This is a genomic window from Pseudomonas sp. Fl4BN1 (assembly GCF_009908285.1).
Classification (GTDB): domain Bacteria; phylum Pseudomonadota; class Gammaproteobacteria; order Pseudomonadales; family Pseudomonadaceae; genus Aquipseudomonas.
In genome coordinates this window covers 1-54,762 of sequence record NZ_JAAARM010000018.1, presented here as the reverse complement: position 1 = coordinate 54,762, position 54,762 = coordinate 1, and the positions used below count along the sequence as shown (strand labels likewise).

The 54,762-nt window shown below is 61.6% G+C and carries 57 protein-coding genes and 1 riboswitch; of the genes, 25 read left to right on the top strand and 32 right to left on the bottom strand.

What is annotated here, in order from left to right:
* Positions 1-45 precede the first annotated feature (45 nt).
* Entirely contained in the window at positions 46-600 is a 555-nt protein-coding gene (locus GV818_RS20255; protein ID WP_161756703.1) for a cytochrome b, read from the top strand.
* Between the two features lie 108 nt (positions 601-708).
* The gene (gene queC / locus GV818_RS20250) at positions 709-1,407 is read left to right on the top strand and encodes a 7-cyano-7-deazaguanine synthase QueC (RefSeq protein WP_161756900.1); all 699 of its coding nucleotides are present in this window, start codon (positions 709-711) and stop codon (positions 1,405-1,407) included.
* A 64-nt stretch (positions 1,408-1,471) separates the two neighbouring features.
* On the opposite strand, the gene GV818_RS20245 is transcribed toward queC, so the two are convergent.
* Positions 1,472-2,368 carry a queuosine precursor transporter gene (locus GV818_RS20245; protein ID WP_161777349.1) on the bottom strand — a complete coding sequence of 299 codons (897 nt, stop codon included), beginning with the start codon at positions 2,366-2,368 and terminating at the stop codon, positions 1,472-1,474.
* On the bottom strand, positions 2,355-2,957 hold the full coding sequence (locus GV818_RS20240) for a helix-turn-helix transcriptional regulator (protein WP_161756701.1): 603 nt from the start codon (positions 2,955-2,957) through the stop codon (positions 2,355-2,357). Before GV818_RS20240 ends, GV818_RS20245 begins: the two co-directional genes overlap by 14 nt.
* A gap of 539 nt (positions 2,958-3,496) precedes the next feature.
* Between GV818_RS20240 and glyA the strand changes: the two genes are divergently transcribed.
* Positions 3,497-4,852 carry a serine hydroxymethyltransferase gene (gene glyA, locus GV818_RS20235; protein ID WP_161777348.1) on the top strand — a complete coding sequence of 452 codons (1,356 nt, stop codon included), beginning with the start codon at positions 3,497-3,499 and terminating at the stop codon, positions 4,850-4,852.
* 105 nt (positions 4,853-4,957) lie between these two features.
* On the opposite strand, the gene GV818_RS20230 is transcribed toward glyA, so the two are convergent.
* The 9 genes from GV818_RS20230 to GV818_RS20190 all read right to left on the bottom strand — a co-directional run bounded on the left by GV818_RS20230 (position 4,958) and on the right by GV818_RS20190 (position 13,559).
* The gene (locus tag GV818_RS20230) at positions 4,958-5,659 is read right to left on the bottom strand and encodes a hypothetical protein (RefSeq protein ID WP_161756699.1); all 702 of its coding nucleotides are present in this window, start codon (positions 5,657-5,659) and stop codon (positions 4,958-4,960) included.
* Between the two features lie 189 nt (positions 5,660-5,848).
* Positions 5,849-6,346, bottom strand: coding sequence for a hypothetical protein (locus tag GV818_RS20225; RefSeq protein WP_161756698.1), 498 nt, complete (start codon positions 6,344-6,346; stop codon positions 5,849-5,851).
* Between the two features lie 107 nt (positions 6,347-6,453).
* Positions 6,454-7,380, bottom strand: a complete 927-nt coding sequence (locus GV818_RS20220) for a CobW family GTP-binding protein (RefSeq protein ID WP_161756697.1) — start codon at positions 7,378-7,380, stop codon at positions 6,454-6,456.
* A complete protein-coding gene (locus tag GV818_RS20215) occupies positions 7,377-9,125 on the bottom strand; it encodes an amidohydrolase (protein WP_161756696.1) in 1,749 nt (582 codons plus the stop codon). Before GV818_RS20215 ends, GV818_RS20220 begins: the two co-directional genes overlap by 4 nt.
* Before the next feature lie 112 nt (positions 9,126-9,237).
* Positions 9,238-10,419, bottom strand: a complete 1,182-nt coding sequence (locus GV818_RS20210; protein WP_161777347.1) for a pyridoxal phosphate-dependent aminotransferase — start codon at positions 10,417-10,419, stop codon at positions 9,238-9,240.
* Between the two features lie 43 nt (positions 10,420-10,462).
* Positions 10,463-11,167 (bottom strand): ABC transporter permease, encoded by a 705-nt coding sequence (locus tag GV818_RS20205; protein WP_161756694.1) that lies wholly within the window; start codon positions 11,165-11,167, stop codon positions 10,463-10,465.
* 9 nt (positions 11,168-11,176) lie between these two features.
* On the bottom strand, positions 11,177-11,890 hold the full coding sequence (locus GV818_RS20200; RefSeq protein ID WP_161756693.1) for an ABC transporter permease: 714 nt from the start codon (positions 11,888-11,890) through the stop codon (positions 11,177-11,179).
* 51 nt (positions 11,891-11,941) lie between these two features.
* Complete coding sequence (locus tag GV818_RS20195; protein WP_161756692.1) at positions 11,942-12,715, bottom strand: transporter substrate-binding domain-containing protein; 774 nt, start codon at positions 12,713-12,715, stop codon at positions 11,942-11,944.
* A 49-nt stretch (positions 12,716-12,764) separates the two neighbouring features.
* The gene (locus GV818_RS20190) at positions 12,765-13,559 is read right to left on the bottom strand and encodes an ABC transporter ATP-binding protein (protein WP_161756691.1); all 795 of its coding nucleotides are present in this window, start codon (positions 13,557-13,559) and stop codon (positions 12,765-12,767) included.
* A 225-nt stretch (positions 13,560-13,784) separates the two neighbouring features.
* On the opposite strand from GV818_RS20190, the gene GV818_RS20185 reads away from it, so the two are divergent.
* The 4 genes from GV818_RS20185 to GV818_RS20170 all read left to right on the top strand — a co-directional run bounded on the left by GV818_RS20185 (position 13,785) and on the right by GV818_RS20170 (position 17,809).
* Entirely contained in the window at positions 13,785-14,705 is a 921-nt protein-coding gene (locus GV818_RS20185; protein ID WP_178125018.1) for a LysR substrate-binding domain-containing protein, read from the top strand.
* A gap of 124 nt (positions 14,706-14,829) precedes the next feature.
* Positions 14,830-16,437 carry a 5-guanidino-2-oxopentanoate decarboxylase gene (locus GV818_RS20180; protein WP_161777346.1) on the top strand — a complete coding sequence of 536 codons (1,608 nt, stop codon included), beginning with the start codon at positions 14,830-14,832 and terminating at the stop codon, positions 16,435-16,437.
* A gap of 96 nt (positions 16,438-16,533) precedes the next feature.
* Positions 16,534-17,010: an HIT family protein gene (locus tag GV818_RS20175; protein ID WP_161756688.1), complete on the top strand. Its 477-nt coding sequence runs from the start codon at positions 16,534-16,536 to the stop codon at positions 17,008-17,010.
* A 1-nt stretch (position 17,011) separates the two neighbouring features.
* Positions 17,012-17,809, top strand: a complete 798-nt coding sequence (locus tag GV818_RS20170; protein ID WP_161756687.1) for a GNAT family N-acetyltransferase — start codon at positions 17,012-17,014, stop codon at positions 17,807-17,809.
* Positions 17,810-17,817: 8 nt separating this feature from the next.
* Here GV818_RS20170 and GV818_RS20165 read toward each other — a convergent pair whose 3' ends face one another.
* The 3 genes from GV818_RS20165 to GV818_RS20155 form a co-directional block, all read right to left on the bottom strand.
* Positions 17,818-18,675, bottom strand: a complete 858-nt coding sequence (locus GV818_RS20165; RefSeq protein WP_161777345.1) for a DUF4087 domain-containing protein — start codon at positions 18,673-18,675, stop codon at positions 17,818-17,820.
* A gap of 99 nt (positions 18,676-18,774) precedes the next feature.
* A complete protein-coding gene (locus GV818_RS20160; RefSeq protein WP_161777344.1) occupies positions 18,775-20,277 on the bottom strand; it encodes a HAMP domain-containing sensor histidine kinase in 1,503 nt (500 codons plus the stop codon).
* Entirely contained in the window at positions 20,274-20,987 is a 714-nt protein-coding gene (locus GV818_RS20155; RefSeq protein WP_161777381.1) for a response regulator transcription factor, read from the bottom strand. Before GV818_RS20155 ends, GV818_RS20160 begins: the two co-directional genes overlap by 4 nt.
* A 152-nt stretch (positions 20,988-21,139) precedes the next feature.
* Here GV818_RS20155 and msrB point away from each other — a divergent pair, with 152 nt between their 5' ends.
* From msrB to GV818_RS20135, 4 genes are all read left to right on the top strand, one after another.
* On the top strand, positions 21,140-21,658 hold the full coding sequence (gene msrB, locus GV818_RS20150) for a peptide-methionine (R)-S-oxide reductase MsrB (protein ID WP_161777343.1): 519 nt from the start codon (positions 21,140-21,142) through the stop codon (positions 21,656-21,658).
* A gap of 43 nt (positions 21,659-21,701) precedes the next feature.
* On the top strand, positions 21,702-23,507 hold the full coding sequence (locus tag GV818_RS20145; protein ID WP_161777342.1) for a cytochrome c biogenesis protein DipZ: 1,806 nt from the start codon (positions 21,702-21,704) through the stop codon (positions 23,505-23,507).
* A 116-nt stretch (positions 23,508-23,623) separates the two neighbouring features.
* On the top strand, positions 23,624-24,322 hold the full coding sequence (gene msrA / locus GV818_RS20140) for a peptide-methionine (S)-S-oxide reductase MsrA (protein WP_161777341.1): 699 nt from the start codon (positions 23,624-23,626) through the stop codon (positions 24,320-24,322).
* 126 nt (positions 24,323-24,448) lie between these two features.
* The gene (locus GV818_RS20135; protein ID WP_161777340.1) at positions 24,449-25,156 is read left to right on the top strand and encodes a hypothetical protein; all 708 of its coding nucleotides are present in this window, start codon (positions 24,449-24,451) and stop codon (positions 25,154-25,156) included.
* 10 nt (positions 25,157-25,166) lie between these two features.
* Here GV818_RS20135 and GV818_RS20130 read toward each other — a convergent pair whose 3' ends face one another.
* Positions 25,167-25,793, bottom strand: coding sequence for an SMI1/KNR4 family protein (locus tag GV818_RS20130; protein ID WP_161777339.1), 627 nt, complete (start codon positions 25,791-25,793; stop codon positions 25,167-25,169).
* Between the two features lie 377 nt (positions 25,794-26,170).
* Between GV818_RS20130 and GV818_RS20125 the strand changes: the two genes are divergently transcribed.
* Positions 26,171-26,614: a DUF3592 domain-containing protein gene (locus GV818_RS20125; protein WP_161777338.1), complete on the top strand. Its 444-nt coding sequence runs from the start codon at positions 26,171-26,173 to the stop codon at positions 26,612-26,614.
* A gap of 4 nt (positions 26,615-26,618) precedes the next feature.
* Positions 26,619-27,206 carry a hypothetical protein gene (locus GV818_RS20120; RefSeq protein ID WP_161756678.1) on the top strand — a complete coding sequence of 196 codons (588 nt, stop codon included), beginning with the start codon at positions 26,619-26,621 and terminating at the stop codon, positions 27,204-27,206.
* Positions 27,207-27,230: 24 nt separating this feature from the next.
* Here GV818_RS20120 and GV818_RS20115 read toward each other — a convergent pair whose 3' ends face one another.
* The 4 genes from GV818_RS20115 to GV818_RS20100 form a co-directional block, all read right to left on the bottom strand.
* Positions 27,231-28,478, bottom strand: coding sequence for a 2-aminoadipate transaminase (locus tag GV818_RS20115; protein WP_161756677.1), 1,248 nt, complete (start codon positions 28,476-28,478; stop codon positions 27,231-27,233).
* Between the two features lie 119 nt (positions 28,479-28,597).
* Complete coding sequence (locus tag GV818_RS20110) at positions 28,598-29,188, bottom strand: DedA family protein (protein ID WP_161777337.1); 591 nt, start codon at positions 29,186-29,188, stop codon at positions 28,598-28,600.
* Between the two features lie 312 nt (positions 29,189-29,500).
* Positions 29,501-30,019 (bottom strand): hypothetical protein, encoded by a 519-nt coding sequence (locus GV818_RS20105; RefSeq protein ID WP_161756675.1) that lies wholly within the window; start codon positions 30,017-30,019, stop codon positions 29,501-29,503.
* A gap of 50 nt (positions 30,020-30,069) precedes the next feature.
* Positions 30,070-30,579 (bottom strand): DUF2938 domain-containing protein, encoded by a 510-nt coding sequence (locus GV818_RS20100; RefSeq protein WP_161777336.1) that lies wholly within the window; start codon positions 30,577-30,579, stop codon positions 30,070-30,072.
* Positions 30,580-30,687: 108 nt separating this feature from the next.
* On the opposite strand from GV818_RS20100, the gene GV818_RS20095 reads away from it, so the two are divergent.
* Together GV818_RS20095 and GV818_RS20090 are read left to right on the top strand one after the other, a co-directional pair.
* Complete coding sequence (locus GV818_RS20095) at positions 30,688-31,353, top strand: ArsR/SmtB family transcription factor (protein WP_161777335.1); 666 nt, start codon at positions 30,688-30,690, stop codon at positions 31,351-31,353.
* Positions 31,354-31,568: 215 nt separating this feature from the next.
* The gene (locus tag GV818_RS20090; RefSeq protein ID WP_161777334.1) at positions 31,569-33,617 is read left to right on the top strand and encodes a c-type cytochrome; all 2,049 of its coding nucleotides are present in this window, start codon (positions 31,569-31,571) and stop codon (positions 33,615-33,617) included.
* Positions 33,618-33,661: 44 nt separating this feature from the next.
* On the opposite strand, the gene GV818_RS20085 is transcribed toward GV818_RS20090, so the two are convergent.
* Positions 33,662-34,066, bottom strand: coding sequence for a hypothetical protein (locus tag GV818_RS20085; RefSeq protein ID WP_161777333.1), 405 nt, complete (start codon positions 34,064-34,066; stop codon positions 33,662-33,664).
* Positions 34,067-34,188: 122 nt separating this feature from the next.
* Here GV818_RS20085 and GV818_RS20080 point away from each other — a divergent pair, with 122 nt between their 5' ends.
* Positions 34,189-34,737, top strand: a complete 549-nt coding sequence (locus GV818_RS20080) for a hypothetical protein (protein WP_161756670.1) — start codon at positions 34,189-34,191, stop codon at positions 34,735-34,737.
* On the opposite strand, the gene GV818_RS34520 is transcribed toward GV818_RS20080, so the two are convergent.
* Positions 34,725-34,847: a hypothetical protein gene (locus GV818_RS34520; RefSeq protein ID WP_256667497.1), complete on the bottom strand. Its 123-nt coding sequence runs from the start codon at positions 34,845-34,847 to the stop codon at positions 34,725-34,727. The genes GV818_RS20080 and GV818_RS34520 overlap by 13 nt on opposite strands.
* 125 nt (positions 34,848-34,972) lie before the next feature.
* Here GV818_RS34520 and GV818_RS20075 point away from each other — a divergent pair, with 125 nt between their 5' ends.
* Positions 34,973-35,557 (top strand): hypothetical protein, encoded by a 585-nt coding sequence (locus GV818_RS20075; protein WP_161756669.1) that lies wholly within the window; start codon positions 34,973-34,975, stop codon positions 35,555-35,557.
* Between the two features lie 5 nt (positions 35,558-35,562).
* On the opposite strand, the gene GV818_RS20070 is transcribed toward GV818_RS20075, so the two are convergent.
* The 6 genes from GV818_RS20070 to GV818_RS20045 form a co-directional block, all read right to left on the bottom strand.
* A complete protein-coding gene (locus GV818_RS20070; protein ID WP_256679498.1) occupies positions 35,563-35,799 on the bottom strand; it encodes a DUF7079 family protein in 237 nt (78 codons plus the stop codon).
* A 216-nt stretch (positions 35,800-36,015) separates the two neighbouring features.
* On the bottom strand, positions 36,016-37,020 hold the full coding sequence (locus GV818_RS20065; protein WP_178125017.1) for a sodium:calcium antiporter: 1,005 nt from the start codon (positions 37,018-37,020) through the stop codon (positions 36,016-36,018).
* Between the two features lie 8 nt (positions 37,021-37,028).
* Positions 37,029-37,198: riboswitch (yybP-ykoY riboswitch) on the bottom strand.
* A gap of 214 nt (positions 37,199-37,412) precedes the next feature.
* Positions 37,413-39,332 (bottom strand): alkaline phosphatase D family protein, encoded by a 1,920-nt coding sequence (locus GV818_RS20060; RefSeq protein WP_161777332.1) that lies wholly within the window; start codon positions 39,330-39,332, stop codon positions 37,413-37,415.
* 244 nt (positions 39,333-39,576) lie between these two features.
* Complete coding sequence (locus GV818_RS20055; RefSeq protein WP_161756666.1) at positions 39,577-39,873, bottom strand: hypothetical protein; 297 nt, start codon at positions 39,871-39,873, stop codon at positions 39,577-39,579.
* Positions 39,874-40,047: 174 nt separating this feature from the next.
* Positions 40,048-41,709: an FMN-binding glutamate synthase family protein gene (locus GV818_RS20050; protein WP_161777331.1), complete on the bottom strand. Its 1,662-nt coding sequence runs from the start codon at positions 41,707-41,709 to the stop codon at positions 40,048-40,050.
* A 70-nt stretch (positions 41,710-41,779) separates the two neighbouring features.
* On the bottom strand, positions 41,780-42,265 hold the full coding sequence (locus GV818_RS20045; protein WP_161756664.1) for an acyl-CoA thioesterase: 486 nt from the start codon (positions 42,263-42,265) through the stop codon (positions 41,780-41,782).
* 391 nt (positions 42,266-42,656) lie between these two features.
* Between GV818_RS20045 and GV818_RS20040 the strand changes: the two genes are divergently transcribed.
* Complete coding sequence (locus GV818_RS20040; RefSeq protein WP_161777330.1) at positions 42,657-43,352, top strand: MarC family NAAT transporter; 696 nt, start codon at positions 42,657-42,659, stop codon at positions 43,350-43,352.
* Between the two features lie 162 nt (positions 43,353-43,514).
* Here the strand turns inward: GV818_RS20040 and GV818_RS20035 are convergent, their stop codons facing one another.
* Both GV818_RS20035 and GV818_RS20030 read right to left on the bottom strand, forming a co-directional pair.
* On the bottom strand, positions 43,515-43,793 hold the full coding sequence (locus tag GV818_RS20035) for a hypothetical protein (RefSeq protein WP_161756662.1): 279 nt from the start codon (positions 43,791-43,793) through the stop codon (positions 43,515-43,517).
* Positions 43,780-44,568: an MlaA family lipoprotein gene (locus GV818_RS20030; protein ID WP_161756661.1), complete on the bottom strand. Its 789-nt coding sequence runs from the start codon at positions 44,566-44,568 to the stop codon at positions 43,780-43,782. Before GV818_RS20030 ends, GV818_RS20035 begins: the two co-directional genes overlap by 14 nt.
* Before the next feature lie 166 nt (positions 44,569-44,734).
* On the opposite strand from GV818_RS20030, the gene GV818_RS20025 reads away from it, so the two are divergent.
* From GV818_RS20025 to GV818_RS20015, 3 genes are all read left to right on the top strand, one after another.
* Positions 44,735-45,445 carry a response regulator gene (locus GV818_RS20025; protein ID WP_161756660.1) on the top strand — a complete coding sequence of 237 codons (711 nt, stop codon included), beginning with the start codon at positions 44,735-44,737 and terminating at the stop codon, positions 45,443-45,445.
* Positions 45,442-46,782 (top strand): ATP-binding protein, encoded by a 1,341-nt coding sequence (locus GV818_RS20020; protein ID WP_161777329.1) that lies wholly within the window; start codon positions 45,442-45,444, stop codon positions 46,780-46,782. Before GV818_RS20025 ends, GV818_RS20020 begins: the two co-directional genes overlap by 4 nt.
* A gap of 106 nt (positions 46,783-46,888) precedes the next feature.
* Complete coding sequence (locus GV818_RS20015) at positions 46,889-47,488, top strand: hypothetical protein (RefSeq protein ID WP_161777328.1); 600 nt, start codon at positions 46,889-46,891, stop codon at positions 47,486-47,488.
* A gap of 44 nt (positions 47,489-47,532) precedes the next feature.
* On the opposite strand, the gene GV818_RS20010 is transcribed toward GV818_RS20015, so the two are convergent.
* Together GV818_RS20010 and GV818_RS20005 are read right to left on the bottom strand one after the other, a co-directional pair.
* A complete protein-coding gene (locus GV818_RS20010; protein ID WP_161777327.1) occupies positions 47,533-48,270 on the bottom strand; it encodes a hypothetical protein in 738 nt (245 codons plus the stop codon).
* A gap of 50 nt (positions 48,271-48,320) precedes the next feature.
* Entirely contained in the window at positions 48,321-49,166 is an 846-nt protein-coding gene (locus tag GV818_RS20005) for a helix-turn-helix domain-containing protein (RefSeq protein ID WP_161777326.1), read from the bottom strand.
* An 84-nt stretch (positions 49,167-49,250) separates the two neighbouring features.
* On the opposite strand from GV818_RS20005, the gene GV818_RS20000 reads away from it, so the two are divergent.
* From GV818_RS20000 to GV818_RS19985, 4 genes are all read left to right on the top strand, one after another.
* Positions 49,251-49,874 (top strand): glutathione S-transferase family protein, encoded by a 624-nt coding sequence (locus tag GV818_RS20000; RefSeq protein WP_161756655.1) that lies wholly within the window; start codon positions 49,251-49,253, stop codon positions 49,872-49,874.
* Between the two features lie 127 nt (positions 49,875-50,001).
* On the top strand, positions 50,002-51,345 hold the full coding sequence (locus tag GV818_RS19995) for a SidA/IucD/PvdA family monooxygenase (protein ID WP_161777325.1): 1,344 nt from the start codon (positions 50,002-50,004) through the stop codon (positions 51,343-51,345).
* 68 nt (positions 51,346-51,413) lie between these two features.
* Positions 51,414-52,736, top strand: a complete 1,323-nt coding sequence (ectB, locus tag GV818_RS19990; RefSeq protein ID WP_161777380.1) for a diaminobutyrate--2-oxoglutarate transaminase — start codon at positions 51,414-51,416, stop codon at positions 52,734-52,736.
* A complete protein-coding gene (locus GV818_RS19985; RefSeq protein WP_161756653.1) occupies positions 52,726-53,631 on the top strand; it encodes a DMT family transporter in 906 nt (301 codons plus the stop codon). Before ectB ends, GV818_RS19985 begins: the two co-directional genes overlap by 11 nt.
* Positions 53,632-53,712: 81 nt before the next feature.
* Here the strand turns inward: GV818_RS19985 and ppk2 are convergent, their stop codons facing one another.
* Positions 53,713-54,609, bottom strand: coding sequence for a polyphosphate kinase 2 (gene ppk2, locus GV818_RS19980; RefSeq protein WP_161756895.1), 897 nt, complete (start codon positions 54,607-54,609; stop codon positions 53,713-53,715).
* Between the last annotated feature and the right edge of the window lie 153 nt (positions 54,610-54,762).

The window sequence follows — 54,762 nt, the reverse complement described above, 5'->3', positions numbered from 1 at the left end:
GGCCGGGTAAAATGCCTCGCTCGTGGATGAACCTAAGTGGATGTAATGGAAAGCCGTATCGAACTATACGATTCGCAGGCGCGTTATGGCGTCGTCAGTCGCGGACTGCACTGGGCCATGGCATTGGCCTTTGTCTGGATCTACAGCACCACCGGTGCACATTACCTGTTGGCCGATTCGGCCCTGGACGAATTCCTCTGGCCGACCCACAAGCAAGTGGGCCTGCTGCTGATGGGCCTGCTGCTGGTGCGGGTGGTCTGGGCGCTGTTGAATCGTCATCGCCGGCCACCGAGCCTCAACCTCGCCGCGACGCTGGGTCATGGGTTGCTGTATGCCGGGATGTTCGCCATCCCGTTTCTCGGGCTGTTGCGCCAGTTCGGCTCGGGCCGGGCCTTTACCGCCTTCGGCCTGCCGATCATGAACGGCTTCGAAGGGCCGAAGATCCAGTGGATGACCGACCTGGGCAACAGCTTCCACAGCCTGCTGGGCTGGACCCTGCTGGTGCTGATCGTCGGCCACATCGGCGCGGTGATCCTGCACTGTGGCAAAGGCCAGTGGGAGGTCCTGCGGCGCATGGCCGGGCGTGCGGCCAGGGCTTGAGGCCAAAAAAGCCCCGCCTTCGAGAGAAGTGCGGGGCTTTTTATTGAGTGCACGTCAGTGGGCCGTTTAAAATACTGAAATGACTCTACTCATGCAGGAAGCGGAATGATGAAGAAAAAAGCCGTTATTGTTTTTAGTGGCGGACAGGATTCGACAACTTGTCTGATCCAGGCATTGCCGCTCTATGATGAAGTGCACTGCATTACCTTTGATTATGGTCAGCGGCACTGTGCGGAAATAGAAGTGGCGCAGCGGCTTGCAAAACAACTGGGGGCGACGGTCCACAAAGTAATGGATGTTTCGTTGCTGAACGAGTTGGCGATCAGCAGCCTTACCCGGGACAATATCCCGGTTCCGACGGTGAACAGCTCTGGCGAAAGCTTGCCAAGCACTTTCGTGCCTGGAAGAAATATTCTGTTTTTAACCCTGGCATCTATTTATGCCTATCAAGTGAAAGCTGAAACCGTCATTACCGGTGTGTGTGAGACGGATTTCTCTGGTTATCCTGATTGTCGGGATGAGTTTGTGAAGGCCTTGAACAAGGCTCTTGAATTGGGCATGGAATACAAACTGCGTCTTGAGACGCCATTGATGTGGCTGAACAAGGCGGAGACTTGGGCTCTGGCGGATTACTACAATCAACTGGACTTGATTCGCGATCATACGTTGACTTGCTACAACGGCATTCTGGGCAGTGGTTGCACTAGTTGCGATGCGTGTAACCTTCGCGCAAAAGGCTTGAATGAGTACCTGAAGAATAAAACAGGCTTCATGAGTAGCTTGAAGAACAAGCTGGATCTGAACTAACCGTAGGTTGATGAAGTTTAACACTGCGCCTAGCTACCAGATGAGTGTTAAAAAATGTCTTGAGTTACTGGACGCTGCATTGTTTTTCCTGACAGCCTGCTAAGTACCGTTTGAATAGGGACCTTGCTCCATAGGCAGGCAAGATGTTGAAGAATGCGAGAAATACTTTGATCGCGATCTGAACATAAATCATGTTCAGGATACTGCTATTCGGCATCAGCCCATAAAACGCAATGTAGCAGAAAATGAAGCTGTCAATGATTACCGCGAAAAAGGTGCTCAAGAATACCCGCAGGAACAGGAACCTGGAGTTTGTCAGTTCTTTGATTTTGCATAGTAAGTATGAGTTTATATTTTCAGAAATAAGAAAAGATACAGAAGATGCTATTAGTACCGAAGATACGTGAGTGATCACGTCGTTATAGGGGGTGTCGAGCTTCCAGCCTGGTAGCCCCGGGAGAAGGGTTGAGGCATAAAGCAGGATGGTGATCATGGCGGTGCTTGCAAATGCAAAAAAAATCGCCTTTCTTGCAAGCCTGAGTCCGAAGTTTTCGTTCAGCAAGTCGACGATTAAGAATGTCAGAGAGTAAAGAAAGGTGCCTGGAGTGATAACGATATCGAATCGTTCCAGATAAATCGGTTTGGTCGCAGCAATGCTGGTGAAGATGTAAAACGTAACAAGTAGCAGGCTCAGTACAATGTATGTCATCCATGATTTTTCGTGACGATCATTCAGGTCGTAAACGGTGAGTGCCTCTCCTTGGGAGTAAAGTTTTCTATACAGGTTTTTAATTTCTGTTTTGTTTAAGTTGTCTATTATTTCGCTGTTCAGTACTTCTTTTAACTTGACTCTGATAACTTTGCCTGTGGCGATAACCATAATAACGGCAAGGTTCTTGTTGTTTTCAAAACCCAGCAATTTGTATTTGCTATTTTCGATTTCAGCTTCAGGCGATATCATTGAAGCGTTCCTCAATGATATCGCCCACGACACACATGTGGTCTGAACTGGAGATAGTGTCATTTACGATAGACAGCTTTTTTGTCAGCCTGTCGTACACCAGTTTTTCTTTGTCGTCAGTCGTAGAACCTCTTTGTATGATCAAAAGATCGCCGGGCTCATTCCTACCATGGATTTCGTGCTCCAGTAGCACTGCTATCAAGTTGTAGGCAGTGCCGAAGTAATAGGTCAGTGGGTACAGCGTGGCCAGCGCACCAATCCGTTTGTCCATGTTGGCTATCAGCAAGCTTTCCTTGAAGATCGGAACAGCCGCTGGGTTCATATTGCCTTGAGGGGAAATACTGCTGTCGATGATCTCCTTCTCTTCAAAGTCGACGGTTTCTATTTCTTCGTAGGAAACGCCGAAAAAATCAGAAATTTTTCTAATAGTGGATTGCTGTACATTAGTAACCTTGCCTTCCAGAATATTATAAATGGTCGTTCTGGTCAGGCCGCTGGCGTTGCATAAAGATAGTTGCGTCTCGCCACGACTCTTTATCAGGTATTTAATATTGCTCTTTAAATGCTCTGTTCTTTCTCTTTTGTGCATCAAGTGCTCACCATTTCCCTATAGTCGTCACGCGTTAAACTTTTGATGGCTGTCGTGCGCGATATTATATTTATTTGCTCAATCAGCAAGGCTGAGATCGGTTAGATCTCAGCGGTAAATTCTCGTCGGATTCTTCCGTAGTTTGTACCAACTCGCTAATGCTCCTTTAGCCAGCCTATATCCATCCTGGGATATGTCGCTGTCGGTATTCTGGGCGATCAAATCGTTGAGAAGGATCGGTTCGGGGGTCGCCAAGGGGGGAGTGTTGCATGCACCAGCCATGACAATAAAGCCTGGGTAGCTCGTTGTCGTAATCCTTGTCGGCGAACGTCCAGCAGTTACGCCAGGGTGGTGTTTCGGTTTTCTGCCAAAAAAGCATCATTTAAATTTGAAAGTGTTTAATTTTTTGATTAATTGATTTGCACCTCGTACAGTCTGCGCCAAGGCTAGGTTCAGCCCGATGTGCATACACGAACGTGAAATCAAGGAAGCGTGCTGTCGTTCGTGGCACGCAACACTCAAGGAAGGGACACAGAATAATGGCAGCTGATACTGAACAACTCAGGAGCCAGGCCGATCTGCTGCGGCGTGGCTTGGCGGACCTGCGAGCAGAAGACCCCGAGCTGGCAAGGATCCTCGACGCCGAAGTCACGCGTCAACACCGCACGCTGTCCCTGGTTTCATCTTCCTGCGCGGCCAATCCTCGAACCCTGGCGGCGTCAGCTTCGGCGCTGGTCAACGTCACGGTGGAGGGTACTCCTGGCAGACGCGATCACACCGGGTGCGAGAACGTCGACCTGGTCGAGTCCCTGGCGATCCGACGGGCGCAAGAGCTGTTTGCTGCCCAATACGCCGGTGTGCAGTCACACTCGGCCTCCAACGCCAATTACCAAGTGCTTTGTGCCCTGCTCGAGCCCGGGGATACGGTTCTCGGAATGGCCCTCGATCACGGCGGGCACCTTACCCATGGCAGCCCTGTGGCGTTCACGGGGGCCAACTACAAGGCGATCCGCTACGGCACCACCTCCCAGGGCGTCATCGATTACGAAGAGGTGCGCCAACTGGCGTTGGCCCATCGTCCGCGGATCATCATCTGTGGGGCGACTGCTTATTCTCGGGTCATGGATTTCCAGCGGTTCCGTGCGATTGCCGATGAGGCCGGGGCTATCCTGCTGGCAGACATTTCATATATCGCCGGGCTGGTTGCCACGGGGCGCCACCCGAGCCCGATCGACCTGGCGCACGTCACTACGGTCTGTACGCACAAGCAACTTGCAGGGCCTCGCGGTGGCCTGATTCTTTCGGGCCGAGACGCCCACACCAAGGTTCCCGGTCTGCGGTCAACCTTCAGCCGAATCCTCGACCAAGCCGTATACCCCGGGATGCAGGGCGCACCTGCGGTCAATATGATTGCGGCAAAGGCTGCCGCACTGGGCTACGCCATGTCCCCGGAGTTCGACGCCTATATGGCGCGGATTCGCAGCACTGCGGATGAAATGGCCAGCGCGTTTATGGCGCAGGACTACGAAGTCGTGGGCGGGGGGACGGAAAACCATATGATTCTGCTGCGTTTGCGGGGCGGCATCAGCGGTTCCATTGCAGAGTCGGCACTGGAGCAGTGCGGCATCATCGTGAACAAAAAACGTGCACCGGGTGAAACCCGATCGTCATTTGTCGCCAATGGGCTATGTATCGGTACTGGCTCCATCGCCCAACGCTACATCGATCCCCAGGGGTGCCGAGAGGTAGTCGAGCTGGTTTGTCAGATACTGGACAAGGTGATGCCCCTTGGCGAGAAAAAGTACCACCTGGAGCCTGCGTTGCAGGAACAGTTCCGACTACAGACCGAGGCGTTGTGCGCGATGTACCCCATCCTCGACTACGGGGATCGCTGAGCTAAGAAAAAGCCCCGGCTTCGCGCTGAAGTACGGGGCTTTTTCATGTCTGCTGCAGGCGCTGCCGAGGTTTTCGCGAGCAAGCTCGCGCCTACCGGAGCCGGGTTACAGCTGTTGTTGCACGCTGTAGCCGTCGAACGCGGTCTGCTGCTGGATCGCGGTAACGATGTTCTTGCGGGTGGCCTGCTGCTCGTTGCCATCCTTGTCGAAGAACATCTCGCTTTCCAGCTCCGCCTCGTCGCCTTCGCCAACAAAGGCGAAGCCGAGGAATTCGAAGGCTTCACGGTCGACGTTGGCCTTGGAGCGCGGGCGCATCGGCAGGGTGACGCTGATGCCGTCCTTGCTGATGGCGAACACTTCCATTTCCTTCTTCGGCCGTGCCTTGCTCTTGCCGCCGCTGGGGTTGCTGATGGCCTGGTGGGTCTGGTTCAGCACTTTCAGGGCCAGGCCGTAGACCAGTTCCTGGAAGTCCGGGTCGTCCTTGTAGCTGGAGAGGATCCGGCTGATGGGGAATTTCTTGCTCAGGTCTTCCAGGGCAGCGAGGTCTGCGGTCTCGGCATCCTTCAACTGCTTGAGCTGGCCCATGAGTTCATAGGCGGTATCGTCGTCAAAGCGGTCGTGGGCCTGGCGAATAGCGGCACGCAGTTCGCGAATCTGGTCACTTTCTTTCGAGGTGTGAAAGGCGTCGAGCACCATCTCGCTGATGGTCTTGGCCTGGGACACGTGCTGTGAAAGATGCATGGCGTTTTCGTATTCGCTCTTGTTGGACAAGGCGACGACGGATTCTTTGGGGTTGGAATCAGGCATTGAACATCCACTACTTGGTTTAACGGGTTTGAGGCGCGAAAGGCCCAGGGGGATTTTCGGGGGGCGCCTAATCTATTGGACCCGAAGACTATTGTCACGGACCAAGCGCCTGCCCGATCGAGGTGTCCCTACAGACCGACATTCCCGGCGAAGATTCCCCGTCGCCCAAAGTGCACTGTCCTGGCGTCTTCAGGCCTTGAGTCGAAGGATCAGCAGGTGGCGATACAACTTGAGCGCGCGACCGCAGAACAGACCAACGGTAAAGCCTGCGGCGGCGCCGCTGATGCTCAACATCTGCATGCCGGCAGCCTGCTCGGGGTGCACGGCGGTCTGATAGCCGATCCAGTATTTCACCGCAAAGAACAGCAGCGAGATACCGAGGATCTTCAAGGTTCCGGGAACCAGAATGGCCTCGCCACCCGACTCCAGCACCACCCCGATGCTGGAAAACAGCAGCATGGCCAGCAGGCTGCCAAGCGCCGCGCCACTGGTCCAGGCCGCCAGCGACAGCAGTGGATGGGCGCCAAGGTTCAGCGACCACAGTGACCAGGCCAGCAGTATCAGCGGTGCAATCAGCAACGAGCGCCGGCTCTCGCGCAGGGTCGAGCGGGCACGCAGGCCGTAGCCGCAGATCAGGGCGAAGACCGCGTACACCCAAAGAGGCGTGCCTTGGAGGATCTCGAGCATCTGCAGCATCCTTGCTTCGGTGGCAAAAGTGCGAGCCATAATGCGCTTTACCCAGGCTGCGGTGAAGCCTCCCAAGGTCTTCGGGGTGGCACTTGAAGCAGGCCCCCTTACGTCACCTGTGTATCGCTGACCCCGGCTTCCAGTTCCTGGCGCAGATCACTGCCACGGCGAGCAATGAACACCAGTTGCGCGGCATGTTCGGTGGGTTGTTCGGCGGCCAGGGTGAACTGGCTGCGGTTGCCTACATGCTGCAACCAGTAAGGCTGCTCGTTGCCCTCCAGGCGCACCAGGCCCTTGAGGCGCAGCAGATCGGCCGGCAGCTTGCTCAGCCAGTCTCGCAGGGCCTTGGGTTGCAAGGGCCGCGAACTCTTCCAGACCCAGCTCTCGAACAGCTGGTCGTGGGCCTGGGGCAGGGCCCTGAACAGCACCTCGGTGGAACGCACCGGTGGCGCCAGCAGCAGCTCGGCCGGCAGTTCGGCCTGTACCGTATCGAACACTGGGGCGCGACCACCGAGGCTGGCGCGGATGCTCTGCAGTTGCTCGGCATCCACCAGGTCGGCCTTGTTCAGCAGCACCCAATCGGCGCAGGCCACCTGGGCCCGGGACAGGCGGGCCATTTCCCCCTCAAGGGCCTGGTAGCCACTGGCGTCTACCAAAGTGATCACCGCATCCAGGTGCAGGCGGTTGCGCAACTGCGGGTAGCCGATGGTCTGCACGATGCGCTGCGGGTCGGAGACGCCGCTGCACTCGATGACGATTCGTTCCAGGGTCGGGCGCAGTTTGGACAGGCTCACCAACTGCGCCAGCAGGTCCTCCTGCACGGTGCAGCAGATGCAGCCGTTCTGCAGGCTGTACACCGCGTCGGTGACCTCGGCGATGATCGCCGCATCGATGTTCAGCTCGCCGAAGTCATTGACGATCACCGCCAGCCGACTGCTGTCGGCACGTTGCACCATACGGTTGAGCAGGGTGGTCTTGCCGGCACCGAGGAAACCGGCAACCACCGTGACGGGAATGCTCGGTATCTGGTTCATGCGTCTTTGCCCTCGATCACCGGTGGCAGGCCTTCCCAGACTGCTTGCAGCGGGGTGTCGCTGAAGGTGCCCTGGCGGTCGTACACCAGTTGCCCTTCGACGAAGGTCAGTTGCACTTGGGTGTGGTGGATGTAGTTGCGCGCGCCTTGGGCGAACAGGTCGCGGTCGAGGACGATCAGGTCCGCCGACTTGCCGCTTTCCAGGCTGCCGGTCAGGTGTTCCAGGCCCATGGCGTGTGCACCGTTGAGGGTCGCCACCTGCAGCGCCTGTTCCAGAGTGATGGGCTCGCCGAAGCAGTCGGGTTCCTGGTTCCACGGGTTCTGCCGGGTGACCATGGTTTCCAGGGCCAGCCAGGGGTCGATGGACGCCACCGGCCAATCGGTGCCGAATACCGCAATGCCGCCGGCCGCCAGCACTCCCTTGAAGTCGTAGATGCGCTTGAGGCGTTCCTTGCCGTAGCCGGAACGGGCGCCGCTGGCGAAAGGGGTCGGGTACCAGGCCGCCGGAGAAAACTCGGCGATCACATCCAGGCTCTGGAAGCGCTTGAGGTTGCCCGGGTGCAGCAGGGTGCTGTGGGCGCACTGGTGGCGGATGCCGCTGTTGCCGTTGCGACGGCGGGCTTCGGCTACCGCGTCGAGGAACACATCGGAGGCACCGTCGCCGGTGCAGTGGGCAATCACCCGCAGCCCGCGCTTGTCCATGTCCACCACCATGTCGGTGATGTGTTCCGGGGTCAGGTTGAGCTTGCCGCGCCAGCTCGACTCTTGCGGCCAGGGGGTCAGCAGATAGGAGGACTTCGGTTCCACGGTGCCGTCGAAATGGAACTTCACCGCATTGGCATTCAAGCGTGCGCTGCGATAGAAATGCCGTTCGCCGCTGAGCAGCTCCCAACGGCGGCGCACGGGGAAGATATCGTCCTGCCAACTGATGGCGGCTTCCACGCGCAAGGTCAGTTCACCGGCATCGTCCAGTTCCTTCAGTGCCTGCAAGCGGTTCTCGCAAACGTGCACGTACTTGGTGGCGGTGACCCCGCGGGAGGTCTGGAAGTGCACGCCATCGCGATAGGCCCGGCGCAGCACCGACACCGGCGTCGGCGGCATGGCGGCGTGGATCAGTGCGTAGGCACCGTCGATCAGCAGGCCATTGGGTTCGCCGCTCAGTTCGTCGCGCTCCAGGTAGCCGTTGCGCGGGTCGCTGGTGTGGCGGTCGATGCCGGCCAGCTCCAGGGCCTTGGAGTTGACCATCATGGTCCCCCACATGCGGTCCAGCAGGGCCACCGGGCGATCCGGCATGACGCTGTCGAGCCACTCGCGACCTGGGGTCAGGTCGGCCTCGCGGAAGGTGTAGCGCACCCAGTACTGGCCGTAGATCCAGCCATCGCCAGGATGGCTATCGGCGTAGGCGTGGATCGCTGCCGCCAGCTGTGCCGGGGTCGGGTCCTCGATACCTACGTCCAGGTCATCGGCGTAGCGCGGGGCCAGGGCCAGGTCCGGGTGGGTGTGCATGTCGTGCAGGCCGGGCATGCAGAAGGCCCCGTCCAGATCGTGTTGACGGGTATGCGGCCCGATCAGCGAGACCAGGGAGGCGAGGCTGCCGACGGCGATCAGTTTGCCCTGGCGGATGGCCACGGCGTCGGCCCAGGGCTGGGCCGGATCGAGGGTGTACATCCGGCCGTTGTGCAGCACCAGTTCGGCGTATTGATCGACGGCGCTATGGGTGGAGTTGAATTGGTCGGAAGCGGTCACGGGGGTCAACCTCTCAAGCAGGGGGCCCTTCAAAGGTGGGCAAAAAAGGTAAGGCGCAACGGTGTTCTTGTCTGGGGTGCAAGGGCCGTTCTGGCCGGCCCTGGTCCTGCGTTCAGCGACTGGCGTTGAGGCTTTCGACAAAGCCGGCAATGCGTTGGCAAGCGTCTTTGAGCACCTCATCGGCGACGGTAAAGGAGATCCGAATGAAACCCTCGGCGCTGGCGCCAAAGGCCTGGGCATCGAGCACCGAAACCCCGGTGGCACGGAACAGCTGCCAGGCAAAGTCCATGCTCGACAGCCCGGTACGGCGCACGTCCACCAGCATGAACATCCCGGCCTCGGGCTCGCGGCAGTCCAGCAGTTGCACTTGCTTGAGGCCGGCCACCACCAGGTCACGCCGACGGCGATAGACCTCGCGGGCGCTGCCCACCACTTCCTCGTCCAGCTCCAGGGCCTTGAGCGCGGCTTCCTGGATAAACCCGGGGAGGCCATAGAGCATGCACAGCAGCAGGTTATCCAGGTGGCCGACCAACGCCGGGGGAGCGATCACCCAGCCTACGCGCCAGCCGGTCATTGCATGGGTTTTCGACAGGCTGTTGAGGATCACCGTACGCTCGGCCATGCCCGGCAGCGAAGCGATGCTCAGGTGTTCGCGGTCGTAGGTCAGTTGCCCGTAGACCTCGTCGGAGATCACCCACAGGTCATGTTTGCGGGCCACCGCGGCCACGGCTTCCAGCTCTTCACGGCTGTAGACGTTGCCCGTGGGGTTGCACGGCGTGGCCAGGGCGATGCCTCGGGTCTTGTCGGTCAACGCCGCTTCCAGGGCCGCGGCGGTCAGGCGAAAGCCGTTGGCGGCCGGTTGCTCGACGCAGGCGATATTCGCTCCCGAGGCATGCATGCAGGCCTCGTAGGTCAGGTACATCGGTTCCGGCACCAGCACTTCGTCGCCACTGCTGAACAGGCACAGGGCGGTGGCGAACAGACCGTTCTGCGCCCCGGCCACCAGGGCCACGTTGTCGGCGCTGACATCGATGTCCAGCAGGCGTCGTTGTTTGGCGGCGATGGCTTCGCGCAACGCCGGGCGGCCGAGGACGTGGGTGTAGTGGGTATCGCCTTGTTCCAGGGCGGCGCTGGCCGCGTCGCTGATGCGTGCATCGGTGGCGAAGTCCGGGTCACCGACGCTGAGGACAATCACGTCTTCACCACGGCCACGGGCTTCGATGGCCGCGTAGTGGATGTCCCAGGCGCTGACGGATTCGCCGCTGATGCGCTGAACGAAAGGTGAGTAACGCATGCTGTTCTCCTCGCGGGCTTTGCCGCCCGCGCAATAAAAGGGTTCAGGCCTGACGCTGGGGAGCTCGGCTTTGTGAGGGTTGGCCCAGACGTGCACACAGGTGTTCGATGACAAAGGCCAGGATGATGTAGATGACCGCTACCGCCAGCAGCGGCTCGTAGACTTTCAGGGTCTGGGCCCGTACCAGGTTGGCAGCTCCCAGCAGGTCAGTGACTGCGACGGTTGAGGCCAACGCAGTGGCCTTGAGCAGCAGCACGCATTCGCCGACCAGGGTCGGACGCACCAGCTCCAGGGCCCGGGGCAACCAGACCCGGCGCAGGGTCAGCCAATAGCCCATGCCATAGGCGCGGGCGGCTTCCAGTTCGCCCTTGGGCACGGCGCGCAAACCGCCGCGCAACACTTCACCGACATAGGCACCCACGCTCAGGGTCAGGGCCAATGCCACATACCAGAAGCCTTCGCGCAGGTAGGGCCAGAGAAAGCTGCCGCGAATCGGCGGGTAGGCGGCGAACAGGCTGCCGACCCCGTAATAGAGGATGTAGATCTGCACCAGCAGCGGCGTGCCGCGAAAGACGCTGATGTAGAACTGCATGGGCGCACGGATCAGCGGATTACGCGACACCCGTCCCAAGCCCACCACCACCGCCAGGGCAAACCCGCAGGCACCGCTCAGGGCCAGCAACTTCAGGGTGATGCCCAGGCCGCGAAGCAGTTCGTTGGAGAAACTGTTGATCCAGGAAAAATCCATCCGAGCCTCCTAGTGCTGGGGCAGCCAGCGATTGGTGCGTCGCTCGAGCACGCGGAACACGCTGCCGGACACCAGGGTGATGACGAAGTAGAAGGCTGCGACCGCCAGGTAGAACACCAGGTAATGCTTGGTGGAACCGGCAGCTTGCTTGCCCACCGAGAGCAGTTCGCTGTAGCCGACGATGCTGATCAATGCGCTGTCCTTGACCAGCACCAGCCACAGGTTCGACAACCCGGCCATGGCATAGGGCAGCATGCTCGGCAGCAGGATGCGCCGCACCAGCAGCCAGCGTTCGATGCCGTAGGCCCGGGCCGCTTCGATCTGGCCATGAGGAATGGCCTGGATCGCACCGCGGATGATCTCCGCCGAATAGGCGCCCTGGACAATGCCCAGCACCAGCACGGCAGCGATGAAACCGTTGACCGTGACGCTTGGCCGATCCATGGCCGCCATGGCCATGTTCAGCAGGTCGGTGCCGGCGTAGTACAGCAGCAGGATCAGCAGCAGCTCAGGCATGGCCCGGTACAGGGTGGTGTAGATGTTGGCCAGCTTCACCAGCCAGCGCGGCCCCTTGAGCTTGATCATTGCCACCAGCAAGCCGATGCCCAGGCCGAGGACGAAGGCCCCGGCAGAAATCTGCAGGGACACCAGCGCACCCTGGGCCAGGGCACCGAGCCAGCCGTCGGCGACGAACAGTTGGGAAAGGTCGGACAGAGAAATCATGACGTATCCAGTCAACGCCGGTGGCCCGTCGAAACGGGCCCACCGGACGGCTTAGTTGGCAGAAATGTCGACGCTGAAGTAGCGGCTGCGGATCTTGTCGTAGCTGCCATCGGCCTTGAGCGATGCCAGGGCGGTGTTGATCCGCTGTTGCAGGGCAGTGTCGCCCTTGCGCAGGCCAACGCCGATGCCGGAACCGAACAACGGATCCTTGGGCGCCAGGCCCTTGTCCGCGAGGCCGGCACCGGCTGCGGTCTTGAGGATCGGCTCGATGGTCAGGGCGTCGGCCAGCATCACATCGATGCGCCCACTCTGCAGGTCGGCGATCATGTCGTCCTGGGTGGTGTAGTAGCGCAGGGTCGAGGTCTTGCCGTAGTAGGCCTTGGCGAAGGTGGCGTTGGAGGTCGAGCCCTGCACGCCGATCAGTTTGCCCTTGAGGCCTTCGGGGCTGGTCACCAACTCCAGGCTCTGGTCGGCGACCCACATGGCTGGGGTCTGGTAGTAGGGCGCGGAGAAATCGATGACCTTCTGCCGCTCATCGGTGATGCTCAGCGAGTTGAGGATGGCGTCGATCTGGCTCGATTGCAGGGCCGGAATCAGCCCGTCCCAGGCCACTTCCTTGAGTGGGCACTGGGCCTGCATCCGCTCGCACAGGGCTTTGATCAGTTCCGGCTCGAAGCCGCTCCAGTCGCCGTTGCCGCTTTTCATCGAGAACGGTGGGTAGGGTTCCAGGGCGATGCCGAAGACGATCTTGTCGGCGGCCACGGCGTGGCTGGCCAGGGCACTGAACAGGCAACCGGTGGCGAGCACCTTGAGCAGGTTTTTCATGGCTTTACCCTTTATCGAAGTTGTTGTTTTCAAGGATTGAAGCGGGACGTCAGGCGCGGTTTTCCTGGGCCATGACGAATTGCCGGCAGCGCTCGCTGACCGGGTTGAGGAACACTTGCTGGGGTGGCCCTTCTTCTTCCACCAGCCCCTGGTGAAGGAACATCACCTTGCTCGACACGTCGCGGGCGAAGGCCATTTCGTGGGTCACCAGGATCATGGTACGACCTTCTTCGGCAATCCCCTGGATGACCTTGAGCACTTCGCCCACCAGTTCCGGGTCCAGGGCCGAAGTCGGCTCGTCCATCAACAGCACCCGAGGGCGCATGGCCAAGGCCCGGGCGATGGCCACTCGCTGCTGCTGGCCGCCGGAGAGAAAGGACGGAAAGGTGTCGCGCTTGTTGGCCAGGCCAACCTTTTCCAGCAAGTGCTCGGCATGCGCGATGGCGTCCTTGCGGTCTTCACCAAGGACATACACCGGCGCTTCGATGACGTTTTCCAGCACGGTGCGATGGGGCCACAGGTTGAAGCTCTGGAACACCATGCTCAGTTGGGTGCGCAGGCGTGCTACCTGGGCCGGGTCGGCGACCTGCGGGTTGCCGGCGCGATCGGTCTTGATGCGGACTTCTTCGCCATTGATGCGCAAGCTGCCGCTGCAGGGAATTTCCAGCAGGTTGATGCAGCGCAGCAAGGTGCTTTTGCCCGAGCCACTGGAGCCGATCAGCGACACCACTTCACCTTCATTGGCGCGCAGGGCAATGCCCTTGAGCACGTGGTGATCGGCGTAGCTCTTGTGCAGATCATCGATCGCCACCACGGGATTGACGGAGTTGGGCTGCGATTGCAAGGGTCGACCCTCTTGTTATTGTGCGATGGCCGGGCAAGACCCGGCACAGGGTAGGGCTTGAGAATTAGCCATTGCCGGCATGGGGTCAATCGAGCATTTTTAGCTGGACCCGGTAATTTTTTTCAGTAGTCGGTTATTTTTCCTGCGACGAACAAGGCTATTGCCGGACGGCGATTGCGGCTATCGTGCTGGCACTCGTTTTTCTGTAGTCGAGGCATGATCGGTATGCGTTATCCCTCCATGACCGCGCTGCGCGCGCTGGACGCGGTGGCTCGCCTGGGCAGTGTCGCCGAAGCCGCCAATGAGCTGAACCTGACTCCCAGCGCCATCAGCCACCAGATCAAGAGCCTGGAGCAAACCCTGGGCTTTGCCCTCACCGAGCGCATGGGCCGCAGCATTCGCATCACCTACCAGGGCGAACGCTACGCGCGGGACATTCACCTGCTGCTGGCCAATATCCTCGAGGCCGGCCAGCGCTCCGATGGCCAGCAGGTCAGCGGCCGGTTGTGCATCAGCAGCCCGCCGGGGTTCGCCACCTATTGGCTGTGCACCCATATCGCCGAATTCCAGGCGTTGTATCCCCAGGTCGAATTGCAGCTGGTGTCACCGCGCACCCCGGGGGACACCAGCGACAGCAGCGTCGATCTGTTCGTCGCCTACGGCATGGGCGACTGGCCCAACCAGCATGTGCAGAAGATCGTTTCCCTGCGTTATTTCCCGGTGTGCAGCCCGAGCCTGGTGAACGCCATGGGCGGCCTGAAGACCCTCGACGGGCTGGACCATGCCTTGCTCCTGCACATGATCGACTACTCCGACTGGCGGGTCTGGCTGGCGGCTGCCGGGGCACCGAATGTCGATGTGCGCCGGGGCATCATTTTCGCCGATGCACACTTCGTGCAGTCAGCCTGCATTGCCGGCCAGGGCATTGCCATGGGCGACAACCTGATCAGCGGCGAGGCCCTGGCCCGTGGGCTGCTGGTGCAGCCCTTCGGCACCGAGATCGAGTCCAATCGCGGCTATTACCTGGTGGCGGATCTGCTTAAGGCCGAGCGTCCGGTGGTGCTGGCCTTCAGCGAATGGGTGAAGTCCCAGCTGCAAGGCATCACCCGGCTGCACCCGGAGCCGCGGCGTAACGGCAAAGCGTGAATTTTATTGAGCAATCGCAGCTATTTTTTTCGATTGTTGCCCCTTGGGTGCAGCGACTAATGTCCCTCGACATCAGCCGGGCGCAGGGTGTCGCCGGCACGTATAAGAACAAGAGGAGTAGTCGATGACCACCTGTGCGCAGTCGCTGGTTCGTTTGCTGGAAGGTTATGGCGTGGACACGGTGTTCGGGATTCCCGGCGTGCATACCGTCGAGCTGTATCGCGGCCTGCATGGCAGCCGTTTGCGCCACGTCAGCCCACGGCATGAGCAGGGCGCCGGGTTCATGGCCGACGGTTATGCCCGGGCCAGCGGCAAGCCCGGGGTGTGCTTCATCATCACCGGTCCCGGCATGACCAACATCCTTACCGCGATGGGCCAGGCCTATGCCGATTCGGTGCCGATGCTGGTGATCTCCACGGTCAACCGCCGCGAGCACCTGCGCCTGGGCCACGGCCACCTGCACGAACTGCCGGACCAGCGGGCGATGGTGGCCGGGGTCTGTGCCTTCAGTCATACCTTGCAGGCCCCCGCCGAACTGCCGGAACTCCTGGCCCGGGCCTTTGCCGTGTTCAAGTGTGCGCGGCCACGGCCGGTGCACATCGAGATTCCCCTGGACGTGCTGGAAATGCCCGCCGACAACCTCAACCTGATGCCTCGCAGCCTGCCTGGCGCGCCGGCGCCGGCGCCGGCTTCGATCGATGCCGCGGTGACTTTGCTCAACAGTGCCCACCGCCCACTGATTCTCGCCGGTGGCGGTGCTCGGGGTTGCGCCGAGGTACTGCGGCAACTGGCCGAGCGCCTGCAGGCGCCGGTGGCCCTGACCACCAACGCCCGGGGTCTGTTGCCTTGCGGCCACCCGCTGCTGCTGGACGGCGTGCAGTCCTCGGCCCACGGCCGGGCGCTGATCGACGAGGCGGACGTGGTGCTCGCCGTGGGCACCGAGCTGGGGGAGACCGACTACGACTTCTTCGGCCTGGGGCCGTTGCGCTTCAAGGGCTCGTTGATCCGCCTGGACATCGACCCGATGCAGGTCATGGGCATCCAGCGAGCGCATGTCGGCCTGGTGGGGGATGCCCAGGAAGGCTTGCAGGCGCTGCTGGGCAAGGTGGTGCCAGCGAGTTCACGCGGGCGTTGGGCGGTGGACAGCGTGCAGCGGGTGAACCAGGCCGAGCGCAGCGGCTGGAGCGCCAAGCAGCAAGGGTTGCAGGGCTTGCTCGACCTGCTGCGGGACACCCTCGACACGCCGATTCTGGTGGGCGACTCGACCCAGCCGGTGTACCAGGGCGCTTGTGGCTACCAGGCTCCGGCCCCAGCCAGCTGGTTCAATGCCGGCAGCGGCTACGGCACCCTCGGTTACGGTTTGCCGGCTGCCATGGGCGCCAAGCTGGCGCAGCCCGAGCGTCCGGTGGTGGCGTTGGTGGGCGACGGTGGCCTGCAGTTCACCAGCGGTGAGTTGATCGCTGCCCGTGAAGCGCAGATCGCGGTGATCCTGCTGGTGTGGAACAACCAATGCTACGGCGAGATCCGCGACTACATGCTGGCCCGTGACATCGAACCGCTGGGGGTGGACATCCTCACGCCGAACTTCCAGGCCCTGGCCCAGAGTTGCCATGTCGCGCATCACCGTGCCGACTCCCCGGCGCAGTTGCGCGAGCTGCTGCTGAGCTTGGCGGACAGCCGCCTGCCAGTGATGATCGAGGCCGATGCGGGCGCCTATCTGGCCCTGGACTGATCCGCAGGCTTGCTCAAGGAGCGCGCTTTCAAGAGATAAGGTGAGTTACATTGACGTCGCCCGTAGGGACGCACCTTGTCACTTGAGGATTCATGGATGAACTGCATTTTCTGCCAGATTGCCGCTGGGACCCTGCCAGCGGCCGTGGTTTACCGCGACGAACACTGCATGGCCTTCATGGACGTGCATCCGCTGGGTGAAGGTCATGTGCTGCTGATTCCGCAGCAGCATGTCGAGAAGCTCGAGCAATTGCCCGGCTTTGTCCGCCAGCACCTGTATCAGGTCTTCGATGGCCTGCTGGCGGCGCAACGACGTGCCGGCTACGGCGTCGAAGGCACCCATCTGCTGGTCAATGACGGCCGCGCCACCAACCAGCACATTCCCCATGCACACCTGCACCTGATCCCCCGGCGGCGTGGCGATGCCCTGGGGTTTGCCGGGCGCCTGCTGCTGCATTTCACCGGCCTGTTCGGCCGCCGGGCGAAACCCGAAGCTTTGCAACTGCAGGCCGCTCGCATTGCCGAGCAGGTGCGGGTGCCCTGGGTCAGTGAAATTCCGGTGGGTAATCGCTGAGATGGACCCTAGCCGCGCGCTGGCGCTTGAATACGCCGAAAGCCAATACCTGCGGGCCCGGGTCCAGGGCCTGGCGAGCCTGCCGGGCAACCCCTATCGGGCCAGCCTGCAGGGCGAGCCGGGTTGTGGTGCCTTCGTCGTCGGTGGCAATCCCAGCCCGATGATGAACCGGGTACACGGCGACGGGTCGCAGGATGCCCGGCGCCTGGTCGATCTGTTGCAGCGCTGCGCGGAGTACGCCCCGGCGATCGCCTTGACCGCTGAGTCAGCCAGGGTCGCTCCTAATCTGGAGCTGGAAGGGCTACCGTTGCAGCGCCTCAAGGGCTGGACCCATGGGCAGTTGTTCGCCCCTGTGGACGAGGTTGTGGCGCCACCTTCAGTGCTGGATATCGAGCCGGTGACCGCCTCGACGCTGGAAGCGTTCTGCACGCTGCACCGCGAAGGCTTCAATACCCCTGCAGCCGCCCGGCCAGTCAACCAGGCGGCCTTTGGCGGCTTGCTCAACGATGGACGTGGGCATCTGTACCTGCTGCGGGAGCAGGGCGTTGCGCTGGCCGGTGCGGCGCTGTTCATCGCCGACAACGGCGTGGCCTACCTGGGCACCGCCTTTACCACCAGGGCCGCGCGGGGCCAGGGCTATCACCGGGCCCTGATCGCCCATCGGTTGCAGCAGGCCATTGCCCTCGGTGCCCGGAGTGTGGCGGCCACCGCCTTGGTGAACTCGCAAAGCCGGCGCAACCTGGAGCATGGCGGCTTGCGCTTGTCCCACCTGCAAACCCTGTATCGGGCCGTGCCCTAGCGCGGGCTCTATTGCGCCGCTGGCGCCGGGTCGAAACGGATCGATTGCAGGATTGCCCCCAGGGTGGCGAAGTCCTGGAAGAACCCCACGCTGTCGGCCACCACCTGGCGCTGGCCGCTGTCGATCAGCGCCATCAGGCAGGTGCCGCCGGCGGCGTGGAAGCCGGTCTCCTCATCGCTGATGCCGCAGGTCTGATAGGCCAGCAGGCCTTTCCAGCCGGGGCCACTCGTTTCAAGCACTGGGCTGGGCTTGTCCCTTCCGGCGCTGCGCATCCAGACACCGTTTTCCTGATAGAAAAACAGCCCTTCGGCGGCCTGCTCCAGGCTGCCCTGCTGCTGGCACAGGTACAGGGTGTACTCTTCGTTCGGGCGTTTTTTCGGGTGGTCCAGGGTGATGCAGTTCTGCGTCTGGCTGAGCTTCCACCCCTTGGGGTATTGCAGGCTGAACCCCCGGCCCTGAAAGCGTGGCGAACCCTTGGGCAAGACGGGCATCCCGGCTTCTTTCCTCAAGGGTTCGTACAGGCTGGGATCGTTGCGACAGGCGGCCAGCGGGCGGGCCTTGGCCTTGTGCAGTTGGTCGAGGCGATGAGTCCGTGGATCAGCGCTGGCGCTGACACAGGCACAGCCGTAGCCGTAATGATTGTTGGTGCGCACCCATTGCTGGTCGTTGAAGGTGGGCCAGTCGCCCTCGGCCTGATAGCCGCCCTGGCTGGCGATTTCCCAGACGCCGTCGCGGTCGGTGAGGGTAGCGTTGGCCGGGGTCGGGTTCTCGAACCAGCCGCAACGGCGTTCCACTGTGGCCGGTGCGGCGATCGCGGGCAGGGCGATAAAGGTCAGGAGGGTGCAGAGCAGGGCGCGCTGAAGCATGGAGCATCCTTGTTCGAGGGCGGACGGAGGGGAGTAATTCTACGCGGGTAGCCGCGTCAGTTGAGGCCTACCCCCGGTTTGGTGTATTGGGCCTCGTCGCTACTCGGTTGTCCGCGATTGCCGGGCCCACTCCTCGGCGGTCCTGGCCTCCACCGGCAGGGCGAAGCGGAAGGTCGCGCCGCGTCCGGGTTCATCCACCAGGCGGATGTCCACCCCATGCAATTGCAGGATGCGATGCACGATACGCAACCCCAGGCCGCCATCGCGGCGCGCACCGCCGATATTGAACGGGCGCAGGAACAGCCCTTCGCGCAGCTCTGCGGCAATGCCCGGGCCGCTGTCGCTGACCCTGACCTGCACCTGCGGGCCGTCGGCCTGCAGGCTGATTTCGATCTCGCCGCTAACGGGGGTATGGCGCAGGGCGTTGTCGAACAGGTTGGTCAGCACCCGTTCGATCAGCCCCAGGTCAGCGCAGACCACCCAGGTGCCGGGGGCGAAGCGCGCCTTGAGCTGCACCTGTCGCGCTTCGGCGGCCAGTTCGAATTTCTCGAAGATGTCCTGCAACAGGTCGGTCAGGGAGAAGCGTTCGAGGATCGGCTGGACGAAGCCATGTTCCAGGCGCACCAGTTCCAGCAGGGCCTGGGCCAGGCCGCCGACCTTGCGGCTCTGGTCCAGGGCGATGCCCAGGTAGCGCCGGCGCTCTTCGACACTCAGGCTGGCGTCCTTGAGCGACAGGGTTTCCAGGTAACCGTGCAAGGACGACAGCGGTGTGCGCAGATCGTGGGAGATATTCGCCACCAGTTCCCGGCGTTCCTGGTCCTGGCGGGTCAGGGAGCGCCACTGTTCGCTGAGCCGGGCCTGCATCTGGCGGAAGGTGGCGTCGAGCACGGCGATTTCATCGCCACTGCGGGAAGCGACGGCAGTGTCTGGCAAATCCTGGGAAGGGGCGCCGTCGATATCGAAATGGCTGACCCGCTCGGTGAGGGTGCGCAGCGGCCGGGTGATCAGGGCAAAGGCGGCCAGGCCTGCAATCAGGCACAGCAGCGCCACCAGGGCGATGGACCACAGGGCGATGTTCAAGGCCGCGCTGGTGGCGCCGCGTTCGGCGAAGCGGTCATGTTCTTCGCTGAGCAGCACCACGTACAGGTAGCCGGCCTGCTTGCCGCCCACCATCAGCGGCGCGGCGCTGAACACCTTGCGCCCGTCGAGGCTGCGCGGGTCGTCACCGAGGATCGGCAGCGGCTCGTCATCGAGCAGGCGGCGGATCGGTGCCAGGTCCACCTGTTCGCGGCGCAGGCGACCGGCCGGCGCGGCGTTGCCGACGATGCGTCCCTGGGCATCGAGCAGGTACACCTCGACGCTGGGGTTGACCAGCATCAGTTGGCTGAACAACTCCCGCAGGGCATTGGGCAGCAGGCCGTTGGCGTCCATCAACTGGGTGTCCTGGGCGATGTGCCCGGCGAGGTCCCGGGACAGGCCCTGCACCACTTCCAGCTCATGCATGCGGCTGGCGCGCACCTGCAGCCAGGCTGAGGTCGAGCAGCACACCAGCAACAGCAGGGCGAACACCAGGGACAGGCGCTGGGTCAGGGTCAGCCTCATGTCGGCTCCTGGGGGGCGAATTTATAGCCGCGGCCCCACACGGTAAGAATCCGTACTGGTTGCGCCGGGTCGCTTTCGATCTTGGCCCGCAGGCGGTTGATGTGGGTGTTGACCGTGTGCTCGTAACCCTCGTGGTTGTAGCCCCACACCGCATTGAGCAGGTCCATGCGCGAGAACACCTTGCCCGGCTGGCGGACGAAGAAATACAGCAGGTCGAACTCCCGGGGCGTGAGGTCCAGGCGTCGGCCATCGAGGACCACCTCGCGGTTCAGTGGATCAATCGACAGGCCGTCGGCGCTGAGGCTGCCGCTGTCCATCTTCAGGTTGCGTGCCAGGGCGTCGACCCGACGCAGCAGGGCTTTGACCCGGGCCACCAGCTCGAGCATGGAAAACGGCTTGGCCAGGTAGTCGTCGGCCCCCAGTTCCAGGCCGAGGATGCGGTGCATTTCGCTGGAGCGGGCACTGGTGATGATGATCGGTGTGTAGCGGGTCATGGCCCGGGCCCGACGGCAGATCTCCAGGCCATCGACGCCAGGCAGCATCAGGTCGAGGATCAACGCGTCCCAGCCGCCCTGCTCCAGCAGGCGCAGGCCCTCGTTGCCGTCGGCGCTGTGCACCACGTCCAGTTGTTCGTCCCGCAGGTGCAGGGCGATCAGGTCGGCGATGTGCTGGTCGTCTTCGACCACCAGCACGCGTTTGGTTTGTTCCATCGACACTCGGGCCTCGTGGGGCAATGGACGCATTGTGGCGTTTTTCCCGCAGGCGAGTTATCACGAATTGTTTAACTGTGCGTGAGGATTTGGCGATAACCCCAAGCTTAGGCTGTGCTCATTACCCGCCCGGATGATTTTCGGAGACAGCCATGATTTCACGCCGACAGTTGTTACTGGCAGGCGGCAGCCTGGGGGCGGCGGCCCTGGCCCTCGGGGTGTTGCCACGGTTGGGCGGAAATGGCGCCTTGATCGAACCTGCCGTTGCCGACGAGGTCTTTGAGGTCAGCCACAGCGACAGTGAATGGCGCACCTTGCTCAGCGCCGAGCAGTACCAGGTCTTGCGCAAGGAAGGCACTGAACGCGCCTATACCAGCCCTCTCAACGATGAACACCATGCCGGCACCTTTGCTTGTGCCGGCTGCGCCCTGGCGTTGTTTTCCTCGGCCACCAAGTTCGACAGCCACACCGGCTGGCCAAGTTTCTGGGCGCCTTTGGAACACGCGGTGGCCCAGCGCTCCGACCGGACCTTCGGCATGCAGCGCAACGAGGTGCATTGCCGGCGCTGCGGCGGTCACCTGGGGCATGTGTTTGACGACGGGCCGGCGCCCACCGGTCTGCGCTACTGCATGAATGGCCTGGCCCTGAGCTTCATTCCACAAGCGGCCTGAAACCTGGCTCCGGGAATCTCTTCTTCGCTATAAGGACGACGTCATGTGGCTACTGCTACTCGCTTATCTCGGTGGTGTGCTGACCATTCTCAGCCCGTGCATTCTGCCGGTATTGCCCTTTGTCTTCGCTCGCACCGGGCAGCCGTTTTTGCGCAGTGGCTTGCCGCTGCTGCTGGGGATGGCCCTGACCTTTGCCGTGGTCGCTACCCTGGCGGCAGTGGGCGGCGGCTGGGTGGTGCAAGTCAATCAGTACGGTCGCTGGCTCGCGTTGCTGTTCGTTGCGCTATTCGCGCTGACGCTGCTGCTGCCGCGGCTGGCCGAAAGGCTGACTCGGCCGCTGGTGGCCATGGGCGGCCGGTTGTCAGAGGCTGCCGGCCACGATCCACGGCCGCGGCCCGGCGCTTCGTTGCTGATCGGTGTCGCCACGGGCCTGCTGTGGGCGCCCTGTGCCGGGCCGATTCTCGGCTTGCTGCTGACCGGCGCGGCGCTGCAAGGGGCCAATATCGGCACCAGCCTGTTGTTGCTGGCCTATGCCGCCGGGGCTGCTACCTCCCTGGCCGTGGCGCTGTTGCTGGGAGGCCGGGTGTTTGCCGCCATGAAGCGCTCCCTGGGCGCCGGTGAATGGCTGCGCAAAGGCCTGGGGGCGGCAATGCTGGCGGGGGTGGTGGCGATTGCCATGGGCTGGGACACCGGGATTCTGGCACGGGTCTCCACGGCTTCCACCGGTGGCCTGGAGCAGGTCTTGGTCGGCCGTCTGCTGGGCGGTCCGCAGGACAAGGGCGGGGCGATGATGGCGCAGAATGTGCTTCCCGCCGATCAACCGGAAGCCGGGATGATGGCCGCCGGTGGAGCCATGAAAATGGCCGCTGGTGCATCGGCGCTGCCGGTGGAAGGTCAACTGCCGCCCCTGGACGGCGCGGTGCAATGGCTGAATTCGCCGCCCCTGAGTGCCGAGGCGTTGCAGGGCAAGGTGGTGCTGGTGGATTTCTGGACCTACTCCTGCATCAACTGCCTGCGCAGCCTGCCGTATGTCAAAGCCTGGGCCGAGAAGTACCGCGACCAGGGGCTGGTGGTGATCGGCGTGCATGCGCCGGAGTTCGCCTTTGAGCGAGATGTGGGCAACGTCACCAAGGCCATGAAGGACCTGGGCATCACTTACCCGGTGGCGATCGACAATGACTACACGATCTGGCGCGCCTTCAACAACCAGTACTGGCCGGCCCATTACTTCGCCGATGCCCAGGGGCGGATTCGCTATCACCACTTCGGCGAGGGTGAATACGCCGAATCGGAGCGAGTAATCCAGCAACTGCTGCGCGAAGCCGGGAACACCAAGGTCGCTGGTGGGCTGATCCAGGCCGATGCCCGAGGCGTGCAACAGGCGGCTGAGATGAGCGCCGTGCAGTCGCCGGAAACCTACGTCGGCTATCAGCGCTCGGAGAACTTCGTACCCCAGGCCAGCCTGGCGCCGGACAGCGTGGCGGCGTACAGCGTGCCCACCGAGCTGGCGTTGAACGACTGGGGGCTGCGTGGGCAGTGGCAGGTCGGGGCCGAGAGCGCGGTGGCCACGGCGCCGGGAGCGGCGGTGGTGTATCGCTTCCACGCCCGCGACCTGCACCTGGTGCTGGGCCCGGGGCCCGACGGCCAGCCGGTGCGCTTCAAGGTGCTGATCGATGGGCAGGCGCCGGGTGCCGCCCATGGGGTGGATGTAGCGCCTGATGGCAGTGGTCAGGTCACCGAGCAGCGCCTGTATCAGCTGGTGCGGCAGGAGGGGGAAATCGGCGATCACACCTTCAGCATCGAGTTTCAGCAATCCGGGGTGCAAGCCTATGCCTTTACCTTTGGTTGAGGCGTAGGGCGTGCCCGCGCGGCTTGCTGGGTTCTGGTTTATTTCTGCAGGCCCTGAGCAGGGCCTTGTCGTCCGGCCGCGGCCCGAGCCTGCTGCGGCTACAGGAGGGTGCAAGCATGAAGAGTATTTTGCCGGTGCTAGTGGCGTTGGCGGCATTGGGAATCGCGGGGCAAAGCTCGGCGTTCTCCTTTGGCGGTTCCGAAGATGCAGTGCTGATCGCGCCGCCGACGCTGGATGAAAATAATCCGGCCCGCAGTGAAACAGCAGTGTTTGCCGGCGGTTGCTTCTGGGGCGTCCAAGGCGTGTTCGCGCATGTGAAGGGCGTGCAGCGGGCGGTATCCGGGTATGCTGGAGGTGCGGCGAACACGGCGCAGTACGAGCGAGTCAGCGATGGCGACACCGGCCATGCCGAGTCAGTGCAGGTAACCTTCGACCCGGCTCAGGTCAGCTATGGCAGCCTGTTGCAGATCTATTTTTCGGTGGCTCACAACCCCACCGAACTCAACCGCCAGGGCCCGGACAGCGGCACTCAGTATCGTTCGGCGCTGTTCTTGCAGAGTGCCGAGCAGCAGCGGGTGGCCCAGGCCTATATCGCTCAGCTCGATGCCGCCCGGGTGTTCGATAAACCCATTGTCACGCGCCTGGAAAGTGGCAAGGCGTTTTACCCGGCGGAGGATTATCACCAGGATTTTCTCACCGAGCATCCTTCTTATCCCTACATTGTGATCAACGATCTGCCCAAGGTCGCGCACCTCAAGCAGCTGTTTCCAGAGCGTTATCAGCAACAACCGATCCTGGTCAAAACGGGGCATTAAGGGTTTGGAAAAAACGCTCGAAACAACGGTTTGAATATGGCGTAATCTCGCGCCTGGCTGTTGAGTCGTCCACCGTCCCTGGGGCATGACATGCAAAGGATGCTGTGCAGTGTTTTGAGTCTGGTAATGGTTTCCTCGTTGCTGGGCGGTTGTACCGCGACGCCGGCCAAGGTCAGGCCGGTGGTCACGGGCCCCCAGGTATATGGCTACCCCCTCAATCAGCAACTGAGCGACGAACAGATCCGTCGCCTGACCGACTCCGGGAAGGGATTTGTCGGCTCCCTCAAGCTGTATCAGCAGGTCTTGCCGGACGGCAGTCAGTTCGGGTTCTACGTGGACTCCGACTATTGGCTGGAGGCGTTGACCAGGACCAGCCGAGGGTTCGAAACCGAGAGCGAATGCGTGGCCGCCCAGCAGGCGGACGAAACGCAACTCAAGACCCTGATCGATGACTTCAATGTCCAGCAGGCGCGTCCTGCGGGGGCGCCGCGCGAAGTGGGGGATGTCTACGTCAGCCGGGCACTGGACGCTTGCCAGCGTATCGGTGGGCAAGGACCGGATGCCGAGGCCTTGCGCTATACCCTCTGGGCGACGATGCAGACCGCAACCCTGGATCCCGGGCCAGGTTCGCCACGCAAGGTCGAGACTCCCCATTCTTTGGCCGGGGACGTGGTGGTGATCGTGGTGGCTGGTGCCGTGCTGGCGGTTGTGGTGGTAGCGGCTGTGGCCATGGGGGGATGGGCAGGTCCCTGCGTTAATTTGACGTCGCACAAGGAAGGCGAAGGTCAATGCGAGAAGGACCGCGAGAAGGAGCGCCTGCAAAGAGGCTACTGATGGCGGCCGTTCAATAGCGCCATTTGCGCACCAGGTCCTCGCCATAGCGCTGGCTGATCAGCGCTTCGACGCTGTCATCGTCGTCGTAGACCTCGCCCAGCGTCAGCAGCATCAGCGCATCCAGGTACTCCTCGGCGGACTCGAAGAAGCGCGTCAGCGCTGCACCGGTGTCGTGGTCGAAGTAGTAGACCACGCCGGTTTCCCGTTCAAAGCAGAACATATTGCCGTTGCCCAGGTAATCGCCGAAAGCGATCAACCGTTGAGCCAACCCCAAGTCCAGATCGATCTCGGGGATATCGACGATGCCGGGGTAGGCCTCCAGCAGTGGCTGGATCGCGATGTGCCCAGGCTCGACGCTGCAGAGGATTTCCGCCAGGGACAGCACCCCGAGTTGCCGGTGGTAGTCGCGCAGTGACGGCGGCAATCGGCAGCCCAGGCGTTGCTCCAGTGCTTGCAGGGTTTCCTCGTCGGCGGGCGTCAATTGCGGCTCGTTGATGTGACCTTCCCACAGGGCGCCATAGGCGCCGATCACCGCTAGGTACCAGCTCAGCCGTACGGCCTGATCGGGCAGGATCGGCCAGGCCAGGGGCGGGCAGCCAGCGGGTGGCCATTGCTCGGAAGTGGTTTGATCGGTCATGGAGCGTCCTTGCGGCGATGGTTGAACGGCGAGGGGCTTTATCCGTCGCCAGAGCGCGGGGGTCAACAGCGCCAGCAGAGATTTTTCTGCGCTGTTTCAGGCTGTTTGCCAGTGACTTGCCCCAGCGTTTGTTGAAAAAAAGCCTGGCGCCGGTCCTGGTACTGGAACTTCCGCCGGTTATTGCGGACAAAATTCACCAAGGTACTGCCCGTCGAGTGATTGCTTTGCAAGCGTTTTAACAGGCACCTGCAGCCGGCTTTCGGGAGCCTGGACGCCGCTGCCGGCGGGTATCCACACCTCGGTAATGGTTTTTTCAGCGGGAGGTTTCTTGCTATCGTGACCTCTCCCTCTTTCACGGACGAATATCGAGACAGCCCATGGCGAACTCCACCCCGTCACGCCTCGGCAAGATCCTCCAGGGTCTGCTGTTCACCCTGATCGGCATCGGCCTGCTGGTCATTGCGGTCAATCTCACCCTCGACCGTCGCGAGTTCCTCGCCAGCGCCCAGACTGCCGACGGTATCGTCAGTGATTTGAACGCTGGCGGTTCGCACCCCGAGATCGCCTTCACCAGCAACAGCGGTGAAAAGATTTCCTACCCTCAGGGCGGTTTTATCTTCGGTTACCAGAAGGACCAGCCGGTGCGGGTGTATTACCTGCCCCAGCAGCCGGCCAATAGCGCCATCATCGACGACCCTGCCGCGCTCTGGGCTACCCCGGGAGTCTTGGGTTTCCTCGGCCTGATTTTCGCTATTGCCGGTCTGCTGGGAATCTTCAGCCAGCGCGGCGGGCGCACCATGCAACGATCAAAAGGACTTTGACCCCATGAGCCTGAGCATCCCGATTCCGGTCAATGAAAGTAAATGGCTGTACCAGACCGCCAGCGGCGGCGGCCTGACCGTGGCCCTGGTGGCCGGCAGCGGTGGTTCGATCATCCTGCGCTCGCCCCAGGGCAAGGACGTCAGCTATCGCTATGGCGGTCTCGGCCTGGCCGTGGGGTTTGGTGCCCGCCTGCCGCGTTTTGGCAAGGTCAATATCCAGGTCAAGGGCAAGGGTGTGGCCGGCACCGGTGCTGCGGAAGCCTTCCCGAGCACCGGCAAAGTGTTTGTCAGCGACGCCCTGGCCAGCGGTGACCTGACCGATGACGATATCACCGGACCGTGCATGTACACCGAAGTCGGTGCCGGACTGGTGGTCGGCGGCTCGGCCACGGCGCTGCTGTTCGGCCTCGATCCCAAGTTGCTGGCGTTGTCGATGGCCATGAACTCCAATCCGGCGACCTCGCTCATTGCCGCGTCCACGGTCAACCAGAAGTTGCTGCGCTCAGCCAAGGGCGCGGTGGTCATGGCCGGCATGAATGCCGGTGTACAGGCCGGTGGTGGCGCGGGGATCTACATGGGCTATCTGTTCTAGTGACGCCCGCTGGTGGGCCTGCACTCACAGGCCCGCCAGGCACTCTTGAAGCAGATCCAATCCCTCCTCGAATACTGCAGGCTCCGTGGTCAAGGGTGCCAGCAGGCGGATGATGTGCCGTGACTTGCCGCTGGGCATCAGCAGCAACCCGGCCTCCCGTGCACTGCTCAGCAGTGTGCTCAAATGCTCCGGTGCCGGTTCGCCCCGGTCATTCACCAACTCGATGCCGCGCATGGCGCCGACTCCGGTTAAACGTCCCAGGTACGGGCTGAGCCCACTGGCTTTCCAGTGCTCATAGCGCCCGACAATCGCCTGTTCCTGACGCTCGCCCCAGAGTTGCAGGTGTTCGTCGGTCATTTCCTCCAGGGTGGCGAGGGCTGCAGAGCAGGCGATCGGGTTGCCTGAATAGGTGCCGCCCAAACCACCCTTGGGCAGCACGTCGAGGAGTGCCTTGCGCCCCACCACCGCGCCTAGCGGCAGCCCGCCGCCAATGCTCTTGCCCAGCAGAATCAGGTCCGGCTCGATGCCCAGCCGGGAGAAGGCAAAACGTTGCCCTGTGCGGCCAAAGCCGGACTGGATCTCGTCGGCGATCAGCAAGATCCCATGGCTGTCGCAGAACGACCGCAAGGCTCTGGCGAACTGGGCATCCAGGGCCAGGAAACCGCCTTCGCCCTGCACCGGTTCGAGGATGAAACAGGCCACTTCCTCGACATCGATCTCCACGCTGAACAAGCGTTGCATGGCCTTCAGCGCTTCCTCAGCGCTGACCCCATTGTCCGCACTGGGGTAGGGCAGGTGGTACACCGGACCCGGCAGCACACCCACCTTCTGCTTGTAGGGGGCGACCTTGCCGTTGAGGTTGAGGGTGGCCAGGGTGCGGCCGTGAAAACCGCCGTCGAAGGCGATGACTGCCGTGCGCCCGGTGGCCCCGCGGACGATTTTCAGCGCGTTCTCGGCCGCTTCGGCGCCGCTGTTGGTGAGCATGCCGCTGACCGGATAAGTCACCGGGATAAAGTCCGCCAGGCGCTGCATGAACTCGATGTAGGGGCCGTGGGGTGCAGCGTTGAAGGCGTAGTGGGTGAGTTGGGTGGCCTGCTGCTGGATGGCCGCGACAATGCGTGGATGGCAGTGTCCGAGGTTGAGCACGCCGATGCCGCCGACAAAGTCGATGTAGCGCTTGCCCTCGCTGTCCCAGACCTCGGCGTTGCGGCCGTGGCTGAGGCAGATCGGGTGGACGGTGGAAATCGAACGGCTAATGCTGTCGTGGCTCATGGGGGCGGGCTCTGTCTGCCGGAAACGAGCCCTATCTAAGCCAGCCTCGGGCGCCCGGGACAAACGAAATAAAGTCGCCGGGTCAGTATGAAAATTCCCGATGTGCCATCAGCGCCGACTTAGTGGTCTTGCACCTGTTGCGCTTTGCGTCGGTTGCGCCAATGACGGACCAGGGCCGCGATGGCTACCAGGGCCACCACCGCCAGGAAGATCGGCAGGCGATAGGGTTTCAGGTCGCCCAGGAAGTGCTGCAGCGCTTCACCGGCCCAGTAGCCGGCGCTGACGAACAGGGTGGCCCAGACCGCCGCGCCCAGCACGTTGAGCAAGGCGAAGCGCCACGGTGCCAGGCCACTGGCGCCGATCACCATCGGGCCGACCAGGCGCATGCCGTAGAGAAAGCGTACGGCGAACACCGAGGTCGAGGGATAGCGTTCGATCAGCCCCTTGACCCGGTCGATGGCCGCCTGGTGTCGCTTGAGTTTGGGCAGCAGGCGGGCACCGGAGTAGCGTCCGGTCCAGAACAGCAGTTGATCGCCGAGGATCCCGCCGAGGGTGGCCCAGCCCACCACCTGCAGCCATTGCAGGGTGCCCTGGTGCGCGGCCATGCCGCCGAGGATCAACACCGTTTCGCCCTCCAGCAGGCAACCGATGAAGATCACCCAATAGCCGTAGGCGGCGATCAGGGCGTTGAGGTCGAGGTGTTCAAGCATGGGCAGGGCCTTCTGGACTGGGCGCGAAAGCAAGCAGCGCGACAATGATGCGACAAAGAACTCTGATTCCATCCGCAGGCACAAGTGCCCAGGATATTCGTCGGGGGCTAGAACCATGGAGCGAGGTCATGTCATCAGGACCCAGCGTAGACAATGGGTCAGTTTGCCCGCTTCGGCAGCATTGCAGGAGGGGGTGACGGAAGTCGAGGTGCTCGTTATCGGTCGGCCCCGGGTCATGGTCGCGGCAGGGGAGCGCTGGGACAGTTGGTTTGATGAGGAGCCCGCAAGCGAGGAGTTCATCGGTGAGCGGGATCAGCTTTCGACGGCATCGGCCTTTACGCGATTGGCAGACTTCGACGAGGGATAACGTATCTCGACCTTGGCACCGATATGCATCAGTGCGTCTTGCCAGACCTTGAACTGTTGCGGCCAGGCTTCGATCACTTTGAATGGGCCGCCGGTCACTAATTCCTTGGCGACTGACGGGCTGATGGCCATGGCTTGGCGGATCAAGGCAAAAACCTTGGCAGGGGCAGGGCCGACCTCGGTGATCCAAAGTGCCGGATCACTGTTGGCGAGGGGCTCGTAACCCGCGAAGCGGCCATATTGCCTGGTCAGCAACGTCATGGCGTCGGCGTAGCTCAGTGCGGCCAGCGCTTGGGCGCTGGCCAAGTGTTCATTGCAGAACCATGGATAACCATGAGGATGCCCTGCGCTGCCTTGAGCCAGGGGGCGATAGTCAGCGAATTGCACCAGGTCTCCACCACCTCCGGTATGGAAGTGCTCGGAGCAAAAATCGTTGTGGCAGAGGTCGCAAATCGGTGGCTTCATCGGTTGATCACTTCCTGCGTATTTGAGCGCTTGGTCTCATTGCGCCGAAGTCACACAGTCTGCCCCAGCACCCACGCCCAGAACATCCCCGCGCCATACAACCCCAGCCCGAACACCGAATGTGCGATCAGGCTGCGCAGCCGGGCCAGGTTCGGCTTGGGCATCTTGCTTGCCGCGACCCCAGCGCCCATGCCGGGTTGCATGATGAGAAACGGTGCGCACACCGTGAGTACTCCGACCACCAGCGCCGGTGCCAGCGTTGGCTGCGACGCCCACTCCAGGCCGTAGACCCGTAGCAGCGCGGCGGCGAAGGCAATGCCGATCAGGTAATGGGCCAGCCAGCCCAGGGCGCGTTCACCCGGTACCGCAGCGGCCAGGGCGATGTTCTGATGCACGAACTGCCCTCGAGGAAAGTGGCCGATCCAGCGTCCGACCATGGCCCAGTTGGCTGCGGGAATTTTCAGTACTCGCTGTTGAAACACGGCCCAGAGATCGAGGATGACTGTCGCGCCGACACCGATCGGCAGCGCCTGTAAAATCAACGCCATGAGTTCATGCATAAAGACTCCTTGAAGCACGATGCACAGTGGTTCAGCCCAGGGCTCTCGTGTGTTAAGATTTCATTCAATTTAATGATTGAATGATCAGTAAAGCAGCAGGAGCTGTCAATGAGCGATTCGAATTTTCTTCAACAGCCCCTGGCCGACATGGCCGAGTTGGCGCGGATTCTCGGGCACCACCACCGCTTGATCCTGCTGCAGCACATCGCTGGCGGCGAGCAGCCGGTGGAACGCCTGGTGGAAGCCTCGGGCCTTTCGGTGGCCAACACTTCCCAGCACCTGCAACAGCTGCGTCGGGGTGGTTTGGTGCAGACCCGGCGTGATGGCAAGCGCGTGCTCTACAGCCTGAGTCAGGGGCCGGTTACCGCGGTGCTTGGCGCCCTGCGCCAATACGTCGACTACAACCACGGGCAGATCCGTGAACTGCTGGCCGACAGCGTTCAGCAGCCGGCGCGGTTGGAAGGCATTTCCCGGCAAGAGCTGCGCCAACGCCTGCAGGAAGGCGGCATGACCCTGCTGGACGTGCGCCCACCGGAAGAGTTCGCTCAAGGGCATTTGCCGGGGGCGATCAACATCCCGCTGGAAGAGCTGGAACAGCGTCTTGCCGAACTGCCGGTGGACCAGGAGTTGGTAGCCTACTGCCGTGGCCCGTATTGCGTGTTGTCACAGAATGCCGCGGCGTTGCTGCGTGCCAAGGGCTTCAAGGTGCGCCGCCTGGACGATGGTTTTATCGACTGGCAGGCTGCGGGGCTGGGCGTGGAAAGCACCGAGTAAAAGCGTCGCAGAGCGGGCCATACAGGACATTGCCTACAGGGCCATGATCCATATCAACGGGCTTTTCAGAAAAATCCGCTACAAGGGAAACAGGCTCGAACTCACAAGGTATCGAGCCCCGGGCCGGCACCGTGACGGCCTGAGACAACCAATAAAAACCTTTGTGGATATCGGCCGAGGGGACCACCCCAGGCGGATTTTAAAGGAATAACCTGATGGCTTTATCTCTGTCACGCCTGTGCCTGCTGGGCGCCGCGCTGCTCTGCGTATACCCTGCCCAAGGCAGCGAGCCGACCCCGGCAGCCGCTGTTTCCACCCCCGATTCCGACCTGATCCAGCGTGGCCAGTACGTGGCCCAACTCGGCGACTGCATCGCCTGCCACACCGCCAAGGGCGGGGCGACCATGGCCGGCGGCCTGGAGTTGAAGACGCCCATGGGCACTATCTATTCCAGCAACATTACCCCGGACCGTGACACCGGTATTGGCAGCTACAGCTTCGAACAATTCGACCGCGCCATGCGCGAAGGCGTGACCCCGGATGGCAGTCATCTGTACCCGGCTATGCCGTATCCGTCCTACGCCAAGATGAGCGAAGAGGACATGCGGGCGCTCTATGCCTACCTGTTGCACGGCGTGGAAGCGGTGGCCCAGGGCAACCTGGAGGCCGACATGGGCTTCCCTTTCAACCAGCGCTGGGGCCTGTGGTTCTGGAACCTGGTATTCGTCGATAACCAGCCGTTCAAGGCCGATCCAGGCAAGGACGAGCAGCTCAACCGCGGCGCCTATCTGGTCCAGGGCCTGGGCCACTGTGGTTCCTGCCATACCCCGCGGGGCATTGCCTTCCAGGAGAAGGCCATGAGCGACACCGGGTCCGGCGGCCAGCACTACCTGGCCGGCGAGACGGTGGAAGAGTGGCGGGCCCTGAGCCTGCGCAACCTGTGGACCGTGGAAGACACGGTGCAGTTGCTCAAGACCGGGCAGAACCGCTTTGCCACGGTGTCCGGCAACATGGCTGATGTGATCCATCACAGTACCCAGCATTTCACCGATGCAGACCTGACGGCCATTGCCGCTTACTTGAAGTCGCTGCCGGCGGGCAAGGACGACCTGCCAATGCCCGCGGTGGTACTGACCCCGGCGGCTGCGCCAAGCAACCTGTTCACTTCCCGCGGCGGCCTGGGCTACGCGCAGTTCTGCTCCGACTGCCATCGCCAGGACGGCGCAGGCGTACCGCAGATGTTCCCATCCCTGGCGGGTAACCCCAGCATCGCCTCGGCCAATCCGACGTCCTTGCTGCACATCACCCTGACCGGTTGGCAGACCGCCCAGACCGCTGCTCACCCACGGGTTTACACCATGCCCGGGTTCGCCCAACTGGCGGATAGCGAGATCGCCGAGATCCTCAGTTTCGTGCGCAGCAGCTGGGGCAACAACGGCTCGGCCATCAGCGCCGACCAGGTGAAAAAGATGCGCGCACAGCTGAGCCCGCAAGTGGAAAACACCTTGTTCGAAACTCCGCGCCTGGCCAACCTGCTGGCGGCGCCGAACGCCGAGCAAGTGGTGCGCGGCATGCGCTTGCACCTGGAAACCAAGGCCCTGCTGCCGGACAACGTTGGCAACTCGCTGAACTGCACCAGTTGCCACCTCAACGCCGGCACCGTGGCCGACGGTTCACCCTTTGTCGGCGTCTCGGCATTCTTCCCCGGCTACGCGCCGCGGGCGGGCAAGACCATCACCCTGGAGGAGCGCATCAACGGCTGCTTCCGTCGCTCCATGCACGGCAAGCCGCTGCCGGTGAACGGTGCCGACATGCAAGCGATGGTCGCCTACTTCGAGTGGATGAAAATGAACACCCGCCCCGAAGACAAGGTGGCCGGCCGCGGTGTGGGCAAGATCGACCCGTCGCTCAAGCCCGATGCCGAGAACGGCAAACAGGTGTACGCCAAGCAATGCGCGGTGTGTCACGGGGCTGATGGCGAGGGCCTGAAACGTGCCGACGGCAGCCTGATCTTTCCACCGCTGTGGGGCGATCAATCGTTCAACATCGGCGCCGGCATGGCCCGCACCAACACCGCTGCGGCCTTCGTCAAACGCAACATGCCGATTGGTTTCCACGAGAAATTCCCCCTGGGCCAGGGCGGTCTTTCGGATCAGGAAGCATTGGACGTGGCTGAATACTTCTCTCATCAGCCGCGCCCGGACTTCCCGGACAAGGTCAAGGACTGGCCTAACGGCGGCTGCCCGGCGGACGCGCGCTACTGATCACTGCAACAGCGGCTACCCAGTAGTCGCTGTTGCAAGGTTGCTCAAGCCTCGGCTTTCTTCGCCTGCTCTAGTGCTGTCTTGAGATGCGGTACGGCGTACTGGGAATACCAGTGCTGCATGCCGCTGATGGCCTGCTTGGCCGGCGCACTGTCCCTGGCGCCGATCAGCTCGGCGCAGGCCTGGGCCATGGCCACCAGCGCCCGCGCGGATTCGGGTACATAAGGCAGGGACGTACCCTGGTCGTGACGCTCCTGGATGATCCGGTAGCGCAGGTTTTCCGGCAGGGTCCAGGCACTGATCAGAAACTCATGCACCGAATAGTCCCGCCCGTCGATCGGCACCTTGGCCGAACGATATTCCTCGCGGTAACCGGCGGCTTCGATCTGTTCGCAGCTGTCGATTACCGTGTTCATCATGTCGCGGATTTGCTGCCAGTCAGTGCTCATCATTCTTCCTTGTGGGCTGGGTGAAAACACGGATAAAAAACCTGCAGGCGTTCTGTTGCACCGATGTAAGATTGCCATCATTTCCCGCCGGGCATTCGCTGTCAGTCCATCAAGGATGAATCATGAGGCTTCCTTCGATTCTTTTGCTGAGCCTGTCCCTGGGCCTCAGTGGTTGCAGTTACCGGGTGCCGGACGATGCTGGCGAAACCGCGCTGATCCGCATCGTCGCCAAAGGCTCGGTGCATGGCGTGCCCTACAGTGACTGCGTCGACTCGAGCAAGCCGGGCTCGGGGCTGATGGTCCGGCCCCATCGCGGCATTGCCCACCCCAACTTCCGCAACCTGGGCATTCCGATGACGGCCGAGACCGACCGCGTGCGCCGCCAGGAAGGCTTTGGCGCCAACGAACTGAAGATCCCGGCCAACCGCCCGTTCGCCTTCTTGTACTCCAACAGGGAAGAGGGAATGAGTCGGGACTACCTCGCCGTGTGCAAGCAGAAAGTGACCTTCGTCCCCGAGGCCGGTGCGACCTATCAGATGGAGTTTTTCCAGGATCAGATGTGCACCGCATTGCTGCGCAAGATCGATGAACATGGAGCAAAGCTGCCGGAGCCGGTAGCGCTGCACTCTACCGATTTCTGCAACGCCAATGCGCGACATTACGGGCAGTAGTGCTGGCAGGTTTGCTCCCAGAGATAAGCGCCGCGAAAGCGAATCCAGTAGCCGGCGGCTTCGATCAGCGTGTTCATCATGTTGCGGATCTGTTGCCACCCGATAGGCATCATTGCTCCTTGCGCGCGGGCTAAAAGGGCTGGAGAAAAATCTCCGGACGTCCAGTTTGCCTGCTGTAAGATTGCCATCCTTTGCCCCGTCCCCCCCTTTGCAGTCGATCCATCAAGGATGAATCATGAGGTTTCACTCGCTTTTGTTGCTAGGCCTGTCCCTGGGGCTTGGTGGCTGTACCTATGTCTCGACACTCAAGGCCACTGCCGTGAGCTACCGCGGGCCGGCCGCGGCCGCAGACACCGCGCTTATTCGTATCGTTGCACAGGGGTTGGTGCGTGGTGTGCCCGATAGCGATTGCGTCGACTGGCGCAAACCGGGCTCGGGCCTGATGGTCAAGCCCCATCGTGGCCGCCCCAACCCGAACTTTCGCAACCTGGGCATTCCGATGACGGCCGAGACCGATCGCATGCGTCGCCAGGAGGGTTTTGGCGCCAACGAACTGAGGCTTCCGGCCAATCGCCCGTTCGCTTTCCAGTTCTACAATACCGAGCCGGGTATGAGCCGGGACTTTCGCGCCGTGTGTGAGCAAAGCGTGACCTTCGTCCCCGAGGCCGGCGCAACCTATCAGATGGTCTTTCTCCAGGACGGCATGTGCACCGCGATGTTGCGCAAGATCGATGCCCAGGGCCGGATGCTGCCGGAGCCGGTGGGCCTCAAACCCAGCGACTACTGTTCTGCCGATGCCCGATTGAACGACTCCAGGTAAGGCGCTCAGTGGCGGTAGTGCTGGCAGATCTCTTTCCAGATATAGGCGCCACGAAAGCGGATCCAGCGGATAAACAGGTCGTCGCGAAATGCCTGTATGCGGCTGTTGCGGCGCCGCTCCAGGCTGTTTTCGATGGCCTCCAGCAACCACTCGCGCTGAAAGCCCTGCCAGATATCCGGGATCACCGACATCAGGTTGACGTAGCATACCGGCGCTACCTCGTAGTACAGGATGCGTTCCACCTCGGCGCGATCGTAAGCCTCGGTTTCCCGGGCGATGTAGGGGTATCCACCTCGTTATCTATAAAAGCGTCTGACAGCACGTAGCGAATGTCGGCCCGTTGTTCCGGGGTGATTTGAGCTGACATGACACTTTCCTTCCTGCTCTCAATGTCCATTGAAATAGATGGCTCCCTGTCCTGGTTTCGTGCTCGCCGGGCCGGTGAGTTTCGCGGCTGCCTATAGATCAAGCGCAACCAGCAGAACCGCAAACAGCACATACAGCAGGGCCATCGAAGCCAGCAGCGTGCGCGAGATTATGCCTTTGCGGAAAGCGAAGAACAGGGTGCTCACACCCAGCAAGGTAATGACTGCCGCCAACACCAGGGATTTATCCAGCAACCACGGGGTGAAGAACAGGCAAAACGCGGTGGGCACAGTGGCCTGGATCATCATGGCGCCGCTGATGTTGGCCAGTGCCAGGCGATATTTGCCCTGGCGCACCCAGATAATGGCATTCAGAGTCTCAGGCAGTTCGGTGGCAATCGGGCTGAGCAGCAGCGCCAGCAATTGCGGATGGATACCCAGCATCGGGCCCAGGGCATCGAGTTGCCCGACGAAGACGTGCGAGGCGGCAAAGATGACCAGCAAGGCGGTCAGTGTTTGCAACACCGCCGCTGAGGTCGACGGTGTCGCTTGGCGAGGCGATAGCTTCAGGGGTTCGATGTCCTGCTCTTCGTCGTCGTGCTCGGCACGCATTTCCTTGCAGAAATACGCCACATAGGCTGCCAGAAAGACGATCCCCAGCCAGGGCTTGTAGGCAAACACCACCAGGCCCAGGGCAATCTTCACCACGAAAATGGTAATGAACCAGCCTTGGTCGCGGCTGAGTCGCTTGAAGTCCTGGCGGATGGCGTCGGTATCCGCCAAGCGCTTGCGCGACAGCAGCAGCGTCACGCCCACTACCGCATAGGCGATGGTCACCAGGACCAGCGGGCCCCCCAGCGCCGCACCGATACCTAGCGACTTCTGAGCCTCGGTGCCACCGAACACCACGGCAATAAAGGTGATGACGCTTTCAGGCAGGGCAGTTCCGAAGGCCGCGAGGATGGAACCCGTGGCCTGCTGGCCAACGGCAAGCTTGCGCCCGACCCATTCCACACCGTTGACGAAGTATTCGCAGGCCAGATAGATAACGACGGCGGAGCCCAGAAGCAACGCAAGGGTGATGGGCATTGAATGCATGAGGAAACCTGGGGACGGACACAAGAGCCAATGGTTCGGACACCCGTGTCCGACCCAGGACAGGTGTCTTCACCAATGGTCTTGCCAAGTCGTACGACCGGTCACGCCATGGCTTGCCAGCCAAGTATGTTGACGTGACCCCCTTCAGCAAACGAAGGCGGCTACTCCCCAAGGGAGGCGCGATCCTAGTGGCGCAGAACCGGTGCGTCAACCGCTATGGTTGTGCAACTGATGAGATGCCCAGGTGAAGGATTTTCATTCGTACTGCCCTGCTGTTTATTGCGCGCCATGCCGCTTTGAAGCGGTGCCGTGTGGGCGAAAAAAGCTGAAAAATGGAGGTTTTTTCGCTTTTTTCCGGTCCTTCAGGGGAGCGTTTCTGGAGTAGTAGCGGATTAATCTGGCGCAATCATCCGCGTCGGCGCGGTGCCATCGGCATTGTGCTGATAAATCGCTGTGGGCTGCCCCTGCTCATTGAAAAACACCTGGCCAATCCCCGATGAGTTCCACAGCCGCTCCCCGGCCTCTGCATGTTCGGGTACATGGGGAATCACCTTCATCAGCCGGCGCTTGGTGAACCAGTTCAAGGGCGAACGCGGTGAATAGAGCCAGCGATTGAGGCGGTCGAACCACTCCAGCAGGGCGGCGGGGAATTGGTTCTTGATGCCGCTGCTGGTGATCTGCCAGATCCGCGGGCCGCCTTTGCGATGACGGATCAGTACTTCGTAGACGAAGGAGTAGTGCACATCGCCGGAGAGAATCACGTAGCTGCCCGGGGTCCGCGAGTGGCGGAAAATATTCAGGATCACCTGGGCCGAGCCGCGGTGGGCCATCCAGTTTTCCGCGTCCACCAGCAGCGGGTAGCCGCACCAACTGAAGACTTTCTGCACCGTCTCGATCAGCTTGACGCCGAAGATCGGCGCCGGGGACACGATGATCGCCGAGGGGTGGTCCAGCAGTTCATGTTGCAATTCGCTCAGGGCTTCCCAGTCCAGCAGGCCCGAGGGTTGGGCCAGGTTGAACTCACTGCGCCAGCGTCGGGTGCGGGTGTCCAGTACGACCAGTGCGGGGCTGCTGGGCAGCACGTACTGCCAGTGCTGGAAGCGCAGCAAATGGTCGATCAATTCATCCTGGTCGGCGCAGTTCAGCTCTTGCCCGTTGTGTGCCGTGGCGCTCAAGGCGCGGGTTTGCTCCAGTAGCGGGCCGAAGGCATCCGGGTTGTTGCCCCAGCCCTGGCACAGCAGGTAGGCCAGCAAGGCGTTGCCGATGATGCGCTTGGAGAAGGAATGGCCGTAGGCGGTTTCTTCCCACTGGGCGCTGAGGTTCCAGTCATCGGTGATGTCGTGGTCGTCGAAGATCATCAGCGTCGAGAGATGGGCGAAGACCCGCGCCACGCCGTCCAGGTCGCTGACGAAAGCGTCGATGGGCTGCTGTTCCTTGGCGTAGCGCGCCTGCTGTTCCGGCGTCAGTTGTGGTGGCTGCGGTGCGATCAAGGTCCATGGCACGGGCGACCAGACCAGCAGGTACATGGCCAGCACTTCGGCGAAGGTCACCAAGTGGTTGTCGGCGTTGCTGCTGGTGAAGATCGGCTTCTTCACTCCGCCGAAAAATCGCTCGCGCAGGGTTTCGTTGCTCTTCAATGCCGGGAGCAATTCGGCGCGCTGGTAGTAGCTGGCTCGATGGCGATAGAGCGCGGCGCTGTCGTCCACCACCGCGCCTTCCAGATGCTCGTCGAACAGACCCAGACGCTCGATCAAGGCATGAATCGCCCGCAGCATGGGGCCGGCCACATCGTCGGCATACACCTGGTCGCCGCTCATCATCAGTAATGCCGGCCGCTGCTGGGGCTCAGGCGTTTGCGCCAGCAGGCGGTCGACACAGAGCAAGCCGTCGCTGGAGGGGTGATGGGGCTTGCGGCAGGAGCCGTGGAGCAGGTTGTCGATGCGGCTGTGGAGCACGAACTCCGGGCGTTGCTTGCCGCTGTAGAGCAGATGTGGCGCCCAGTCGGCGATGGCGCAAGCACCGTCCTCGGCCTCACTGATCAGCAGGTCATAGGCAATCGCCACGTCCTGGGGCAGGGGGGCGTCCAGGGGCACATCGATCAAGTGGATAAACGCCTGGCGCCCCACCGGGATGACCTGGCATTGCCGGCTGTCGAGTGCGATGTCCTGTGTCGGGCTGCCGCTGGCTTGCAGGAGCAAGGTCAGCGACAACGGCCGCGAACCCACCAGCCACAGCACCAGCCGCGTCGGCTCCAGGCGCCGTAGTAACGGGCCGGCGAGAACAGAGGGCAGATTGGGCGTGGTCAGGGGCATGTGCAGCGGTGTCTCTCTGGGTCTACAGGGGGCGGAATAGTAGCGCAACCGATGTTGAAGAAACGTCGACCACGAGCGTTGATCCAGCGCTTTTGTATCGGATTGTTTACTGGAAACCTGCGCTATCCGCGAGATACCGAGCCCTGGTTATCCACCGCGTCCTGCGGGAGCTGCACGAACCTCCGCTCGATAAACACCTGGGTTTTGCTCGCACAATTGCTGGCGACTGATAGAAGCTTGAGGGTTACAGGCTTTCTGAAGACCTGATCGGCTCGGAAGGGTGCCTGTCTGGATGCGGTATTTTTGGCAGTGCAGGTTCAGGGGCCGTCATGGTCGCTGCGCTATCGGTTGAGGTGTCGTGGGAGCTGGAAACAGGAAGCGTAGGCAGAAGCAAAACGGTGAAGAAAAATGCGACGAACCCTGCGATGGCCCCCAGCAAGTTAGCGACGACCAGGTTCAGGGCGCCGCGTTTTTTGACCACGATCATCCAGATGGCGGCCCAGATAGAGAAGCTGAAGATGAAGAAAAAAAGGGCGAGCATGGAGGGTGTCTTTTCCGAAGGACATTGGGGCTTGGCACCTTAGCAAAATCGGTAGGTACTCCCAAGGTTATGGGGAGCGCAAAGAGCCCTGCATGAATAAAAAGCCCCGATCCAATTGGATCGAGGCTCCTGTTTCTAAAACGCAATGCTGCTTGAAGCTGCTACAGCATCAACTCATGCCACTTCAGTCTTTGCTGGCTCACTGAGCAACTGTCGTTGTTGCTCCGGCCGCGCAGCTTCAAACGTCTCGGCCTGGGCGCTGGTCCACATGCGTTGGTAGAACTCGCTGGTGCAGCGGCCTTTGAGCAGTTCGCCGGATTTGAGGAAAACGTGGGTTTGTGAATACAAGCGCACTTCGGTGTCGCTCACGCGGCGTACCAGGTGTTCGGCATTCAGTTGCCAAGGGTGTTGCAGGCCGGCGGCGGCGATCATTTCGGAGAGGGCGATCAGGGTGTTGCGGTGGAAGCTGTAGACCCGTGCGGCCTTGTCCGGCACCACCAGCGCCTGTTGGCGCAGCGGGTCCTGGGTGGCGACGCCGGTGGGGCATTTGTTGGTATGGCAGGACTGTGACTGGATGCAGCCGACGGCGAACATGAAGCCCCGCGCCGAGTTGGCCCAGTCGGCGCCCAGCGCCAATACGGCGGCAATGTCGAAGGCGCTGATGATCTTGCCGCTGGCCCCGAGGCGAATCTTGTCCCGCAGGTTCAGGCCCACCAGGGTGTTGTGGATAAACAGCAAGCCTTCGCGCAGCGGCATGCCGATGTTGTCGCTGAACTCGCGGGGCGCGGCGCCGGTGCCGCCTTCGCTGCCGTCGATCACGATGAAGTCGGGGAGAATCCCGGTTTTCAGCATGGCCTTGGCGATGGCCATGAATTCCCAGGGCTGGCCCAGGCACAGTTTGAACCCTACGGGCTTGCCGTCGGACAACTCCCGCAACCGGGCGATAAAGCGCAGCAGCTCCAGGGGCGTGGAGAACTCGCTGTGGCGGGCAGGGGACACGCAATCCTGGTCCATGGATACGCCACGGGTGCTGGCGATTTCAGCGGTGACTTTGTGCTTGGGCAGGATCCCGCCATGGCCGGGCTTGGCACCCTGGCTGAGCTTGATTTCGATCATTCGCACCTGCGGGCTCTTGGCCTGGGTAGCGAAACGCTGGGGATCAAAACGTCCCAGTTGGTCACGGCAGCCGAAGTAGCCGCTGCCCAGTTCCCAGATCAGGTCGCCGGCGTGCTCGCGGTGGTAGGGGCTGATACTGCCTTCGCCAGTGTCGTGGGCGAAACCGCCGAGCTTGGCGCCTTTGTTCAGGGCGCGGATGGCATTGGCGCTGAGGGCGCCGAAGCTCATCGCCGAGATGTTGAAGATCGAGGCGCTGTAGGGTTGGGTGCACTGCGGGCCGCCGACGGTGATGCGGAATTCGACCGGGTCGCGCGGTTCGGCGGGGGTCATCGAGTGGCCGATAAATTCGGAACCGACCTGATACACGTCACGTAGGGTACCAAAGGCTTGCTCCGCGCTTTGGTTCTTGGCGCGGGCGTATACCAGGGAACGCTGGTTACGGGAGAAGGGCAGTTGGTCATCATCGGCTTCCAGCAGGTATTGGCGCAGCTCCGGGCGCACCCGTTCCACCAGGTAGCGGATATTGCCGATCACCGGATAGTTGCGCCTTACTGAATGTCGGGTCTGGCGCAGGTCATACAGGCCCAGCAGGCTTAGCGCGGCGGCCACCAGGGTCACTGGCCACCAGCCGGGAAAATTCGAGGCGAGCAGCAGGCCGCCGAGGGTCAAGACAATGCACAGCGTGAAGCACGAGTATCGGCTCAATAAAGACAGTTTCATGCAGGGTTTCCTTATCGCGGGGTGGCCTTCGCGGGTGCTGCGCAGGGCTGTTGCCGCGCGCACGTAGGCGTCAGGCCGGAAGTGCTTTCAGGGCGTCATAGCGGGCTTGCAGCTCCTGACGCTGCAGGCGTCGTTGCTGGGCCTTGGCATGCCGGCGCTTTTCCAGCGGGGTTTCCGGAGTCAACGGGCGCACAGGCACCGGCAGGCCGTCTTCATCTACCGCGACCATGGTGAAGTAGCAGCTGTTGGTGTGGCGCACGCTGCGTTCGTGGATGTTCTCGGTCATCACCTTGAGCCCGACTTCCATGGAGCTGCGCCCGGTGTAGTTGACCGAGGCGAGGAAGGTCACCAGCTCGCCGATGCGGATCGGCTCGCGAAACATCACCTGGTCCACCGAGAGGGTCACCACGTAGCGCCCGGCATAGCGTTTGGCGCAGGCAAAGGCCACCTCGTCGAGCATCTTCAGCAGGGCTCCGCCATGTACGTTGCCGGAGAAGTTGGCCTTGTCCGGGGTCATGAGCACGCTCATGGTCAATTGATAGCTGCCTGGTTCCATGGTGTTCCTCGTGCTATCAGTCGAGTGTTGTTGACGGCCTGTCGGCCCCTTGGGCGAGCAGGATGGGAGAGGTTGCGATGCTTCTAGCGATCCCTCACGATGCCGCAGGAAAGGCTCTAGCCTGAGACTTTGCGTCAGTGTCCAGGACCGTGGCGGTGAGTCTAACAATCGGCTTTTTCGTTAGCTAGCTAACGATTTGTGAGAGTGTTTCTCCGCTTTGGTAACAATGCGACAGAATGTCTCAGCTAGGATTCGGCAACGCTGCAGCGCCGCGACTGGCGAGCAGCACCTATGAGATTTCCCGCCGGGTCAGGTTTTGACCGGTGCGTATAAATGCTCGAGTACCGGCTACGGTAGTTGCCGAGTCGTCATGAGTCTTGGGGTGTGGTTGATGAATGAGTACCTGCATAACGTGGCAATCGGCCTGGTGGCAGTCCTGCCAGTGGCCAATCCGCTGACCAGTATTTCGTTGTTGCTGGGGCTGGGTTCCAGCCTTTCGGTCGCCGAGCGCAACCGACAGATTTTCAAGGCCAGTGTGTATGTCGCGTTGATCATGCTGGTGAGCTTCTACGGCGGCAGCCTGGTGATGAAGGTGTTCGGCATCTCCATTCCCGGGTTGCGTATCGCCGGCGGGCTGATCGTCACCTATCTGGGGTTCACCATGTTGTTCCCGAAAAACAACCTCGATGAAACCGCCTTGCAGCATGATTTGCTGTCGGATCAGGACAAGGTCCTGCCGAACTACCGCGACCTGTCCTTCGTGCCCTTGGCCCTGCCGGGGACCGCAGGGCCGGGCACCATCGCGCTGATTGTCAGCTCGGCCTCGACCCTGCAATCGACCTATGGCGAAATTCCCTGGGTGATCCATGGCGCGGTGGTCACGGTTACCCTACTGACGGCATTGATCTTCTGGGTGGCCCTGCGCTGCTCGGGGCAGATCATGAAGGTGCTCGGTGAGTCGGGTATCGACGCGATCTCCCGGGTCGTGGGCTTTCTGCTGGTGGGGATGGGCGTGCAGTTCGTCATCAATGGCGGCATGGAACTGGTGACCGGGCACGTGGCTGTACAGGCACTGGGGGCCGGCTGAACGACCGGGCAGACAACCGAGTGCCCGCCCTGATCATTTTCTGAATCAGGGGGCTAATCGCTGAAGTGGGAGCAGCCACACGACCGAAGTGAGGTGTGTTCGGCGCGCAAGGTGCAGCGAGGAGCCAGGCATGACCTGGACTGCACCTTTGACGAACGCCTGTCAGCTGGCTTTTGGCAATGGTTCTTCGTGGCTCTGCACCAGCGCCTGTGGCTCTCCCTGTTCGATCACCCAGCGCATCAGGTCCGTCACGCTCACTCGATGCTTGCGCTCTACCCAGTGCCGGCCTTCGGGGCTGTAGCGTTCGGTGTAGCGGCTGAGGATCAGGTGTTGTTGATCAATGGACAATTGCAGGCTGACTTCGCGGCAGTGCAGTGCGTTATCGCCGTGCTTGGCGACGCGTTGCAGCAGGATCAGCGCAGGATGTTCAGAAGTCATCACGGGTGGAGCCCTCGCAGTGGTCTTTGACAGGTTCGGTGGCGCCCAGCCGGCCTTCACGGACGAAGGCGGCGCGGTGTTCAGCAATGACGCTGCGCATCGCGCCGTAGTAGTCGGGCAGTTGTTGCAAGCTATCGGTGAGTGGCAGCAGGGCCGCGCGGCCGTCGATGGTGCCGCCGACCAGGGCCACGGTGCTCAAGGTGCGCACGGTGTCGCTGTTGCTGCCGAACGGGTCGACGACCAGATTCAGGACCTTGCCCACCGAGTCGCGGCTGTTGCCGTTGCCCAGCAGTGGCAGTTCGACAATGGGGCCGGCGCCGATGCCCCAGACACCAAAGGTCTGGCCGAAGTCGGCGCTGTGGCGCGGGATGCCGACCGGGTCGGAAACGTTGATCAGCCCCAGCACACCGACCGTGGTGTTGAGGGCGAAGCGTCCGAGGGTGTTGACCGAGCGTTGCGGGTTGCCTTGCAGCAGATCGTTGATGAAGACCTTGGGCTCGCCGAAGTTGCTCGCAAAGTTGTGCACGCCGTGCTGCATCAAGTCCGGCAGGTGGCGATAGCCGCGAGCCACCGGCGCCAGGGCGTAGTCGTCCACGGCGCGGTTGAAGGCGAATATGCTGCGGTTGAAGGATTGCGCCGGGTCGTACACCGTCTCGCTGACCGGAGTGCAGAGGCTGGCTCCGCTGGGTGCAGGGCTGCTGCAGCCGGCCAGGTAGGCTGCGCTTAGCAGTAGGGCAGTGTGGCGGACAAGGGCGGCGCGACGGTTAAGGGTGGGCATGAATGGCGGAGCTCCAAGGGGGAGAACCGATGCTGGCATGCGAACCTTGCGCAAAAATTTCCTCTTTATTGCGCGGCTGAAGGTTTGTTGCGGTGTTGAAATATATGACGAGACGCGCCGAATGGTTTTGAATGAGCTTTCTTTACCCGCTTAAGTGATGCCTCCGGTGAGCAGTCTTTTGATCGTGGACGACGACGTTGAAGTCCTCGCGCTGCTGAAGAAATTTTTTGTCCAGCAGGGCTATCAGGTGGCTGTGGCCACCGATGGCGTTTCGCTGTGGGCGGCACTGGAGCGTGAAGCGCCGGACCTGATCATTCTCGACCTGATGCTTCCTGGCGAAAACGGCCTGACCCTGTGCCAGCGCCTGCGTCAGCAATACGCTACGCCGGTGATCATGCTCACCGCCATGGGTGAGCTGAGCGACCGGGTGGTGGGCCTGGAGATGGGCGCCGACGATTACCTGAGCAAGCCTTTCGACGCTCGCGAGTTGCTGGCGCGAGTACGGGCGGTGTTGCGTCGAGCCGGGGAAAGTCGGCCGCTGACGGGTGAATTGCCACGGCCATTGATCAGGTTCGCGGACTGGCAGCTGGACCTGACACGCCGCGAACTGCGCTCGCCGGACCAGGTGATGATTCCGCTGTCGGCGGGGGAATTCGACCTGCTGCTGGTGTTTGTCGAGCATCCGCAACGCATCCTCACCCGCGAGCAGTTGCTGGACCTGGCCCGAGGGCAGGCCCATGACGCCTTTGATCGCAGCATCGACGTGCAGGTCAGTCGCTTGCGGCGCAAGCTGGAGTTCGACACCAAGCGCCCGGCGATGATTCGCACCGTGCGCAACGGCGGCTACCTGTTCACCCCAAGCGTGACCCGCCAGTGAAGCTGATCAAGCCGTTGTGGCGCTACCGCCTGCGAGACACCGTGGCGCGCTGGATCGCCCTGACCATCATCATGGCCATGCTCACTGCCTTGGCGTTCAATGCGCTGTTTGTACAATTGGCCGGGGTCTGGGCTTATCCACCGCTGGCCGAAACCGGGTTGCTGGAAAAGTCGGCGTCCATCGTCCACATGATCGAGGCCTCGGAACCGAGCCAGCGTTCGCGGCTGGCTGCGGCGGTCAGCGATGAGCATCTCAGCCTCACCTGGCGCCCGACGCGACAAGGTTTTGATCTACCCGTCCTGGAGGACGCTGAATACCGTAGAGGATCGGAGAAGTTTCGCGCCTTGCTGCATCCGCCGGAGCGGCATATCGAGGGTTATCAGCCCAGCGATTGGCCGGGTACAGAGGGGCGTTATGCCTTGCTGGTGCAGTTGAGCGATCAGTCCTGGCTGATGTTTTCCTCGGCGTCCCGCAGTTGGGGGTTGGAGGAGGGCACACGCAACCTGATCGTGATTGTCCTGGTGTTGATCTCCACCGGGCTGGTGGCGCTGATCGCCACCCGGCGCCTGGCCAAGCCGTTGCAGCAGTTCGCTCAGGGCGCGCGGCGCTTTGCCGTGGATTTTCGGGCGCCGCCCATCGAGCCGGTGGGCCCCCATGAGATCCGTCAGGCGATCCTCGCCTTCAATGCCATGCAGGCGCAGTTGCAGCATTTCATCAAGGACCGCACGCAGATGTTGGCGGCCATTTCCCATGACTTGCGCACGCCCCTGACCCGTATGCGTTTGCGCGGCGAGTTCATCGAGGACGCCGATCAGCAGCAGCGGCTGTTCCGCGATGTCGACGAGATGCAGGCAATGATCAACTCGGCGCTGGAGTTCTTTCGCGACGATGCGCGGCTGGAGCAGGCGACCCAGTTCGATCTGGCGGAGTTGCTGCAGACTTTGGTGGATGATTATCGTGATCAGTCCCAGAAAATTGCCTTCAGCGGCCCGTCGCGGCTGGTGTATTGCGGCCGGCCCCTGGGGCTCAAGCGGGTGATGACCAACCTGCTGGATAACGCGATCAAGTACGGCAGCGAGCCGGTGCTTCTCTTGGCGCAGGGCGAGGATCGGCTATGGGTGCGGGTGCTGGATCGTGGGCCGGGAATTCCACCAGAGGCGCTGGAGCAGGTGTTCATGCCGTTTTTCCGTCTGGAGACCTCGCGCAACAAGAGCACCGGCGGTGTGGGCCTGGGGTTGTCGTCGGCCAGGGCGATCGTGCGTGAGCATGGCGGCGAGTTGTGCCTGTTCAACCGTGAGGGTGGTGGGTTGGAGGCGCGGGTGGAGTTGCCGGTTTAGCGGTGCCGGTGACAGGCCGCCAATCTGAGCAGTATCCGAGCTTGTTCGCGAGTGTCATCCGGGCGATGCTTGGAAGGGAGTTTTCAGGTTGAACAAGGATCGTGTCATGTATAAGGCCGTGAGCATAACAACGGGAATTTTGTTAGTCAGTGGCTGTGCTGTTGTTGGGGTAATGGAGAGTTCCGATCCCCGGCAGAAGCAGGCCAATGCCGAGGCGATGCTGGAGCAGAACCGACCTCGGGCGGCCGAGTTGCTGATTGAACAGTCGTTGCAGCTGTGCCGTCGCTCAGGTCAGGCGTTGTGCTTCGCTGATGGATACCGGGCTTATGGCCGGTTCTTGATGTCCTCCACCTTGGATGGGCAGTGGAAAACCGACTTTGAGCAGAATGGCTTTCGTGAGCCGCAGGTGAGTTACGCCAATCGTTATGACAAGGCTCTGGAGTACTTCCAGCGCTCAAGGGCGCTGTATGTTCAGGAGGGCCGTTTCGATGGCGCCAGCAACGTCAGCCTGCAACGCGGATTTATCTACGAGATGCAGGCCGACACGAGTTCGGCCTGTAATGCCTATGACCAGAGTCAGCAGGATCAAGCACAGAACCAGGGCCTCAAGCCACAGGCCAAGGTTACTTTGCCTGAACGCTATGAATCATTTGCCCAGTACATCGATCAGCAGAAACGCCGTGCAGGATGTGCGCCCGAAGGGTAGCCAGGCCTGCTGCAAAAGCCCTGCCCAGCAGGGCTTTCACTTGCCTAGGACCAGTCGAAGCAGAACAGCACCAGCCCTTCCACCGGTTCGTAGAACATCACGATCAGGTCGGCGCCAGTGATGCCATAGTGGCAGGCGGGTACGCTGAGGGCGTGCTGGAAGCGTCGGCCCGCTGGGCTCAGGGGCCAGACGTCGATGTCGCGGCTGTCGTCATTGGCCTCGACAACGTCCATGGGGAACTCCACGGTTTCCACCCAGTTGCCGTAGCCCTCGGCCACGCCGCCCTGCTCATCGATGAAGCTCAGGCGCCGCTCTGCATCTTCCGGCCAGCTCAGGTAGCCGCGCTCCTGATAGAGCTGGCGTGCGGCCTGGTAAGCGGCGTGCTCCTTGGCGTAATGGCGTTGCAGGGTGGTGCGCAGGTTGCGTTGTGGCTCGGGCAGTTGGGCATTGTCCGGGTGCAGGAAGAAATAACGCGGGTCGCCGCACAGGCGGTAGCGACCGTCCTCAAGCTTCAGGCCGATCCAGTTGGTCTTCAGCAGCTCGGTGTCGAAGCCGTAGTTTTCCGTCAGTTCGCCCACCAGCCCTTCACAAGGCTCGATGGGGCTCAACAGGTGCAGGCGGCCGGACCATTCTGGGTTGATCAGGCTGGCGTCGATGGACAACAGCGGCAGCAGGTGTTCGGCCAGTTCCTGTTGGTCAGCGACGAACAGGTCCTTGGCATCGGGGAAGGCGACGGCACCGGCAGGCAGTTGAGTGAATTCCGGGGTAGCGATGGTAGGCATGCAGCGGGTCCTTGGACGATGGAGAAAAGATCAGCAGCGGGACGCGGGTTTCAGGCGCGGCTGTTACGGAAGCTGCCGGGGGTGATGCCCACTACTTTCTTGAAGGCGCGGGTCATGTGGCTTTGATCGAAAAAGCCGCAGTTGAAGGAGGCTTCGGCCAGGCTGGCGCCGGTGCGCAACAGGTTCTGCACCTGAGCCACGCGTTTCTGGATCTGGTAGCTGTGGGGTGATACGCCCACGGTCTTCTTGAACACCCGGATCAGGTACAGCGGGTCCATGTCCACCAGTTGCGCCAGCTCTTCCAGGGGAATGTTGTGGGCGTATTCGTCTTCGAGTTTTTTCTTGATGAACTTGATCGCGCTGCGTTCGGCACTGGCGACGGCGGCAATGGGCGCGCCGCTGCGTTCGAAGAGTTGGGTCACCAGGTCCAGAAGAATGGATTCGCGCTCCAGGCTGGGAGGGGAGTGTTCAATGATCTGGTGGTGTTGCAGGAAGGTCAGGGCAAAGCTGGGGTCGAGGTTCAGTGCGCTCTGGAACAGATGGATATGCTCGTCGCCAAAGCGCCCTTGAAAGATCACCCGATTGACCCAGCCCGGGTCCAGGTAAAGCATCCGGTACATCCAGCCCTGGTCGTGTCCGGGGAGACCGTCGTGAATCTCCTCCGGGGTGATGGTGACGACGCTGCCGGCACTGCCCAAGTAGTAACTGCCCCGATAAAAGAGTTTTTCAACGCCGCTGCTTATAACCCCTACTGCATATCGATCATGTGAATGCCGGCCGAAAGACTGGGCGCTGTAACGCGCAGATAACAACTCACAGTCGCCTTCGGGTATTCGCCAGAATTGAACAAAGTCCTTGTCCTGAGAAAGGACTTTGCGCTGCCGGTGCTCATCCATGAGTTTGTCCAGTTTTGTGCAATACGGTGGAAAAAAGGGCCGCTAAATTTAGCACCCATTTCATAACGCAAGCTAGGGGAAGTGATGCCTACAAAACTAGTTATTGGGGATTACAAAAAGTCTTCATGGTCATTCCGGGCATGGCTGGTTCTGGTAACGGCGGACGTTTCCTTCGAGACCGTTCAAGTCAAGCTGGAGCAGGACGACACCCGTCAGCAGATCCTGCGCCATTCGCCATCGGGCAAGGTCCCGGCGCTGCTGCTGGACAAGGTGGTGATCAACGACAGCCTGGCCATTTGCGAATACGTTGCCGGTGCCTATCCGGCGGCCAACCTGTGGCCCCAGGACCCACTGATCAAGGCCCAGGCCCGTGCCGCAGCGGCGGAAATGCACTCGGGGTTCGTCAACCTGCGCACCCAGATGTCCTTTGGCCTGAACACCGGCGATACCCCTGAGCCGCTGACCGCCGACACCGAGGAAGAGATCCAGCGGATCTTCGCCATTTGGAACAATCTGCGTGAGGCCAGCGGCTCCAAGCAGTTCCTGTGCGGCGGCTTTGGCATCGTCGATGCGATGTTCGTACCGGTGGTGTTCCGCTTCCGTCGTTATGGCGTGGCGGTGCCGGCGCAACTGCAAGGTTATATCGAGCAAGTTCTGGCTTATCCGCCGGTGCAGAAGTGGCTGAAGTTGGCCGCGGCAGAAGTTTAAAAAGTCCAACTTCATATAACGAATAATGCTAACTAAAAATTAATGATTATTTGACTGAAGGCAGAAAAGACCCGGGTGTTTTTTCTGCTTTTTTCGAGTCTGACTTTTGTTACAGGGAGGGGAATTTATGAGTGTTCATAAAGTGACTGCCAAGGATGTTGGCCGTGATGGGCAAGTTTACGACGTGATCGGCATTGGCTTTGGCCCGGCGAACATCGCCCTGGCCATCGCCATGGAAGAAATGGAGTTTGCCGGTACCCGGCTGTTTCTCGAGCGTCACTCGAGCACTCAATGGCAACCGGAGATGATGCTCTCCGGCAGCGATATCCAGAACCATCCGAGCCGCGACCTGGTGACCCCGCGCAACCCACGCAGCCGTTACACCTTCACCAATTTCCTGTTCGAGAACGACCGCCTGTTCGAACACCTCAACCTGGGCCTGGAGTTCCCGCTGCGCAGTGAGTTCGCCGAGTATGTGCGCTGGGTGGCCGGGTTCTTTGCCCGGGATGTGGCCTACAACCAGAGCGTGGCGCAGATCCAGGTCGATGCCGCCAGCAGCCTGTACACCATCACCACCCTGGCTGGGGTGCAGTATCAGGCGCGTGCCGTGGTCCTGGCTCCGGGCCGGACCCCGGTGATCCCGCAGGTGTTCGCCAACGCTGCAACGGACCGGGTGTTCCACCTGACCCAGTATCTGGGCCGCGTGGCCCAACTGGCGCAAAAGGGCGAGCTCAAGCGTGTGGCGGTGGTGGGCGGCAGCCAGAGTGCGATCGAGATCATTCTGCACCTGCGCCATACCTACCCAACCCTGGAAATCGTCAACGTGCAGCGCGGCTACGGTTTCCGCCTCAAGGACACCAGCCAGTTCAGCGAGCACGTGTACTTCCCGTCCTTTGTCGACCAGTACTACAACAGCTCTGCCGAGGCGAAGAAGAGCATCAACCGCCACCTGCACTACACCAACTATTCCGCTGCAGATGCCGACGTGATCAAGGAACTCTACGTGGGCATGTATGAGGACAAGCTGCAGGGCAAGGAGCGGGTGGTGATCAAGGGCCTCAGTGATATCCAGGGCTGCACGCCGGACGGCGAGGGCTACCGCCTGTCGCTGCTCAACACCACAACCCAGGTCGCCGAAGAGCTGGACGGGCTGGACGCAATTGTCCTGGCCACCGGTTTTCGCAACCTCGGCACCGGCCCTCAGGAAGAACGCTACCCAGCAATTCTCAAGGACTTGGCCGAGCACCTGGACTGTGATGCCCAGGGTGTGATCCGCATTGGTCGTGACTACAGCCTGGCCGCCGCCAAGGGCAGCCACTTGCCAGCGCTCTACCTCAATGGCCTGTGCGAATCGTCCCATGGTTATGGCGATGCCGGCTCTTTCAGCCTGCTGTCGCTGCGCTCGCGAGAGATTTTCAACTCGCTGAACCAGCAGCTGGGCTTGGCCCAGGCCGCGGAGAAGATCGCCTGAACAGCGCTCGTTTTAAATCCTGAATCTCGACCCCTTTATGTGAGCAGGCAGTAATGGATATTTCAGAAATGGATGAGTTGGGCGTATTTGCGGATGTGGAGTCTTCGGCGCGCAGCTATTGCCGCAGTTTCCCGGTGGTCTTCGACCAGGCCCAGGGCAGCTACCTCTATGACCTGAAAGGCCAGGCCTATATCGACTTCCTCAGCTGCGCCGGCTCGGTGAACTACGGGCACAACCCCAAGGCGGTCAAGGCGGCGGTGATCGACTATCTGCAACGGGACGGCATCCAGGCGGCCCTGGACATGCACAGTCGGGCCAAGCAGGAGTTCCTCTATAACTTCCGCAAGATCATCCTGGCGCCTCGGGCCCTGCCCTACAAAATGCAGTTCACTTCGCCCACCGGCACCAGCGTGGTGGAGTCGGCGGTCAAACTGGCGCGCAAGGTCACCGGGCGTCGGCACATCGTGGCCTTCACCAACGGCTTTCACGGGATGTCCAATACCGCCCTGGGGCTGACCGGCAACCGTGACAACCGTCAGCCTGGGGTCGATCCCTATGTGTTCCGCATGCCCTTCGATGGCTACCTCGCCGGGCTGGACTCCATCGAGTACTTCGAGCGTTTGCTCAAGGACAACAGCTCGGGCATGGACATGCCGGCGGCGGTGATCCTGGAAACCATCCAGGGCGAAGGCGGGATCAACGTGGCGTCTGCGGAGTTCCTGCAGCGCTTGCGGCAGCTGACGGTCGAGCACGGCATCCTGCTGATTGTCGATGACATCCAGGCAGGCTGCGGTCGTACCGGCACCTTCTTCAGTTTCGAGCCCTCGGGCATCACCCCCGACATGGTCTGCCTGTCCAAGTCCCTCAGTGGCTATGGCTTGCCTTTCGCCCTGTTGCTCCTTCGTCCGGAGCTGGACCAGTGGGCGCCCGGCGAGGACAACGGCACCTTCCGCGGCAATACCCTGGCGTTTGTCGCCGCCACCAAGACGGTGCAGGAATTCTGGAGTGACGAGCGCCTGGTCAAGCACATCCAGGCTAGCGAGGCATTGCTCAAGGAGTGGTTGGCGGAGGTCACCGAGCGTTTCGCTGGGCACATCAAGGACGTGCGCGGGCGGGGGCTGTTCTATGGCATCGAGTTCCACGATCCGGCCATGGCCGCCGGGGTGATGCGTGCCTGCTTTGCCCGGCGCTTGATCATCGAGCGCTGCGGTCCGGTGGATCAGGTGCTCAAGTTGATGCCGGCACTGACCATCGGCAGCGACACGCTGCAGGCCGGTCTGACGAGTATTTTCGAGGCCATGCAACAGGTATTGGAGCAAGGCAAGTTAAGTGACCCGGACCAGGACGTCGATCCTTTGGTCTTCATCAATGGAGTCGCGCATGTCGACTAATACCAACCGCGCCATCATCGAACTGACCATCGGTGGGCTGATGCTCAGCCTGTCGGCACTGGCCGTGGCTTTTGCCCACATCGGTGCTGGCGGCGCCGGCTTCTACCGGATGCTGTTCGCTTCGATCCTGTTCTTCCTGCTGCTCAAGGTGCGACGCATTCCGGTGCTGCTCAAGAGCACCAAGGCGCAGTTGTACACGGCCTTGGCCGGGGTGTTCCTGGCCATCGACCTGGTGCTCTGGCACCAGAGCATTTACATCGTCGGCCCGGGCATCGGTTCAATCCTGACCAACTGCCAGGTGTTTTTCATGACCTTGCTGGGTCTGTACCTGCTCAAGGAAAAGCCGTCGATCTACTTCCTGATCTCCATCACCCTGGCGTTTGTTGGCCTGTACCTGTTGCTGTTGCCGGAAATGAGCAGTGCGGTGGGCATCAAGGGCGTGGTGTATGGCGTGCTGTCAGGCCTGGCCTATGCCATCTGCGTGTACTTTCTCAAGGTCAACACCCAACTGCCTGACGGCGGTGGCGACAAGATCGCACAGATGCTCAACCTGAGCCTGTGGGCTGCGCTGGTGCTGCTGGTGTACGCATTGGCCATGGGTGAAAGCCTGGCGATCGTCGACGGCCAGACCTTGGTGATGCTGATCATCTACGGGGTGATGGTGCAATTTGTCGGCTGGCTGCTGGTCAACCGCTCCATCGGCGCCATCAGCCTCGGCCTGGCCGGGCTGATCCTGCTGCTGGAGCCGGTGATCACCTACTTCGTCGACGTGGCGTTTCTTGGCAAGGCCAGTTCGGCGATGCAGATCGCCGGTGCACTGTTGACCATCTTTGCGGTGTATATCGGTTCGATCAAGCCGCCGGAAAAGGTGACGCCGGTGACCGAGGCCGCCTGAGGCCCCAGCCCGATACTTGAATCCGCTCGACTTTCTGCGCACAGACTTAGCGGCCTGCGCGCAGTTTTTTTTGCCCGGGATCTAAGCCGACAGTGCCAACCGCGTGGTTCCGGCATTTGCTGCGGCCTGGGCTTGGGTCAGTTCATCTTCTTCCAATACTCGCGAAGCACGGCCCACCAGCAAGGGATCGGGGGCGTGGGCGACTTTCAGGTCTTTGTTCGGATAGTCCAGCTCGTGCAGGAAGTGGCGGATACAGTTGATCCGCGCGCGCTTCTTGTCATCGGACTTGATCACTGTCCACGGCGCATCGGCGGTGTCGGTGTGGAAGAACATCGCTTGCTTGGCGGCGGTGTATTCATCCCACTTGTCCAGGGACTTGATGTCGATGGGAGAGAGCTTCCAGTGCTTGAGCGGATCGTCCCGGCGTGAGATGAAGCGCCGCAGTTGTTCTTCACGGTTCACCGAGAACCAGAACTTGAACATCAGGATGCCGCTGTTGCACAGCATGCGCTCCAGCTCCGGAGTCTGGCGCATGAACTCCAGGTATTGCAGGGGCGAGCAGAACTCCATGACCCGCTCGACCCCAGCGCGGTTGTACCAGGAGCGGTCGAAGAAGACCATTTCACCGGCAGTGGGCAGGTGCTGGATGTAGCGCTGGAAGTACCACTGGCCTTGTTCCTGCTCCGAGGGTTTTTCCAGGGCCACGATCCGCGCGCCACGGGGGTTGAGGTGCTCCATGAAGCGCTTGATGGTGCCGCCTTTGCCGGCAGCGTCACGGCCTTCGAACAGCACCACCACGCGCTGCCCGGTTTCCTTGACCCAGCTTTGCACCTTGAGCAGTTCGATCTGTAGCTCGTTCTTGGCCTTTTCGTACTCGGCGCGGCGCATGCGGCTGCGGTACGGGTAGTTGCCCGGCAGTACGGCCGACACGCTGTCTTCGTTGGAACCGCGGGGGGCGCTGGCGACTTGCAGGGCCATGGGCTTCTGGCTGATGGTGCTGATCTCAGCTTCGGCGGTTTTCACCGGCACGGCTTTGGCGGCGGTGCGTGGGCGGCGTGGGCGTGGAGCGGCAGCTTTGCGCGGCGCAGCAGGCGTAGTGGGGCTGGTGCTGGCCGGGGCTTTTTTCACCGG

What these genes read in the sequence shown, in the direction of transcription:
- GV818_RS20255 (WP_161756703.1), top strand. Translation starts at nt 46, where the DNA reads ATGGAAAGCCGTATCGAACTATACGATTCGCAGGCGCGTTATGGCGTC.
- queC (WP_161756900.1), top strand. Translation starts at nt 709, where the DNA reads ATGAAGAAAAAAGCCGTTATTGTTTTTAGTGGCGGACAGGATTCGACA.
- GV818_RS20245 (WP_161777349.1), bottom strand. Translation starts at nt 2,368, where the DNA reads ATGATATCGCCTGAAGCTGAAATCGAAAATAGCAAATACAAATTGCTG.
- GV818_RS20240 (WP_161756701.1), bottom strand. Translation starts at nt 2,957, where the DNA reads ATGCACAAAAGAGAAAGAACAGAGCATTTAAAGAGCAATATTAAATAC.
- glyA (WP_161777348.1), top strand. Translation starts at nt 3,497, where the DNA reads ATGGCAGCTGATACTGAACAACTCAGGAGCCAGGCCGATCTGCTGCGG.
- GV818_RS20230 (WP_161756699.1), bottom strand. Translation starts at nt 5,659, where the DNA reads ATGCCTGATTCCAACCCCAAAGAATCCGTCGTCGCCTTGTCCAACAAG.
- GV818_RS20225 (WP_161756698.1), bottom strand. Translation starts at nt 6,346, where the DNA reads ATGCTCGAGATCCTCCAAGGCACGCCTCTTTGGGTGTACGCGGTCTTC.
- GV818_RS20220 (WP_161756697.1), bottom strand. Translation starts at nt 7,380, where the DNA reads ATGAACCAGATACCGAGCATTCCCGTCACGGTGGTTGCCGGTTTCCTC.
- GV818_RS20210 (WP_161777347.1), bottom strand. Translation starts at nt 10,419, where the DNA reads ATGCGTTACTCACCTTTCGTTCAGCGCATCAGCGGCGAATCCGTCAGC.
- GV818_RS20205 (WP_161756694.1), bottom strand. Translation starts at nt 11,167, where the DNA reads ATGGATTTTTCCTGGATCAACAGTTTCTCCAACGAACTGCTTCGCGGC.
- GV818_RS20200 (WP_161756693.1), bottom strand. Translation starts at nt 11,890, where the DNA reads ATGATTTCTCTGTCCGACCTTTCCCAACTGTTCGTCGCCGACGGCTGG.
- GV818_RS20195 (WP_161756692.1), bottom strand. Translation starts at nt 12,715, where the DNA reads ATGAAAAACCTGCTCAAGGTGCTCGCCACCGGTTGCCTGTTCAGTGCC.
- GV818_RS20185 (WP_178125018.1), top strand. Translation starts at nt 13,785, where the DNA reads ATGCGTTATCCCTCCATGACCGCGCTGCGCGCGCTGGACGCGGTGGCT.
- GV818_RS20180 (WP_161777346.1), top strand. Translation starts at nt 14,830, where the DNA reads ATGACCACCTGTGCGCAGTCGCTGGTTCGTTTGCTGGAAGGTTATGGC.
- GV818_RS20175 (WP_161756688.1), top strand. Translation starts at nt 16,534, where the DNA reads ATGAACTGCATTTTCTGCCAGATTGCCGCTGGGACCCTGCCAGCGGCC.
- GV818_RS20170 (WP_161756687.1), top strand. Translation starts at nt 17,012, where the DNA reads ATGGACCCTAGCCGCGCGCTGGCGCTTGAATACGCCGAAAGCCAATAC.
- GV818_RS20165 (WP_161777345.1), bottom strand. Translation starts at nt 18,675, where the DNA reads ATGCTTCAGCGCGCCCTGCTCTGCACCCTCCTGACCTTTATCGCCCTG.
- GV818_RS20160 (WP_161777344.1), bottom strand. Translation starts at nt 20,277, where the DNA reads ATGAGGCTGACCCTGACCCAGCGCCTGTCCCTGGTGTTCGCCCTGCTG.
- GV818_RS20155 (WP_161777381.1), bottom strand. Translation starts at nt 20,987, where the DNA reads ATGGAACAAACCAAACGCGTGCTGGTGGTCGAAGACGACCAGCACATC.
- msrB (WP_161777343.1), top strand. Translation starts at nt 21,140, where the DNA reads ATGATTTCACGCCGACAGTTGTTACTGGCAGGCGGCAGCCTGGGGGCG.
- GV818_RS20145 (WP_161777342.1), top strand. Translation starts at nt 21,702, where the DNA reads ATGTGGCTACTGCTACTCGCTTATCTCGGTGGTGTGCTGACCATTCTC.
- msrA (WP_161777341.1), top strand. Translation starts at nt 23,624, where the DNA reads ATGAAGAGTATTTTGCCGGTGCTAGTGGCGTTGGCGGCATTGGGAATC.
- GV818_RS20135 (WP_161777340.1), top strand. Translation starts at nt 24,449, where the DNA reads ATGGTTTCCTCGTTGCTGGGCGGTTGTACCGCGACGCCGGCCAAGGTC.
- GV818_RS20130 (WP_161777339.1), bottom strand. Translation starts at nt 25,793, where the DNA reads ATGACCGATCAAACCACTTCCGAGCAATGGCCACCCGCTGGCTGCCCG.
- GV818_RS20125 (WP_161777338.1), top strand. Translation starts at nt 26,171, where the DNA reads ATGGCGAACTCCACCCCGTCACGCCTCGGCAAGATCCTCCAGGGTCTG.
- GV818_RS20120 (WP_161756678.1), top strand. Translation starts at nt 26,619, where the DNA reads ATGAGCCTGAGCATCCCGATTCCGGTCAATGAAAGTAAATGGCTGTAC.
- GV818_RS20115 (WP_161756677.1), bottom strand. Translation starts at nt 28,478, where the DNA reads ATGAGCCACGACAGCATTAGCCGTTCGATTTCCACCGTCCACCCGATC.
- GV818_RS20110 (WP_161777337.1), bottom strand. Translation starts at nt 29,188, where the DNA reads ATGCTTGAACACCTCGACCTCAACGCCCTGATCGCCGCCTACGGCTAT.
- GV818_RS20105 (WP_161756675.1), bottom strand. Translation starts at nt 30,019, where the DNA reads ATGAAGCCACCGATTTGCGACCTCTGCCACAACGATTTTTGCTCCGAG.
- GV818_RS20100 (WP_161777336.1), bottom strand. Translation starts at nt 30,579, where the DNA reads ATGCATGAACTCATGGCGTTGATTTTACAGGCGCTGCCGATCGGTGTC.
- GV818_RS20095 (WP_161777335.1), top strand. Translation starts at nt 30,688, where the DNA reads ATGAGCGATTCGAATTTTCTTCAACAGCCCCTGGCCGACATGGCCGAG.
- GV818_RS20090 (WP_161777334.1), top strand. Translation starts at nt 31,569, where the DNA reads ATGGCTTTATCTCTGTCACGCCTGTGCCTGCTGGGCGCCGCGCTGCTC.
- GV818_RS20085 (WP_161777333.1), bottom strand. Translation starts at nt 34,066, where the DNA reads ATGAGCACTGACTGGCAGCAAATCCGCGACATGATGAACACGGTAATC.
- GV818_RS20080 (WP_161756670.1), top strand. Translation starts at nt 34,189, where the DNA reads ATGAGGCTTCCTTCGATTCTTTTGCTGAGCCTGTCCCTGGGCCTCAGT.
- GV818_RS34520 (WP_256667497.1), bottom strand. Translation starts at nt 34,847, where the DNA reads ATGCCTATCGGGTGGCAACAGATCCGCAACATGATGAACACGCTGATC.
- GV818_RS20075 (WP_161756669.1), top strand. Translation starts at nt 34,973, where the DNA reads ATGAGGTTTCACTCGCTTTTGTTGCTAGGCCTGTCCCTGGGGCTTGGT.
- GV818_RS20065 (WP_178125017.1), bottom strand. Translation starts at nt 37,020, where the DNA reads ATGCATTCAATGCCCATCACCCTTGCGTTGCTTCTGGGCTCCGCCGTC.
- GV818_RS20060 (WP_161777332.1), bottom strand. Translation starts at nt 39,332, where the DNA reads ATGCCCCTGACCACGCCCAATCTGCCCTCTGTTCTCGCCGGCCCGTTA.
- GV818_RS20055 (WP_161756666.1), bottom strand. Translation starts at nt 39,873, where the DNA reads ATGCTCGCCCTTTTTTTCTTCATCTTCAGCTTCTCTATCTGGGCCGCC.
- GV818_RS20050 (WP_161777331.1), bottom strand. Translation starts at nt 41,709, where the DNA reads ATGAAACTGTCTTTATTGAGCCGATACTCGTGCTTCACGCTGTGCATT.
- GV818_RS20045 (WP_161756664.1), bottom strand. Translation starts at nt 42,265, where the DNA reads ATGGAACCAGGCAGCTATCAATTGACCATGAGCGTGCTCATGACCCCG.
- GV818_RS20040 (WP_161777330.1), top strand. Translation starts at nt 42,657, where the DNA reads ATGAATGAGTACCTGCATAACGTGGCAATCGGCCTGGTGGCAGTCCTG.
- GV818_RS20030 (WP_161756661.1), bottom strand. Translation starts at nt 44,568, where the DNA reads ATGCCCACCCTTAACCGTCGCGCCGCCCTTGTCCGCCACACTGCCCTA.
- GV818_RS20015 (WP_161777328.1), top strand. Translation starts at nt 46,889, where the DNA reads ATGTATAAGGCCGTGAGCATAACAACGGGAATTTTGTTAGTCAGTGGC.
- GV818_RS20010 (WP_161777327.1), bottom strand. Translation starts at nt 48,270, where the DNA reads ATGCCTACCATCGCTACCCCGGAATTCACTCAACTGCCTGCCGGTGCC.
- GV818_RS20005 (WP_161777326.1), bottom strand. Translation starts at nt 49,166, where the DNA reads ATGGATGAGCACCGGCAGCGCAAAGTCCTTTCTCAGGACAAGGACTTT.
- GV818_RS20000 (WP_161756655.1), top strand. Translation starts at nt 49,251, where the DNA reads ATGCCTACAAAACTAGTTATTGGGGATTACAAAAAGTCTTCATGGTCA.
- GV818_RS19995 (WP_161777325.1), top strand. Translation starts at nt 50,002, where the DNA reads ATGAGTGTTCATAAAGTGACTGCCAAGGATGTTGGCCGTGATGGGCAA.
- ectB (WP_161777380.1), top strand. Translation starts at nt 51,414, where the DNA reads ATGGATGAGTTGGGCGTATTTGCGGATGTGGAGTCTTCGGCGCGCAGC.
- GV818_RS19985 (WP_161756653.1), top strand. Translation starts at nt 52,726, where the DNA reads ATGTCGACTAATACCAACCGCGCCATCATCGAACTGACCATCGGTGGG.
- ppk2 (WP_161756895.1), bottom strand. Translation starts at nt 54,609, where the DNA reads ATGGCCCTGCAAGTCGCCAGCGCCCCCCGCGGTTCCAACGAAGACAGC.